Below are 57,671 nucleotides of genomic sequence, written 5' to 3'. Positions count from 1 at the left end.
TTGGAAGGAATTCACGTGAACCGTGAGTTTTTAAAAACACTTTCTGATGTTTTAGAAACAGACATTCTTAGCCTCGAAAAAACGATTTATGAAGAAGCTGGAGAAGAATTTAATATTGGTTCTCCTAAGCAGTTGGGCGAGATTCTTTTCGGAAAATTAGAATTGGTAGATAAACCTAAAAAGACCAAGACCGGACAATATTCTACCGGCGAAGAGGTGCTTTCCTATTTAGCAGACGAGCATCAAATTATTAGAGATGTGCTCGCTTGGCGCGGATTGGTAAAATTAAAGAATACTTATGTAGATGCTTTACCAGAGCAAATTGAACCTAAGACCGGTCGCGTTCACACCGATTATATGCAAACGGTAGCGGCTACGGGAAGATTGAGCTCTAATAATCCTAATCTACAAAACATTCCTATAAGAACAGAACGAGGCAGAGAAGTAAGAAAAGCCTTTATTCCCAGAGATGAAAATCACATCTTACTTGCCGCCGATTACTCGCAGATAGAACTTAGAATTATCGCGGCGTTAAGTGAAGAAGAAACCATGATCAAGGCCTTTAAAGATGGGGAAGACATTCACGCTTCTACGGCGGCAAAAGTTTTTGATGTTCCGCTGGAAGAAGTAACCAGAGAGCAACGAAGCAATGCCAAAACGGTTAATTTTGGAATTATCTATGGAGTTTCTGCTTTTGGATTAAGCAATCAAACCGATTTAAGCCGAAGTGAATCTAAAGAGCTCATAGAAACCTATTACAAAACCTACCCCAAGCTAAGAGACTATATGGACGAGCAAGTACATTTTGCTCGAGAAAACGGCTATGTAGAAACCGTAATGGGAAGAAGAAGGTATTTAAAAGACATCAATGCTAAAAACAATATCGTGCGCAGCGCTGCCGAACGCAATGCGGTAAATGCACCTATTCAAGGAAGTGCCGCCGATATTATTAAAGTGGCGATGATCAACATTCAGCGAAAGCTAAAAGAGAATAAGTATCGTAGTAAAATGTTACTACAAGTACATGATGAATTGATTTTTGATGTACACAAAGAAGAATTGGAAGCGCTTCAAAAAATGGTAAAACAAGAAATGGAACATGCGTTTGAGTTAAGCGTACCTCTAGATGTAGAGATTGGAACTGGCGAAAACTGGCTAGAAGCACACTAGAACTTTCCCTTCTATCAAAATCATAAACACAAAAAAGCCAGAATTTCTTCTGGCTTTTTTCATGAGCGCATCTCTGCACTTATATGGAATAGAAACTACTCGTCTTTCCCTAAATACTTATCTACAATTTCAATTACCCTTTGCTTTTCAGCGAGTTCTAATAAGCCTAAATTTACTTCGTTTACCATCTCACTATCTAGAGGAAACGCCACGCCGTAACCTTGCTTATAGTATTCCGCTTTAGCGATAAAAATCTCATCCTCTGGACCATTCTTTTGAAAATAAAGCAATTGAGGTCGGTCATAGATTACCGCATCTACTTTTTTATCATGCAACAATTTCATGGCTTCTTGAAGACTCTCAACCATCACCGGTTTAGACTTGTGTTCTTTAATAAAGCTCACTGCAGGAGAACCAGTTATGGTCGCCGTTTTCTTACCAGATAATTCTTCGATATTACTTACGGTTGAAGAACCTAGACCAGAAAGCGTAAGTGTACTCGCGATTCCTGCCACCATGGAAGTCGCAAAAATAATGGTAACCACCATCCAAACTCCGGCAATAATTCGACCCCGAAGCGTTATCGGCGCCATATCACCATATCCTGTGGTACTCATCGTAACTATGGCGAGCCACATTCCATTTCCTATTCCCTTAGCAGGATCTGCGGGGAACTGTTCTGGAGAATGGTGTCTTTCTGCCAACCAAAACAGAGTTCCTACAATAGATAAAATAAATACAAATATTCCTACCGCAATCAATAACTGCATGCTAAAAAAAGGTTTAATTCTACCCCATAATCCGGCATCCTCTACTCTAGAAGCAATCGCTAAACTGGACTGGTAATAAGGTTGTGAAAATCTATAATGCTTGGCACGCTGCGAGGTGATGCTAATGGGACCTACCATTAAATCTACCTCCCCTTTTTTAACGGCTTCTAATCCTTTGTTCACAGAAGTATAAGATACATAATCGAATTCCCAGCCTTTTTCATCGGCTACTTCATCCCATATTTCTACGGCAATTCCTTCAGAGTCTGCATTGTCAAATACAAAAGGTTCGCTTCCCGCCAAACCTACTTTTAATACTTTAGGAAGGGAATCGGTTGTTGCCGTTTGTGCATGTACTTGATTTCCAGATAAACTGAAACAAAAGATGGAAAGAATAAATCCGCAAAGAAAATTTTTGGAAGTCATAAAGTTGTTATTATGTATTAAATGTGATGTATTGTTATATTTAATCATTCAAAAATTATTTATCCGCTTCCATTTCTATAAGTAGTTTTTGCCACTCCCGAAGCTTCGGGAGAGCGGAGTCGAAAGGTTAAACAAAAGCGTCTCGACTTTAGCCTGTCTTGAGCGCCAGCCCGAAAGAATTCATTCTGGCGGGAAGACGAAAGGCTCGACGTGACATCAGAACTATTATTTGACTACACTGGAGACTAAACGAATATACAATTCAAAAATACCATTTTATAAAATATCGATAAGATATCTTTAAAGTAGTGCAAAATAGCAAAAATTCTTAAAAGTTATTTATTTTTGCAACTTTACTGAAGAAAACGCCCCAATTCTCAGGATTTCTGAGCATTTTTCTTGCATTTTCTTAAATTCAAGCGGATGTTCGTCAATGTTTTTATCCCAAAAAGGAATCATTTCATGCATTTGATCCTGCCAAGCTTTGGTCGCCGTTTTCTCTGGAAAAGCATAGGTAATAAGTTCGGTCATAATGTGTACGGCCGTAGATGCACCAGGAGAAGCGCCTAATAATGCGGTAATTGAACCGTCTTTACTATGTACCACTTCGGTTCCAAATTCTAAGACGCCACCCTCTTTTTCATCTTTTTTAATGATTTGCACCCGTTGTCCTGCAATTTTGAGTTCCCAGTCTTCATTCTTGGCATCCGGAACAAACACTCGCAGTTTTTCCATACGATCTTCGTGATTCATTTCTACTTGCTGAATCAAATATTTGGTGAGCGGCAGGTTATGCCAAAAAGCGCCCCAAAGCGAAGGAATATTATTTATCTCTATAGATTTAAACAAGTCTAAGTACGAGCCTTCTTTTAAGAACTTGGTACTAAATCCGGCAAACGGGCCAAATAAAAGTTCTTGTTTCCCTTCGATGTAACGTGTATCTAAATGCGGCGTTGACATAGGCGGCGCATCGGGTCCTGCTTTGCTATATACTTTGGCGTGATGCTTTTTAATCATCTCCTCATTTTTACAAATAAGCCATTGCCCGCTTACAGGGAAACCTCCATAACCCTCTTTATCGTCTATTTCTACTTTTTGCAACAAAGATAATGCGCCGCCGCCAGCACCAATAAATACGTGACTTGCATTGCAGTAGTATTTTTGATGTGTTTTGAGGTCTTTAATTTCGGTAAGCCATTCTACATCTTCACTCGGGTCTACATCTTCTACTTCGCATTCGGTATAAACGGGCGTGTCAAACTTTTCTTCTAGAATTTTAAAAAAAGAGCGTGTTAACTCTCCAAAGTTGACCTCGGTTCCCAACTCCATTCTTGTAGCAGCCACAGGATCTTTCTTAGACTTATTTTTTATTAAGGGAAACCAAGAGTTTAGGATGCTAGGATCTTCAGAAAATTGCATTTCTTTAAATTCGGGGTGCTGAGTCATTTCTTCAAAACGCTTCTTTAGAAAATCTACATCTTCTTTCCCTTTCACCCAACTGTGATGCGGCACCGCATGAATAAATACCTCTGGATCTTTTAACAATCCCTGTTCCACCAAATAAGACCAAAACTGCTTTGAATTTTCAAACTGCTTAAACACTTCTTTTGCTTTGCTTACATCTATAGAATCATCTTCCCGTTGTGGCGTATAATTAAGCTCACATAAAGCAGAATGTCCCGTCCCTGCATTGTTCCAAGCGGCAGAACTTTCTAAAGCGACTTGATCTAATCGCTCTACAATAAGTATTTTTAAGTCTTTATCGATTAGTTTTAACATTAACGCCAAGGTGGCGCTCATGATTCCGCCACCTACACAAATAAGGTCGTATTCTTTTTCAAACTTCTTCTCTTGAGCCATTGTATCTTGCTTTTTCCCAAAGTTATGAATTACCAGATCTAAATTTTATTAAAGAAATATTAATACTTCCGTCTTTTATCCCCGTTTAATCCTATTCTTTCTTTACGGAAGTGATATTGCCCATTATTCCGTATTATTGTATAGCCTAGAATCACAACCAGAAATCAGATGAAATTTAGTCCAGAATTTAAAGAAGCCGTTTTGCAGTTATCCGAAAAGGAAAAAGACAAACTCCTTATTCGGCTGTTGAAGAAAGACCACAATTTGGTGAATCGCTTGTATTTTGAACTTCTAGATGATAAAAATGTAGACGATCACCGCGCTATCATGGAAGAACACGTGTTAACACGAGCTAAAGAAATTGCCTCTTACGCAAAGTCACTCAATCACCTAAAAGTAATTATTCGTTTTCTTAGCGGCGATATTGCCGAGCACGTGCGCGTGACCAAAGATAAATTTGGTGAAGTCTCCCTCAACCTTTTGATGCTGAATACGGTTTTAAAATCTTCAGATCCCTTGTTCCAAAAAACGAATCGAAATCACGCTAGCAAGTTTTGTCTCTATGTGGTAACAAGAACCTTTAGGTGCTTGGTACTCATAAAAAGTATGCACGAAGATTTACTCCTAGAATTTGAAGAGCCTCTAGAGGAATTAGCCGATTTGATTAGCGAGAAACCATTACTGATGCAAACCGCCATCAACCACGGATTGGATATGAATTGGCTTAACGCCGAAAACATACCCGATGATATCGCCCAAATCCAAAAGCAGATTAAAGCGCAGGGGTTTTTGAGGTGATTTGCTGATGTGATGATTTGAAAATGAGGTTGATTTAGTGATGTGAAAATCATAGACGATGGCTGAGTGATTTTCTAAAGAAAATTGTACCGGAGTCTTCTTCTATGATTTCTTGACTATTTTAATAATGAAAATGTGGTGATGGGTTAATTTGAAAATGTGATGATTTAGTGATGTGAAAATGCACAGAAAGAAACGATGTAATAAAAAAAAGATTATGAAAGAAAAGACCGACATCCTATTATTTCATGGTGCTTTGGGCAGTCAGCAACAATTCAATATTTTAAAGAAACTGCTGCAGCCTCATTTTAAAGTGCATTCCTTCAATTTCTCGGGACATGGAAATTCTTCTACAGATCGAGAATTTTCTATGGAATTGTTTCAAAACGACGTCTTGTCTTATATGGAAGAGAATTCACTGACCTCAGCTAACATTTTTGGTTATAGTATGGGAGGTTATGTCGCGTTAAAATTAGCTATAAATTATCCCGAAAAAGTAGAGAAATTGATGACTTTGGGAACAAAAATTCGATGGGATGTCGAGACGGCCGAGAAAGAGGTTAAACTCTTGAGGCCAGAGGAGATGTTGGAGAAAATTCCGCAATTTGTGGAAATGCTAAAAAAAGAACACGGTACGGAGAATTGGAAAACTCTGGTCCTTAAGACAGCCCAAATGATGCACGGTTTAGGAAACGGAAATGCCATTGCTTTGGAGTCTCTTAAAATTGTAGAAGCGAAGGTTTTGGTCGCTCTCGGCTCTAAAGATAAGATGGTTAGCAAGAATGAATCCCAAGAATTGGTCGCAAAACTAAACCAAGGAAAATTCTTAGAAATAGAAGGCTTTAAACATCCCATAGTACAAATAGATCAAGAGCAATTAAGCGAAATCATAATTTCTTATTTTTTGAAAAAATAGGTTTAAGAAACCAATCAACAGAAAATGAAAAAGCCGGGAGCTAGCCTGGGTTTTAGATTTAGGGAGAAAAAACCCCTCCGTCCGATGAAAATAGCGGACACCTCCCCTTGAAAATAAGGGAAGGAACGTGGAAGTAAAATTAATAGTATATGGAATGTCTACATAGGTTGTGAAGAATGAATGAAACCCAAAATAAGTAAAAATTCAAGTTGCTCCCCTTGTCGAGGGGAGGTGTCCGCAGGACTGAGCTTTTTTTTATTCAACTCAAAACTCACCAACTCAACCACGCATCCCCGCGTTAAGGATTGCAATAAAAATCCTTTTTTAATCTTTGCGGGAGCAGAAGATTAAAAAAGATTGTAGTGTAAAGCCCGCCCTTAGAGTTCGGGCAGGCCCGCCCTTAGAGTTCGGGCAGGCCCGGCCGCAGGCAACGCCCAAAATCTAATTCTTATGTGTCTTTAGCGTATAATTATGCTTCACTTTGAGTTTCAAATAGTTGGAAGCGAGAACTATTAGGTAAAAAATTAACTTCTCCCCCTTGCTCAATAAATTAAAAATTGTATTTTTGCAGCCCGTTTCTCATCTTGGGAAAGGGAATGGAATGTTTAATTATTAAATACAATTAGTGTGGACACATTAAGTTACAAAACAGTTTCTGCCAACAAAAACACCGTGAATAAGGAGTGGGTTGTGCTAGACGCTGAAGGACAATCGTTGGGTCGCCTTTCATCTATCGCTGCAAAGTTTATTAGAGGAAAGTACAAGACCGATTACACCCCACACGTTGATTGCGGAGATAATGTTATTATTATCAATGCAGAGAAAATCAACTTAACCGGTAAGAAATGGGATGCCAAAGAGTATATCCGTCATACAGGTTACCCGGGTGGTCAAAGAAGTTTAACGGCTTCAGAATTATTTGGTAAGGACCCAGTGAGGCTTATCGAAAAATCTGTAAAAGGAATGTTACCTAAGAACAAATTAGGATCAGTACTTTTCAAAAATTTAAAGGTAAATGTAGGTTCTGAGCACAATCATGAAGCGCAAAAACCTAAAACTATTAACCTAAACGAATTAGTGTAAATGGAGACAATTCACAAAATTGGTCGTAGAAAGACTGCCGTTGCGCGTGTGTACCTTTCGGAAGGAACGGGAAGCATCATCGTTAACAAAAAAGAGATGAATGATTACTTTACTACTGGAACACTTCAGTATAAAGTGAATCAGCCTTTAATGTTAACTGGAAATGAAGGGAACTTCGACTTAAAAGTAAGCGTATTAGGAGGAGGAATTACTGGTCAAGCAGAAGCGATTCGTCTTGCAATTTCAAGAGCTATGTGCGAATTGGATGCAGAGAATAGATTAACGCTTAAGCCAGAAGGTTTATTAACGAGAGATCCTCGTATGGTTGAACGTAAGAAATTCGGTCAGAAGAAAGCTCGTAAGAAATTCCAATTCTCAAAACGTTAATCAATTATTGGTTTGGAGGATACTCCCCCAACCTATTAAAAAAGTATTGTTGTTATTCGTCTTAAAGACGAAGTTAGTTTAGCATCTAAATGAATAAGGCCGTGTTATTACGCCACTTATTTATTGCTATCTCAACGAACGTAAACTATTACAAAAATGGCAAATAAAGTAGAAGTAAAAGAATTACTTGATGCAGGTGTACACTTTGGTCACCTCACAAGAAGATGGAATCCAAATATGGCTCCTTACATTTATATGGAGCGTAATGGCATTCACATCATCAACCTATATAAAAGTGCTGCAAAAATGCAAGAAGCTGCAGACGCGCTTAGCAAAATCGCAGCCAGTGGTAGAAAAATCTTATTTGTTGCTACCAAGAAACAAGCAAAGGAAATTGTAGCTGAAGAGGCTGCAAAAGCAAACATGCCTTATATTACTGAGCGTTGGCCTGGTGGTATGTTAACCAATTTCGTTACGATCCGTAAAGCGGTGAAGAAAATGGATATGGTTGATCGCATGAAAAAAGACGGTAGCTTCAACTCCCTTTCTAAGAAAGAGCGTTTACAAGTAGATCGTATGAGAGCTAAGTTAGAGAAAAACTTAGGTTCTATTTCAGAAATGACTCGTTTACCGGGGGCATTATTTGTAGTAGACATTACTCGTGAGCACATCGCAATTAAAGAAGCACAAAAATTAAACATTCCAATCTTCGCCATGGTAGATACTAACTCTGACCCAAGAGAGGTAGAGTATGTAATACCATCTAACGATGATGCTTCAAAATCGATCAAAAAAGTAATCTCTTATGTTTCTGACTCTATCATTGATGGATTGAGCGAAAGAAAAGCAGATAAGGAGTCTAAGAAAGAAGCAAAAGCTACTAAAAAAGAAGACGAGCCTAAGAAAGAGAAAAAAGCTGAGCCAAAAGCAGAAAAAAAGACAGAACCTAAGCAAGAAGCAGAAGTTCCATCTAAAGATGCTGAGGACAAAAAAGCAATGAAAGATGCTAAAGAAGAAGTGGTCGTGGAGTCTAAGGAAGAAACTTTAGATAAAGCAAAAGAAACTTCTAAAAAAGAGGAAAAATAAAATAACACTTTTATAAAACTCAAAAGCAAATCGTTTAGTGATTTTATTGTAAAATAGAGTTTTCTAAACGATTTGTCTTTTTTAAATTAAAACCTAAGACCATGGCAAAGATAACTGCTGCAGAAGTAAATAAATTAAGAAAATCTACCGGTGCTGGTATGATGGATTGTAAGAAAGCCTTAGTGGAAGCTGAAGGGGATTATGATAAAGCAATTGAGGTTTTGCGTAAAAAAGGACAAAAAGTAGCTGCCAAAAGAGCCGACAGAGAGTCTTCTGAAGGTGCTGCCGTAGCGAAAGTAAATGCAGACCAAACCAAAGGAGTAGCAATCGTTCTAGGTTGTGAAACTGATTTTGTTGGAAAAAACGATAACTTTCTACAATTAGCGAGTGAATTAGGTGACTTAGCTTTAAATTTTGATACCAAAGAGGAGTTTTTAGCTGCTGATTTTGGAGGAATGAATGTTGCTGATAAACTAGTGGAGCAAACTGGGGTTATTGGTGAGAAATTAGACATCAACGCTTTTGAAGTGGTGAAAGCTGCTTATGTTGGTTCTTACGTTCACATCAACAAAATTGCTGCTATTGTAGGATTCTCTACAAAAGTAGACAATGCTGAAACTTTAGGAAAAGATGTAGCGATGCAAATTGCTTCTATGGGAGCAACTTCTTTATCTTATAAAGATTTAGATCCTGCTTATGTTACTTCTGAAACGGAAGCTAGAATTGCTGAAATCGAAAAAGGAAATATCGAGTTAGGACGTCTTGGGAAAACCAAAAAGAATGTTCCTCAATACATTTCTATGTCTCAAATTACTCCTGAAGTATTAGCTAAAGCGGAAGAAGATGCTAAAGCTGAATTAAAAGCGGAAGGTAAACCTGAGAAGATTTGGGATAAAATTTTACCTGGTAAAATGGACCGTTTCTTATCTGACAACACCACGTTAGATACAGAAGAGTGTTTGTTAGACCAAGCATTTATTAAAGATGACAAGAAAAATGTAGCAGAATACGTATCTTCTTACGGAGATGTGAGCATTACTGGATTTAAAAGAGTTGCTTTAGGATAAGCAATCTCTTATTATACAAAAACCCGCTTTCATGCATTTGAAAGCGGGTTTTTGTTTTTTATATTTAAAGCATGAAAAAGAAGCTAGTCTTAAGTCTCCTTCTACTTATTCTCTTAACAGGCTGTAGAAGTTTTATTTTAAAAACCATGGTAAGCAAATCGGTAGAAATCGAAGTGCTTTACAACAAAGAGAAAGATAAGAAACTAGTGCTCTTGCCTATGGTTCATCTCAATCACCCTGAGTTTTTTGAAGATGTAAAACATAAATTAGATTCACTTAGAGATGATGGATATAGCGTTTTCTATGAAACTGTACAACTAGACAGTACGCTGTATGCGTCTAAAGAAATAGATACCATCACTAGAAAATGGAGAAAGATTGTAGGCTTCCATCTTACCAAATATGATGATTCAGAAAATAAATCTCTACCTAGAGCTTTACGAAACAACAAGTATGTAGCTCAAACCAAGAAGAACATCGGACTCAAAAAGCAAGACCGCAAAATAGATGTTCCCATAGACACCTTAATTCAAGTTTTCGAAATTAAGTATGACGAGGTAAGACTAAGTCCGTGTGATTTTTTAACCGACCTCAAAGCGGAGTACAACTGCGGAAAAACTCCGCTTCATCAAAGAAAATACATATTGCTCAAGGTTAGGAATCAGTATATAGAAAATAAAGTACTTCAGTCTAAAGATAAAAAGATTGCTCTTGTTTATGGAAAAGATCACTTTAAAGAGCTGAAACAGAGCTTTCAAAATCAAGGATATCAACTTAAAAATAAAAAATAAGAACATAAAAGTTCCTATTCTCAAGACGTCGAAGAACTTCCCTAAGACATTAACAGGTTTTTTTTCTACAATTCTTTTACAAAATACATTTATCGCTATATTTGCACAACTTTAGCACACACAAGCCATGCAATACAAAAGAATACTTTTAAAACTCTCTGGAGAAGCATTAATGGGATCTCGCCAATATGGTATAGACCCAGATCGCTTAGCAGAGTATGCTCACGAAATTAAAACCGTTATCGATAAAGGCATCGAAGTCGCCATTGTTATTGGTGGCGGTAACATCTTTAGAGGTGTTGCAGGCGCTAGCAAAGGAATGGATCGCGTACAAGGAGACCACATGGGAATGTTGGCCACCGTAATTAACGGGCTAGCACTACAAAGTGCTTGCGAAGACGCAGGAATAGAAACACGCTTACAATCTGCTGTAAAAATCAATGAAGTAGCCGAACCTTTTATCCGCAGAAAAGCAATGCGTCATTTAGACAAAGGAAGAGTGGTTATCTTTGGAGGAGGAACAGGAAATCCTTATTTTACCACCGATTCTGCAGCCGTATTAAGAGCGATAGAAATTGAAGCCGATGTGATTCTAAAAGGAACTCGTGTAGATGGAATTTACACTTCAGATCCTGAAAAGAACCGCGAAGCAACCAAATTTGATTTCATCACTTTTGACGATGTGCTAAGAAAAGGTTTAAAAGTGATGGATACCACCGCTTTTACGCTGAGCCAAGAAAATGAATTGCCTATTATTGTTTTTGATATGAACAAACCTGGAAACCTTTTAAAAGTAGTTTCTGGAGAAAAAATAGGAACCAAAGTAAATTTATAAAACTCCATTATTTTTACGTATAATTGAGCGGGATTTAAAATATAATAAAGATGAACGAAGAAATTGATTTTATCATAGACGGAACTAAAGAAGCAATGCAGAATGCCATTGTTCACTTAGAGAAACAATTGCTAAAAATTCGTGCTGGGAAGGCGACTCCTTCTATGGTAAGTACGGTTTTAGTAGATTATTACGGCTCTAAAACTCCGCTTAACCAAGTAGGAAATATCAACACGCCAGATGCCAGAACCATTTCTATTCAACCTTTTGAAAAATCTTTAATTCAAGAAATTGAAAGAGGAATTATGAATGCAAACCTTGGTTTTAATCCTATGAACAACGGAGAAAGCGTCATCATTAACGTACCACCATTAACAGAAGAACGCCGTAAAGAGTTGGCAAAACAAGCTAAAGCGGAAGCGGAGGACTCTAAAGTTGGAGTTCGTAACGATCGTAAAAATGCGAATACCGAACTTAAAAAGTTAGATATCTCTGAAGACTTACAAAAAGGAGCTGAAGAGGAAATCCAAAATTTAACCGACACGTTTATAAAGCAAATTGATGAAACCTTTATTAGCAAAGAAAAAGAAATTATGAAGGTTTAATACGTTTTAAAAACTTAAATTTTACCTAAGAGCGGCAGTTATGTCGCTTTTTTTGGTTTTATTGCAGTGTTAATCCCGCTATAGATGAAGAAGTTTTCTTGGTGTATTTTTATTCTTTTATGCCTTCCCAACTTCATGTTGGCGCAAAGGACGCTTAAAGGTGTAGTAATAGATCAAGAGAGCCAAACTCCCATTCCGTACGCCAATATTTCCATTGTAAATTCAGACAAAGAGAACCAACTTACAGGTATTGATGGCTCATTTCAATTAGAAGTAGGTGAAAAAGACAGCTACTTAAAAATTGAATATATAGGGTCCATCAGTAAAAAAATTAAAATTGGAGTCAATGATTTTTACCTGGTTCAGCTTCAAAAAGATATTGAAAAATTAGATGAAGTTTACTTAAAGTCAACCGGACTTCTAGCCGATAGAATCATAAAGAAAGCCATTGAGCAGAAAAAATACAACGATCCAGATTTAAAGTTTAGTTCTTACTCTTTTAGAACCTACAATAAACTGATTATTGATGATCAAAAAAGCTTATTAAATATTGATCTCGACACCACTAATAGGGAAGTAAAAACTATTCTGGAAGAAGGAAGAGCTTATTTAAGTGAGCAGATAAGTGATTTTAAATTTATAAAAGATGAAGGCGTAAAACAAAAAATTGTAGCCACGAGAACGGCCGGTTTTAAAGAACCTGTATATGAATTGCTTTCTTTAAAAGTGCAATCCAATACTTGGTACAAAGAAAAATATACCGTCTTTGGCAATGATTACGCAGGACCTTTATCAAAAAGACCTTTTAATAATTACACCTATAAAGTATTAGACACTACCCAAACAGACCGACCTGCTTATGTGATTTACTTTCAGCCAAAAAGAGAGAAAAAAGTAGCAGGATTAGAAGGGGTTCTTTACATAGACACGCTAAATTATGGTCTACAAAAAGCAGTAGGACAACTAAAGGGTGAAGTAGAGATTAGCGCCGAACAAGATTTTACCTATTATCCAAAGGAAGATATTTGGTTTCCAGAAAAGCAAAATGTAATGCTCTTACCGGGCAGCGGAGGGAAAAAAGTTTCCATTTTTGGAGGTAATATTTCTCTGGGAAGTCTTCCCGAAGGAGATGAACCTAGCAACAAGCTTTTCTTAAACTCCACCTCCATCAACAAAGACATTACTTTTGAGCGAGTTGATGAAAATCTAGACAAAACTAGCTCCATTATTTTGGCGCCTAATGCCACCTCCCAACCTATTTCTTTTTGGCAAAAAAACAGAAGTATTCCCTTTACAGAAAGAGATAAAAAGACTTTTAAAAAGGTAGATAGCATTGTTAAAGATCAAAATATTAATCGGAAGATTGATGTGCTTCAAAACTTCAACATAGGCTATTTCCCTATAGGCTTTTTTAATCTAGATTTAAGAACTCTTTTTAAATTCAATGATTACGAAGGCTTAAGATTAGGAGCAGGAGGAGTTACTAATGATAAATTTTCTAAAACAGTTAGATTTCAAGGCTATGGAGTTTACGGTTTTAAAGACAGAGAAATTAAATACAATGCGGGTTTTGGCTTGTCTTTAAACAGAAAAACGAATACCTGGTTTAACCTAAGTTACACCAAAGACATTCAAGAAGTAGGAAGCTTCCATTATTTATCTGATGCCCGAGTGTATTCCTTATTCGAACCCCGACTCGTAAACATTAATTTTTATTATAAATACCGTTCTTTTCAATCTAGCATTCAGCACAACTTTTTTCCGGAGTTGTTAAGTGAATTTCAAGTTTCTAAAACCGCAGTCGATCAAACCGGCAGTTACCGCTACCTCCGTAAAGGCAGAGTTTACTCTTCTTACGATATCACCGAATTAACCGCTAGTTTTCGCTGGAGCCCTTACAGCGATTACCTAGAAGCTCCAGAAAAATCTATTGAGGTCAATGTGGGTTATCCTAAATTTTCTCTTCAGGTAGTGCAAGCAATCCCTGGAATGTTAGATGGTGATTTTAATTACACCAAAGTGGGAGCAAAGATGAATTACACCATTAATAGGATCACACAAAATAACACCGAAATCATTCTAGAAGGGGACTATGCTTTTGGAGAGTTGCCGCTCACGCATACGTTTCATGCCTATCCCAACAACCCTAATAAAGAAGGGCTCATTCCGCGTTTTTCAGTAGCAGGAAGAAGAACTTTTGAGACCATGTACTTTAGTGAGTTTTTTAGCGACCGCTTAGCGACTTTACAAATTAAACACCGCCTACGACCCTTTGAAATTTCTAAAAAAATAAAACCCGAGTTAGTTTTTATTACCCGGCACGCCATTGGAGATATCTCCAACCAAGCTCAGCACCAAAATATAACATTCAACACCTTAGAGCACGGATATAATGAAGCCGCAGTAGAACTCAATAAAATACTTTTTGGCTTCGGGTTAAGCTTCGCTTATCGCTATGGCGCATACCACCTACCCCAAATAGAAGAGAACATGAGTTTAAAGTTTACCTTTTATTTTCAGCTTTAAATCGAAAATTGAAGTGTTTATTTTGTAGCATTTTATACCTTTGCGTGCCTAATTTTGCGTCATGTCAAAGATTTTTAGTTTCGGTTTCTGGAATACCATTGCAAGAATAATTCTTAGAAATAGGATTATTATATTGGGGCTAATTTTAGCCTTTACTATTTTCTTAGGTTTTCAGTGGCAGCACATGCGGTTCTCCTTTACAGAAGCGAACCTGCTTCCTGATGATCACGAAATTAACCAAGAATATCAAAAATTCTTAGATAAGTTTGGGGAAGAAGGAAATCTTATTGTCATCGCCACCAACGACAAAGACCTTTTTACTCCGAAGAAATTAAACGCTTGGAACGACCTTAGTAAGAAACTAGAAGCTTTTCCTCAGGTAGAATATTCCATAGGGATTCAGAACTTAAAGAAGCTTCAGAAATTTGAAAACCCCAACCGCTTTGAACTGGTTCCGCTCATTAAAGAGGAAAAAATTAATGCCATTCAGGCGAAAGCCTATAAAGAAGAAATATTTGAGAAACTTCCTTTCTATGAAGGTCTCATTTACAGCAAGAAGAGCAATACCGTACAAACCGCCGTATATTTAAATAAAGATATTGTCAACTCCAAAGAGCGAAAAATCTTTGTAATGGAGCACTTGCAACCCTTGTTAAATGAGTTTGAGCTTAATAACGACCTCGACATTCATGTCTCGGGGATGCCTTACATTAGAACGCTTAACTCTCAAAACATTATCGACGAGATCCAGTGGTTTGTCTTGGGCGCCTTATTCGTGACTTCGCTTATTTTCTTCTTCTTCTTTAGATCGTTTAGAGCAACATTCATCTCTATGATTACGGTAATTATTGGAGTGATGTGGGCTTTCGGGTTTTTGGGATTACTACATTATGAAATTACGGTACTCACCGCCATTATTCCGCCGCTCATCATTGTGATAGGAATTCCCAATTGTATTTTCCTCATCAATAAGTACCAGCAGGAAATTAAAAAACACGGGAATCAGGCCAAGTCTTTACAACGGGTAATTACTAAAATAGGGAACGCTACGTTAATGACCAATGTCACCACCGCCTCTGGTTTTGCTACTTTTATCATTACCGAAAGTAAATTACTTAAAGAATTTGGTATTGTAGCTTCTATTAATATCTTGGCTCTATTTGTACTCAGCATTCTCCTCATCCCCATTATTTACAGCTATTTAGCCCCACCAAAAGAACGTCACTTAAAACACTTGGGAAGAACTTGGCTAGAAGGTTTTGTCAACTGGGTAGAGCGCACGGTAAGAAATAGAAGAATTACCATCTACATCATCACCATTCTGGTATTGGTGACGAGTATTATTGGGATTTATACCATTAAAGTTTCGGGGAGTTTATTAGAAGATATGCCCAAAGAAGCGGCATTCTTTAAAGATATAGAGTTTTTTGAAGATGAATTTGATGGCATTATGCCCTTAGAGATTTTAATCGATACCAAAAGAAAAGAAGGGGTTTTAAAGCTTTCTACACTAAAGCGGATGAGAGATTTGGAAGATTTACTTGCCGATGTTCCCGAACTTTCCAAACCCTTATCTGTCGTAGATTTAGTAAAATATAGTAAACAAGCTTACTATAATGGGAATCCTAAATATTACCAATTGCCCACTTCCCAAGAGAAGAACTTTATATTCCCCTACCTCAAAGGAATGTCTGACGGGAAGAACAATCAGTTAAATGCCTATGTAGATTCTACGGGACAATACGCGCGTATGACGGTCTTTATGAAAGATATTGGCACCGAAGAAATGGAACGTATCGAGGATAATTTGTGGCCAAAAATCAACAAGCTCTTTCCTGCAGAACGTTACGATGTGACCATGACTGGGAAAGCTTTAATCTTTCAAAAAGGAACCACTTATTTAGTGAAAAACCTTATTTTATCGCTCTCTTTGGCTATTCTTTTGATTGCCATTTTTATGGCTTGGATGTTTAGATCATTCAAAATGATAATCATTTCTCTCATCCCCAACTTACTTCCGCTTATCATTACCGCGGGAATGATGGGCTTTTTAGGAATTCCTATAAAACCTTCTACCATTTTAGTATTTAGTATTGCGTTTGGAATTTCGGTAGATGACACCATTCACTTCTTAGCAAAATACAGGCAAGAGTTAAAATACCATAATTGGAAAATCAAGAAGTCAGTGTATCCCGCTTTACGAGAAACCACCGTGAGTATGTTTTACACTTCCATCGTCTTGTTTTTTGGGTTTTCCGTATTTATGATCAGTAGTTTTGGAGGTACAGTTGCCCTTGGCGGATTAGTTTCTGCAACTTTGCTTTTCGCGATGTTATCTAACTTATTGCTGCTGCCTTCGCTGTTGCTTTCATTAGAAAAAAGCGTTTCTAACAAAGAAACCTTTAAAGAGCCTCATTTAGATATTATTGCTGAAGAGGAAAAGGAGGAATCAATCGATAAATAAATCCATTTTACCCTTAACCACTTAATAAACAAAAAAAGTAAAGATTAGAATTCATGTAAATGAATTATTAATATCATATGATTTTGTTAAATAATTTTTTTTGTTTAGCTTAGAAGTCAACTTATATAAATAAACTTCATTAAGAAAACTTCAAAACTTTAACCCTTTAAAGCTAACGATACTCTTTTTAGTTCTATCTATATTAAATTCCTGTAGTTCAGACAATGATTATGATAAAACCAATTCCTATGATAATGACAATGCGCATTCTAAAAATGAAATAAAAAATCTGAACGAAAGTACTGGTGAGGTAGAATTTACGCCTGAATTAATAAACGAAAATACTTTAGGATTACATTTTCCTTCAGAAATAACCAACTCCGATTACCATTCTTCTAATGATCTTGAAAATTTTATAGTAACTAAAAATACCCAACATGGAGAAGTAATGTTTATAGAAGGTTCTTATCCTACTAGAATTGATGAAAATGGAAACTTAATTTGTGATATAAATATTGAAATATAATTGAATGAAAAGGATTTTTTATATAACTATCTTTATGTTGGTGACCTCTTGCATTAAAATTAGTTTTGAAACAAAAAACAATGCTTCTGAAGAACTTTTACCCTCAGGAGCATATTTAAATAAAGTTTCTGATACACAAAAAGTAAAAAAGTCAAAGTTCTATTATGTATCAAAAGCTTCAAGCCCAGATTTTATAAACAATATGGAAGCATCATTAATTTCTTTTACAAAAAATAAACAATCTACTTCAATTGATAAAATATTGGTAAAAGATGAAAATGGTAATGAAGTTCCATTAAATACTTGTGATAATTTTACTGCAATAGATAATTCTGATATTGAAAATTTTCTTTCTAATGAAAAGACTTATAAAGGAATGGTTTTAAAAAGTATTGAATCACAAGAAATCTATGATTTTCCTAAAAATAAAACAACCACTATAATTCTTTACACTACAAAAATGGATGGTTTACAAGATAAATATATTAATTTAGCAAAACATCTTTATAAAGAAGAAAATATAGACTATATATTTATATCCATGGATTTAGAAAACTTAAAAAACATTCCAGATGTATGGGAGGAAACCATTTTTTAAATCTTAATATATTTATTTTAGTACTTTTCTCTGGCTATAATATTTCAGCTCAAAACCAATCTTTAGAAAAAGGAGAAGTTTGGGTAGAAGCAAAAGCAGGATTATCTTTTTATAACCGAGAATTGGCAAGAATCAACAACAATAATATTGATTATCAAGAAATAAATAATAGTTTACGCCTAGAGTTTATTCCGCAAGTAAATTATGCTATTGCCAATCGGTTATTCATTGGCGGGCAACTAGGCATTGGTTACGATTCTTTTGAAGTAAAAGAAATAGATAAAAATAACACTTCGCTCAATTATAAAATCGGGGCACAACTACAATACTACTTCTTAAAAATTACACCTCAATTTTACCTTAAAAGTGAAATAGGTGTTAATTATAACCATTATCGTGTCAACCCAGCAATAGAAAATCTTGATACCCAAACGAGCAATTACTTAAAAACCTATCTAGACGCTGGTTTTAGTTTTTTACTAGACGAAGATTGGATGGTTTCCATTTTCTTTAAAGACATAGTCACTTACCATTCTAACACGCCAAATTTTGAAAACCGTAAAGACGTTGAATCCAGCGTTATTTTTCAAGATTTTATACGTTTCCCTCATTTTTCAATCAGTTATCGAATAAATTAGCACGTAGCACTTCTTTTACCCCTAACTTCTTGCTAAGCTTAGGGCTAAAAATTATATTTGTCGCTCAAATTAAATGAAGATGAAACATACCAAAATTGTAGATGTAATTAAAACCGATCCGGTTTTACAAGAAATTTATGTAAAAGGCTGGGTACGTGCTTTTAGAAGCAACCGCTTTATCGCCCTAAATGATGGTTCTACGATTAATAATTTACAATGTGTTGTAGATTTTGAAAATACTCCCGAAGAAACCTTAAAACAAATTAATGTTGGAGCTGCCGTAGCTATAAAAGGTACACTTAAAGAAAGTGAAGGGCAAGGACAAAAAGTAGAAATCGAAGTACAAGACATAGAAATCTTAGGAAAAGCAGATCCAGAAGAGGTTAAGAAAACTATTCTTTCTCCTAAACGTCATTCCTTAGAAAAATTAAGAGAACAAGCACATTTACGCGTGCGCACCAACACCTTTAGTGCTATTATGCGAGTGCGTTCTAAGCTTTCTTTTGCTGTTCATCAATACTTTCAGCAAAATGGCTTCAATTACGTAAATACACCTATCATTACAGGTAGTGATGCCGAAGGAGCCGGAGAAATGTTTAAGGTGACCAATATGGACTTAAACAAGGTGGCTAAAAATGAAGACGGAAGCATTAATTACAAAGAAGATTTCTTCGGAAAAGAAACCAACCTTACCGTAAGCGGACAGTTAGAAGCCGAAACTTATGCGCTGGGGTTAGGACAAGTATATACCTTTGGCCCTACTTTTAGAGCCGAAAATTCTAACACTTCTCGCCATTTAGCTGAATTTTGGATGATTGAACCTGAGGTTGCTTTTTGTGACCTTGACGGAAATATGGATCTTGCCGAAGACTTTATCAAATACGTTTTAGAATACATTTTAGAACATTGCGATGATGATTTGGCCTTCTTGGAAAACAGATTAATTCAAGAAGATAAAAGCAAACCGGAAGCAGATCGCGCTCCCATGACCTTGCGTGATAAATTAAAGTTTATCACCCAGAACAATTTTAAACGCGTCAGCTATACCGAAGCCATAGATATCTTAAGAAACTCTAAACCCAACAAAAAGAAAAAATTCAATTATGTGATTGAAGAATGGGGAGCAGATTTGCAGAGTGAACACGAACGCTTTTTGGTTGAAAAACATTTTAAATGTCCGGTAATTTTATTTGATTACCCCGCCAATATCAAAGCCTTTTACATGCGCTTAAACGAAGATGGGAAAACGGTAAGAGCCATGGATGTACTTTTCCCAGGCATTGGAGAAATGGTAGGAGGTTCTCAACGTGAAGAGCGTTTAGACGTACTGCAAGCCAAAATGAAAGAGCTAGACATCGATGAGGAAGAATTATGGTGGTATTTAGACACCCGTAAATTTGGAACTTGCGTCCATAGCGGATTTGGCTTAGGTTTTGAACGCTTGGTTTTATTCGCCACAGGAATGGGGAACATTAGAGATGTGATTCCTTACCCTAGAAGTCCGCAAAACGCCGATTTCTAGAACAGAATTGCTTTGCAGTATTGTCATTCCGACGAAGGAGGAATCTTTAGTCTTCTGCTACAAACATCAGAAATAATAAAGCTAAAAGCCAGATTGAAATTCAATTTGGCTTTTTTTATAGGTTACTTCTCATACCTTACTTTGATTTTTACAACTGGAGTGAGGTAAAATTTCTTCTCATTACCTAGAACTGTTTTCGTTACTCGATGTTTTTTAGAGCGGTGTTGCCAATTATTTCCGCGGTAGCTCATCCAAGCTCTATTATTTTTTTCTCGCGAATAAATTAATTTAGGATAAGTCATAAATTGGTTATCGCTCCCCTCAGTTGGGTTAGGATTAATAGTTTCAATGACAACGCATATTCCGTTTTTAAGGAAAGGAATAGCAAACTTACTTAGCTCTATGCTTAATTGTTGCTTTGTATTTCCATCAGGTTTTATAACAAGATTTTCATAGGAAAGCAGCGCTCCGGGTTCATCTTTATCTTCATCATAGTTATAAAACTTAATTCTAAACCAAGTTAATTTACTGTTATAAAATAACTCCTCTTGTTCCCCAACCCAAAAACTAACTTCTTCTACTTTTCCTTTTTTTTCTTTTTCATTAGGAATATAAATGGCTTGCTCCATTCCAAATTGGACGCCAATTTTGCTCGAAAACCATTTTTTTCGTAATCCTAAACGGTGCTTACTTCCGTATTTTTTCCTTTTCACTTGCAATACCACTTCGTCCATAACTTCGTAAGTAGTTTCTAAATAAATTTCTTGATATTCTTGAGCTTGCTCTAACAAGGTTCCAATTGAAATTTTTTTAGACTCATAACCCAAGTGGCTGATCAATAAGCTATCTTGTTTATACTTTTCTAAGTCTAAGGAAAATTCACCTTTAGAATTGGTATTTGTACCTATTTTTTTATCTAAAATACTTACATTCACATAGCCCAAAGGCTCTTGTTTCTCGGCAGATTTTAACTTAGAAGTAAATACTTGAGCTGTGGACAAAATGGGATATAAAAAAAGAAATAGGATTAATCGCATCAAATATATTTTAGGTTAAAGATAAAAAATAAATGACGTCCTCTAAGGCTATAGAAAAACATACTGTTCCCCACATAAAAGAAGCTATTCGATTGCAAGAATATGCTTCCCAAGTTTTTGATTTACTCAACTCTAGAAACGCGGTAAAAAAAGCACTTAAGAAAGAGCGAATTCTCCTTAACGGAAAAGTGGCGCGTACGGCCGACTGGATTCAGGAAGGACAGGAATTACAGCTTTTGGAAGAACCGGTGAAGCCAAAAAAAATCTTCCAACTTTCGTTTTCAGTAGTTTTTGAAGATGATTTCTTAGCGGTGATTGAGAAACCTTCAGGGTATCCTACCAACGGAAATTACTTTAAAACCATAGAAAATGCACTCCCTTTTAACCTGACTAGTTCCACTCAACCAGATGCGTTGGTTTATCCGCTTCCGGTACACCGATTAGATAATCCCACTAGCGGATTGTTGCTCGTTGCCAAGACTAAATCCGCGCAAGCGCAATTATCCCTTGCCTTTGAACGCAAAGAAATCAGCAAAACTTACTTGGCGATTGTAGAAGGAAAATTTAGCGAAGAAGAACAGATCATCAACGATGAACTGGACGGCAAAGCTTCGGAAACCCTTGCAAAAGCTACTAAATTCTATCAAAAAGAAGGAAATGATTTTAGCTTGGTAGAATTAAATCCGCTTACGGGAAGAACGCATCAATTGAGAAAACATTTATCTATGCACGGCTTCCCTATTGTGGGAGATGAAAGCTATGGCGCCAAATTTTTTCTTCAGAAAGCAATTTATTTAACCGCTTATAAATTGCAATTCAAACACCCCATAACTTCTGATACTCACGCGTTAGAATCTCAACTTTCTAAGCGATTTTTAAAGTTTTAAGCCTCTTCTTATACCTAAATTGAAGCTTAACAAAACTTTGGTAAGAGAACTATCAGCTTTTTCGTTACTTTTGTAGGTATAATCCTATGATTTATGCTTAAGCAGCAACTAAATTTTAAACTTTCACAAAAGTTATCTCCGCAGCAGATTCAGTTAATGAAACTGATACAACTTCCTACGCAAGCTTTTGAACAACGTGTAAAGCAAGAGTTGGAAGAAAATCCTGCCTTGGATAGTGGGAAAGAATCTACCGATGAGTATGAAGATGAGTTTAAAAATGAGGAGATGGAAAGTGATTCGGAAATCATTGAAACCGAATCTGAAATTGATGTGGACGAGTATTTAAGCGATGATGAAATCCCAAGTTATAGAACGCAAGCGAATAATTACAGCAAAGATGATGACGAAAAAAGCATCCCTTATGCGTCTGGTATTTCCTTTTCTCAGCATTTAAAAACGCAATTGCAAACCTTTAGACTCGATGAAGAGGAAAAGAAAATCGCCGAATTTCTTGTCGGTAGCGTAGATGAAAGTGGTTATATACGTAGAGAAACCAGCGATATTGTTGATGACCTTGCTTTTACTCAAAATATTTACACCGATGAGGAGACGGTAGAAAAAGTTTTTAAATTGGTACACGAGCTAGACCCTGCGGGAGTTGGAGCACGTTCGTTACAAGAGTGTCTACTTATTCAGTTAAAGAGAAGAGAAGCCACTCCGTTAGTGGAGTTATCTATCGATATGATGGAAAATGCTTTTGAACAATTTAGTAAGAGGCATTACCAGAAACTGATTTCTAAATTTAATATTACCGAAGATCAATTGAGGGAGGTGATTGACGAGATATCACACCTTAATCCTAAACCCGGAGGCTCTTACTCTACCAATACTAGAATCGTAGAGCACGTAGTACCCGATTTTACCATTAAGATTAAAGATGGAGAGTTGGAATTAACGCTTAACGGAAGAAATGCCCCAACGATGCATGTTTCTCGGGAATACAATAACATGCTGAAAGGCTATAAGGAATCCAAAGAAAAAAGCAAGAAGCAGAAAGATGCCGTGATGTTTATCAAACAAAAACTGGACTCTGCCAAATGGTTTATAGAAGCAATTAGACAACGCCAAGAAACCTTATTTGTGACAATGAATGCCATTATGCATCATCAATATGAATATTTTATGACCGGTGATGAGCGCGATCTGAATCCCATGATTTTAAAAGATATCGCCGAAAAAATTGATATGGATGTTTCTACCGTAAGTCGGGTGGCAAACAGTAAATATGTGGATACGCCTTATGGTACCAAATTGATTAAAGAATTCTTTTCGGAATCGATGACGAATGATCAAGGAGAAGAGGTTTCTACCTTAGAGATTAAGAAAATCCTAGAGATGAGCATTGAGGATGAGGATAAGAAAAAACCTCTAACCGATGATAAACTGGCAAAAGTATTAAAGGAAAAAGGCTACCCTATTGCTAGGCGAACCGTAGCAAAATATAGAGAGCAATTAGATATTCCTGTAGCAAGGCTTAGAAAAGAAATTTAAATTGCTTTTATGCGTGTATTCATTAAATCTGCTTCTTACTTCCTACACCCCATATTAATGCCGTTATTGGGGAGTCTACTCTATTTTGTTTTGACACCTAGATTTTCACCGGACCCTATTGCTAAAGCAAAAATTTTAGCGATTAGTATTCTTACCATTTTTATTCCTATCGTTTTTTTCTTTTTGTTAAAGAATTTGAAAATCATACAAAGTGTTCATTTAAGAAGTGTTCAGGAAAGAAAGATTCCTTTATTGTTTTTTTGCATCATACTATTAACGGTCAATAACTTTATCTTAAAAAGTTATGAGCAAACCGAGCTTTACTTTTTTTTTACTTGTATTCTTTATTCCAATATGCTCGCGTTGATTCTAGCTTACTTTAAAGTGAAAGCTAGTTTACACATGATGGGAATTATGGGAGTGCTTGCTTTTATTACCATGCTTAGCTTTTTGTATCAAACTAATATGATTTATCTTATTTCGCTCTTAATTTTCTTAATGGGGTGGATTGCTACTTCAAGACTGCAGCTAAAAGCGCATACTGGAAAAGAATTAGTGTGGGGTGCTTCAATAGGAATTATTCCGTATTTAAGTTTACTCTGGTATTAAAGGATATAAAACATAATCCCAATCTTAAGGGGATTTAGCCCCACTTCTTCTACTGTATCGCCTAAAGTTCCATCAAAGAAGGGATTTAAACTGTAATAGACATTAAAATTAAAGGTATTATAGCCAAAGGTAAAAGTGAGTCCGTACCTAAAATTATCTAGCGCATTGAGGTGCTTATCTCTAATTTTAACATCACCAGCAACGTAGTTTGCTTTAGACCAAAATACATAGCCCAATCGCAATCCCGTATAAATCCTCCAAAATTTATAATCGGAAGCCGTAGAAGTTCTCCAACGGTATTCTAAGGGCATTTCAATAAGGTAGTTGGTTAATCTATTGGTATCGTAGTTATTTTCGATGACATCAAAAGTGGTTTCGTTTTCCTTTTCATCGATCAGTAAATTAAAGCCGTAAGAATTGATAGACATTCCCAAACCAAGCCCTATGGCTTTATTTCTTCTTTTATTAATAGGCATATCCCGCGTAAACCCAAAATGCAAACCTCCAGAGAATCCAGATTGTTTTATTCCCTCTGGGCGATTAAGCAACAAATTAAAGCCAAAGCCAGCATAGAATTGATCCTCGCGGTACAGACTATCTACTGCAACAGAAGTAGTGTCTATCGCCTGGATTTCTTGCGAAAAGCTGGTCGCAAAAAAAAATAAAGCGAAACAAAGGAATAGCACATTTTTCATAGAGGAAAGATACTTAAAACGAAAGTATAAAAACTAGTTATGCCCGACTAAGATGTTAGACCCTACGTTTTAGATCATAGAAGCTAGCCTTAACATTAACCAACTAGTAAACAATTGTTTAATTTATAAAAGTTATTTAATTTCAGAAATATTAACCGAATATAAGAATGTTTTGTTTCCCGCTCCCATCATTAAGGCGACTACACTTTTAACGTTTTTAACCGAACACTAATATATAAAAACAAAAAACATCCAATTGAAATTGGATGTTTTTTGAGTTAAAAGTTAAAACTTGTTAGTTCATATTTTGAGAAGCTTTACCATTCTTAGTCGTATAATTCACTCTATAAGCTTCTGCTTTTCTTAATTCATATTTGATATCTGCTACAAGACCCATATTGGTTTTTGTATCTACTTTAAGAGAAGTAGTTAATAAATTCTGTAATTCTTCTCTCTTAGATTCTCTTTCCGAAATAATAAATTCTTTGATATCTGAAACATCTGCAAACTTATCATTTAACTGAACCCGGGCTTCTTTACCAAATTGTCTTTGATAACGTTCGCTAGGTTTCCCCGCATAAACATACATTACCAAATCTTTCTTCTCTAGTTTTTCAACTTGATCTGCAAAAGGCAAATTATTCTCAACCATTAAAGTAGTATCCCTCATCGTGGTTGCCACCATAAAAAAGAACAGTAACATAAATACAATATCTGGCAGTGAGGCCGTTGATATAGCCGGCAAGTCTCCGCTTTTTTTCTTTCTAAATTTAGACATAATGAATTTTTATTTGTCTTTTATTTTCTCTCTTTAGGTTCAGCTTCCGATAAGTTTAAAGGAAACATAGCTCTAATAGTTTTAATATCTTCTTCCAGCTTTTCTTTACTTCCTCGGTATTCTGAATCGTTAAAGTCTCTTTCCATCTTCACAAAAGATTTTCCAAACAAACGATTGGCTTCTCTATTTCTTAAGAAATTAAAAGCCGCAACCAATTCATTCTGTACGGCAATATATGCGCCATACTCGGTTTCTCTATCGTTTTGTAAAGAAACTACTGCTTTTAAAGGATTATCTGATGAAGCTGGATCTCTACGCCCCTGACAGTAATTACAATCTTGACCTCCATTATCTAGGAAATCAATTGCAGCCTGTCTTAGGTCTTTAAGATTCATTCTTTCATCCTCAACCAATAACTCTTCATTTGCATTCACCAATACAATAAAAATATTTTTCTCTTTACGTGGAGGTGGATTTTCTGGAACATCTTCAATTGGTGGCAATTTACTATTGATCCCAGCATCGGTTTCTATAGTAGTTGTCACCAAGAAAAAGATAAGCAGTAAGAAAGCAATATCTGCCATCGAACCTGCATTTACTTCTGGTGCATTTCTCTTTGCCATATTTAAATTCTTACTTAATTAATTTTTTAACTCCCGAAAAAATCATTGCTCCTACGGCGATTGCTGCCAAAATATAGAAGGTTCTAAGACCAGCACCAATCCACTGAGATTCAGTAGCAGTAAGCATTTCTCCATTCTTCATTTGCGTTGCTGTTCCGTCTGAGAGGAAAAATGCAATAGCAATAACTACTATAAATGCTCCTACAGAAATCAAGGTGTTTTTCACATTACCTGAGAATAAATCCTTAATTACAAAAACTGCAACAATAAGCAAAACTATAGCAAGAACTGCGTAAGCAAGCATCATCATAGGCTGCACTAAAGACTGTTCGCTTGTAGCAAATAGCCATATTCCCATAATCAATGCAACCACACCAATTATTAGGGTTAGTATCTTTAAAATTTTATGTAATACCATTATCGTTGTATTATAGGTTAATTACTCAATTATTTTCTTCTCTTGTAATCTACTAAGATATCTATTAAAGTAATAGACGCATCTTCCATATCGTTTACGATACTATCGATTTTTGCGATAATGTAGTTATAAAAAACTTGAAGAATAATTGCAACAATAAGACCAAATACAGTGGTTAGAAGTGCTACTTTAATACCTCCTGCTACTAATGAAGGTTGCATATCTCCTGCGGCTTCAATTTTATCAAAGGCGTCAATCATCCCGATTACCGTACCCATAAACCCAAGCATTGGCGCTAAGGCAATAAATAAAGATACCCAAGAAACGTTTTTCTCTAATTGTCCCATTTGAACACCTCCATAAGATACCACTGCTTTTTCTGCAGCATCTATACTCTCGTCGGCTCTATCTAAACCTTGGTAATAGATGGAAGCAACAGGTCCTTTTGTATTTCTACAAACTTCCTTTGCAGCTTCAACTCCTCCGCTGTTTAAAGCATCTTCTACGTCTTGCGCTAACTTCTTAGAGTTCGTAGTAGAAAGGTTTAAGTAAATAATTCTCTCAATCGCAATGGCTAAACCAAGAATTAAACATAAAAGTACGATCCCCATAAAGCCGGCACCACCTTCTATAAAACGTTTTTTAAGCTCCTGATGAAAACCTAGGCTTTCTTCTCCCTGAGCCGCTGATCCTGCCTCATCGTTATCTTGTACAATATTCGAAGTTACGGCTGGCAATGTGTTTACACTATTAGTCGCGTTTGCAGTAAGGCCCCCAAAGACCATAATTGTTGCGATTACCAGAATAGAAAATAATCTTTTCATTACTTGTTGTCTTAATTAATTATTAGTTAAAGGTTTAAATATATAAAAATTTTTGTTCATTTTAAAAAGCAGAGAGGAAGGGATTCGAACCCTCGATACGCTATAAACGTATACACGCTTTCCAAGCGTGCGCCTTCGACCGCTCGGCCACCTCTCTATACACCGCTACGACTGCCGAAACGAAACGCTAAATAATAAAAAAAAATTAAGTCTCAAAAATAAGTGACGTTAATTTTATGCCATTTCTCCTCTTAGCGATGTTTCAAATATAGTCTTAAAGACTTTTCGAGACAAATCTTTTGGCAATAAATACATTAATTTGGCTACAGCAGCTTCCGTTGTCATGTCTTTTCCAGAAATTACACCTATCTTTTTGAGCTGCGTACTGGTCTCATAATGTCCCATAATCACACTGCCTCCAGCACATTGCGTCACATTTACAATTTTAATTTCGTTTTTTATCGCTTCCTTTAAGAGATTGATAAACCAATCTTCTGTACACGCATTTCCACTCCCATAAGTTTCTAAAACGATTGCTTTTAAGTTTTTTGCAGACAATATATGAGAAACCATCGCCTCATTTATTCCCGGAAAAAGCTTTAAAATGAATACATCATCTTCCAATTCTTTATGAACAATGAGGTTTTTTTTTCGATTAGGCTCCTTTAATTTAGGTTTATTCACCCATAAATTTACCCCAGATTCTGCTAACGCAGGATAATTTAAAGATGCAAAGGCGTGAAAGTTTTCAGAGTTTATTTTGGTAGTTCGGTTGGCTCTGTAGAGTTTATATTCAAAATACAAACCTATTTCAGTAATCACATTCTTACCATGTTCTTTTAAACCAGCCAACTGAATGGAGGTAATGAGATTCTCTTTCGCATCGGTTCTTAAATCTCCAATAGGCAACTGCGATCCCGTAAAAATAATAGGCTTATTAAGATTCTCTAACATAAAACTGATCGCTGAAGCGGAATAAGACATGGTATCACTTCCGTGCAAAACGACAAACCCATCATAAGCCTCATAATTCTCCTCAATCACCTCTACAATTTGCTTGTAATACTCGGGATTCATATTAGAAGAATCAATAGGCTCCTCAAAACTAACGGTATCTATGCTGTGCTCTAAGAGTTTCAACTCGGGGATATTTTGCAATAACTCATCAAAATTGAAGGCTACTAAGGCACCGGTTTCAAAATCTTTAATCATCCCAATAGTACCACCGGTATAAATCAATAAAATCTTAGAGTTATTTTCCTGCATTATTTATAGAGTTTAAAAACGTCTAACGCATTTTTTGACGTGATTCTTGCTATTTCTTCAACCGGCAAGTTATAAATTTCTGCTAGCTTTTCGGCCACATACACTACATAACTGCTTTCATTTCGCTTTCCGCGGAAGGGTTTTGGCGATAAATAAGGCGCATCGGTTTCCAATACGATATGTTTTGGATCGATATTTTCTAAAAACTGATCTATTTTTCCGTTTTTAAAGGTCACTACCCCGCCAATACCTAATTTCATTTGATAAGACAAAGCTTGTTTTGCTTGTGCTTCAGTTCCTGTAAAACAATGGAAAATTCCATAAAGCTTTTCGTCTTTTTCTTCTTCTAAGACTTCAAAAACTTCCTCAAAAGCATCCCGACAGTGAATTACAATGGGTAAATCTTTACTTTTCGCTAACTTAATTTGCTCCCTAAAAGCTTCTTGCTGAATTCCTAAAGTAGACTTGTCCCAATACAAATCGATTCCTATTTCGCCTACCGCACAAAAATCTCTTTCGGCAAATTGGTCTTTTACGTGCTGTAATTCTTCTTTATAATTTCCCTTAACGGAAGTAGGATGAAGTCCCATCATTAAATGCATTTCTTTGGGAAATTGTACTTCCAAATCGTACATCGACTGGGTGGTTTCTGAATCTATGGCGGGCAAAAAGAATTTCCCTACTCCTTTTTGTAGGGCACGTTGTACCATTTCTTGTCGGTCTTCCGCAAAAGCGTCACTATATAAATGGGTGTGGGTATCTATCAACTTCATAAAAGATTAATTTTTAAGCGAAACATGATTTGCAAAACTAATTGATTTTCTTCGGCTATCTTTGCCAAAAAAAGAAGAATGTCTACGTTACGAAAATTATTAAAAGAAAAAGAGTACATCCGCATTAAATTAAAGACCACCGCTACCAATCATTTAGAGGTGAAAGCGAAAATAAACGGAGTGGAAGGAAATTTTATCTTAGATACTGGCGCTTCCAGTTCTTGTGTAGGACTTGACACCGCCGAATATTTTAAACTCTTTACCGAAGATAGCGATGTAAAAGCGGCTGGAGCCGGCGCTACCGATATGCTGACACAAGTTTCAGTAAAAAACGAACTGAAGATTAAAGGTTGGAAAAAGAAGAAAATAAGCCTGGTTTTGTTTGACCTAAGCCACGTGAACCAAGCCTTAGAAAACCATAACGCCGACCAGGTACACGGCATCATTGGCGCCGACATGCTTGAAAAAGGAAAAGCCGTGATAGATTATAAAAACAAGTGTTTGTATTTGAAGTAAGTCGATTAATTAGAATCTAGAGCCTAGACCGCTAACCGCCCGTACCCTTTCGAGCGGGCGCTATTAGATATTAGACTCAATATCGAGCAACTACTAATCAAATACCGCATAAAATTCACTTCTTTTCAGTTCAGTATAGAAAAAAATAATTCAAATTTATAGAAACAAAAAAGCCGCTTTCAACTGATTGAAAGCGGCTTTATATATAATTATAGTTTACTTAAAGCTCTAAAGCTTTCTTTACTTTATTATCCATTAATAACTCTTCTGGGCTTTCTAAAGCTTCTTTAATCGCTACTAAGAAACCAACAGACTCTTTCCCGTCAATAATTCTATGGTCATAAGAAAGTGCTAAATACATCATAGGACGTATTTCTACTTCACCATCAATCGCCACAGGACGCTCAATGATATTATGCATTCCTAAAATCGCACTCTGTGGAGGATTAATAATAGGAGTTGAAAGCATAGATCCAAAAACACCTCCGTTAGAAATAGTAAAGGTACCACCTGTCATTTCATCTACAGTCAGTTTTCCATCTCTAGCTTTAAGCGCTAAGCGTTTTACTTCGCTTTCTACTCCTCTAAAAGTAAGGTTCTCTACATTTCTCATTACCGGCACCATTAATCCTTTAGGACCAGAAACCGCAATACTAATATCTTTAAAATCGTAAGAAATCATTTCCTTCCCGTCGATCATACTGTTAACCGCAGGATACATATCTAATGCTCTTACTACCGCCATGGTAAAGAAAGACATGAACCCAAGGCTTACCCCGTGCTTTTCTTTAAAGTCTTCTTTGTATTTCTTTCTTAAGTTAAAGATCGCTGACATATCGGCCTCGTTAAAGGTCGTTAACATCGCGGTTTCATTCTTAGCACTCACTAAACGTTCTGCTACTTTACGACGTAACATAGACATTCTTGATCTAGACTCTCCTCTGCTTCCATTTCCTGGAGTTCCCATAGAAGGATTTGCATTTACAGCATCTTCTTTTGTCACTCTTCCATTTTTACCTGAACCATCAACGTCTTTAGCGTCCATATCTTTTTCAGATAAAATCTTTTTAGCTGCTGGAGAAGGAGTTCCACTAGCGTAGTTTTTATCGTCTTGTTTTTGTTCTGGAGTTGAAGTTTTAGAAGGAGTTTCGGCTTTAGCTTCCGCTTTATCGTCTTCTTTCTTCTTATCTTCTTTCTCTTCCTTAACGTCTGTTTTTTCCTCTTTTTTATCAGAAGTGTCTTCTGAAGAATCGCTTCCTGGTTTTTTAGCCTCGGTATCAATTAAACATACCACTTCTCCAACCTGCACTGCATCTCCTTCTTCCGCCTTAAACGTAATGATACCACTTGCTTCTGCAGGCAATTCTAAGGTCGCCTTATCGCTATCAACTTCTGCTATTGCTTGGTCTTTTTCTACATAATCGCCATCTTCTACCAACCATTCTGCAATTTCAACTTCTGTAATCGACTCTCCCGGTGAAGGGACTTTCATTTCTAAAGCCATAATTTCTATTTATTTCGGAATCGTATTTTTAAAATTAATCATTTACTGTTTTATCGAAAACACTTTCGATAACTCTTGCGTGTCTTCTCTTAAATCTCGCAGAACTCCCTGCTGCAGGTGCTCCATAAAACTTTCTACTACAAACTCTAAACTTACGTGCATCGTCTAAATGCAACAATAAGTGACTCCAAGCTCCCATATTTCTTGGTTCTTCTTGAGCCCAAACGAGATCGTCTGCGTTTTCATATTTATTAATAATCTCTTTGATTCTAGCCGATGGCAATGGGAACAATTGCTCCAACCTTACCAAAGCTATATCGTCTCGTTCTAATTCTTCTCTTCTTGCCAATAGATCATAATAGAATTTCCCCATACAGAAAACTAAGGTTTTCACCTTTTCTGGGCTCATCTCTTTATCATCTATTAAAGTTTGGAAAGATCCTGTAGCTAATTCTTCTTTGGTAGAAGTAACCTTAGCGTGTCTTAATAAACTTTTTGGCGTAAATACGATTAAAGGCTTTCTAAAAGCCATTTTAATCTGTCTTCTTAACAGGTGATAGAAGTTAGCCGGAGTAGTACAGTTAGCCACATACATATTGTCTTTTGCACAAAGCTGTAAATACCTTTCCATTCTTGCCGAAGAGTGTTCTGCCCCCTGACCTTCATATCCGTGTGGAAGCAACATTACCAATCCGTTTTGCAATTTCCACTTATCCTCTGCGGCAGAAATATATTGGTCAATCATAATTTGCGCTCCATTACTGAAATCTCCAAACTGAGCTTCCCATATCGATAACACATTAGGATCTGCCATGGCATATCCATAATCAAAGCCAACTACACCATACTCTGAAAGTAAAGAATTGTAAATATAAAAATGCCCTTGCTCCTCTGAAATATGATTGTGCAAGTTCACTTCTTCTTCACTCTCTTCTACTTTTAAGACCGCATGCCTATGTGAAAACGTACCTCTTTCTACATCTTGCCCCGTCATTCTTACGTCATGTCCTTCTTCTAGTAAAGTACCATAAGCAAGCAGTTCTCCCATTGCCCAATCTAAGCTGTCTTTCTCAAAGTACATTTCACTTCTCGCATTGATTAACTTAGTCACTTTACGCAAGAATTTTTTATCTCCTGGAAGCGTTGTGATTTTCTTCGCTATGGCATCTAATTTATCTTGATCGTAGGTAGTATCTACGGTCTCCATCATATCAGCTTCTGTACCATAAGAATATCCTTCCCACTCTTCTTGCATAATTGGAGTAATAATGGTAGTTTCTTCTTTTCTAGAAATTTCTAGATCTCGCTCTAATCTGTCTTTATATTCTTTCTCAATTTCTTTCACATAACCTTCTTCAATAACTCCCTGCTCTATTAATTCTTCAGCGTAGATATCTCTAGGATTGCTATGCTTAGCAATTGCTTTGTATAATTTTGGTTGTGTAAATCTAGGTTCATCTCCTTCGTTATGACCATATTTTCTATAGCCTAACAGGTCGATAAACACATCTTTACCAAACTTCATTCTATAATCTAACGCAAACAACATCGCGTGAACTACCGCTTCTGCATCATCTGCATTTACGTGAAGTACTGGAGAAAGTGTTACCTTAGCTACATCTGTACAATAAGTAGAAGAACGCGCATCCAAATAGTTAGTGGTAAAACCAATCTGGTTATTAATCACAACATGAATACTTCCCTGTGTCTTATACCCATCTAACTGAGCCATTTGCACGGTTTCATAAACTACTCCTTGTCCGGCAATAGCGGCATCTCCATGAACAATAATAGGTAATACACTTTTTGGGTTATCCAAATAATGCCTGTCTTGCTTAGATCTTGCGATACCTTGCACTACTGGCGCTACGGTTTCTAAGTGAGATGGATTAGGAGCAATATTCAATAAAATTCCCTTTCCGCTGTCTGTTCTACGGCAAGAAGTCCACCCTAAGTGATACTTTACATCCCCGTCAAATACTTTTTGTTCGTAATCTTTACCATCAAATTCACCAAAAATATCTTTAGGATTTTTTCCGAAGATATTCGCTAGTGTACTTAATCGGCCTCTGTGAGCCATTCCCATTACAAATTCTTTTACTCCTTTTTCGGCTGCGCTTTCAATTAAGGCATCGATACCAGAAATAAAGCTTTCGCCTCCTTCTAGAGAGAATCTTTTTTGACCTACATATTTGGTGTGTAAAAAGGTCTCAAAAGAAACGGCTTCATTTAACTTCTTAAGAATTTGTATTTTTTCATCCTTAGAAAATCTAGGATGATTTTCGTTTATATTAAGTCGCTCTTGAATCCATTTGATTTCTTCTGGACTCTTAAGATACATATATTCTATCCCTATAGAGTGACAATAAATCCTATCTAAATGATTTATAATCTCTTTTAAGGTAGCTTTCCCTAATTTTAATATCTCTCCGGCTGAAAATTTAGTCTCTAAATCTTCTTTTGACAATCCAAAATTTTCGATTGCCAAGGTAGGCTCGTATTTTCTACGTTCCCGTACTGGGTTTGTTTTTGTAAACAAGTGCCCTCTGGATCTATATCCATCAATGAGTTGAACTACCCTAAACTCCTTAAAAACGTTTTCAGGGATATCTACTGCTTGATGAGAAGAGGTGTTGTTTGGTTGCGGTGTTGATTCGGTTTCTTCGCCATGAGACGATTTACCAAAGTCAAACCCTTGAAAAAAAGCTCTCCAACTAGGCTCTACACTATCGGGGAATTGCAGATATTGATCATATAACTCTGCAAAATATGCGGTATTGGCCGCATTTAGAAATGAAAATTGATCCATAAGAGGAATATACTGTTGTGTTTTAAAAACATTTCAAAAATACAATTTTTACTAAATATAGCGCGTCTCAAATTATAAAATTCTCTTATAATTGATAAGTTTTTACTGTTAGGATGTTTTTATATACCCAAGTAGACTTAAACCGACCTCGTCATCAGCAATTCTCCAAACTCTTTAAAGGGTTTTTTCTTAGTTTCAGAGATATTCATTTCCTCCAATACCTTAAATGCTTTTCGCGTGTACTTCTCTATTTCCGCTTTAGCTAGATTAGCCGCGCCGCTATCTACAAACAGCTGCTTTACCGTTTCTATCTTTTCCTGCGGATTTTGAGGAGAAATCGTGTATAAGTGCTCTAGTTGTTTTGCTTCGGCAGTAGAACTCTCTTCTAAGGTCTTTAAATAAAGGAAGGTTTTTTTGTTTTCAATAATATCTCCACCTATCTGTTTCCCAAAGGTTTCTGGATCTCCAAAGGCATCGAGGTAATCGTCTTGTAACTGAAACGCAATTCCCAACAAGCAACCATATTCATTGATTTGCTGCCTACAAGCATCTTTTGCATGAGCTACAATCGCTCCCATTTCTAGTGCTGCCCCCACCAGAACCGCAGTTTTGTATTTGATCATATGAAGGTATTCCTTTAAGTTAACATCATCACGCGTTTCAAAGTCTATATCATATTGTTGCCCTTCGCAAACCTCCATTGCCGTTTTACTAAACAACTTGGCCAGTTTCCTAAATTGCTCCCCTTCATAGTTTTCAAAAAGCTGGTAAGCATTAATCAACATCGCATCACCAGAAAGAATTCCTGTATTGATGTCCCATTTTTCATGCACTGTTTTTTTTCCTCTTCGCAAAGGCGCGTCATCCATAATATCATCGTGCACCAAAGAAAAATTATGAAAAATCTCTACTGCCAAAGCAGCATCTAAGGCTTTTTGAGAAGTAGAACCGAAAGCCTCTGCAGACATCAACACCAAAATAGGACGCAATCTTTTACCTCCTAGATGAAGGATATAATGCATGGGTTCATATAAATTTTCAGGTTCCTTATGAGTTAGTTTGCTTTCTAAATAGGTTAAAAACTCTTTCCTATACACATTAATATCTTTCATGCTTTTGATAAAATTTTCAGCTAAAATACCATAATTGTACTTATTTTAAGCCTGCTATAGCTTACTTTTTATACTTACTCCCCTTCTCTCTTCAAAACCCTTACTTTTCTCTTCATTCAGCAGGAAGGTAGAGAATCATAAATTTAGCATAAAAACTAAGAAAACTTTACGGGTATTAAAAGTTTCTGTTATACTTTTGCGCCGATTATGAGAGAAAAGATTTTAAATAAGGCTACTGAAATGTTTTTAGACCTAGGGTTTAAAAGCGTTACTATGGATGATATTGCCGAAAATTTAGGCATATCGAAGAAAACAATCTATGCGCATTACAAAACCAAATCTAAATTGGTAGAGGCGTGCTCCATAGAATTATACAACAGCATTACAGAAGGTATTGACGAGATCATTGCTGAAGAGCTTAACCCCATCAATGAAATTTTATGTATTCACCAATACATTCTAAAACGTTTACGCGAAGAAAAATCATCACCACAGTACCAATTAAAAAAATACTACCCCAATATCGATAAGAATTTACGTCTTAACAAGATGGTTCGCATGAAGGAATGTGTGGTCTGCAACCTCAACAGAGGTGTAAAAGAAGGGCTTTATAGAAAAGACATTCGAGTAGATATTGTATATCGTTTTTATTATATGATGCTTGAAGGCATTAAAAACAGTGAGTATTTCCCCGAAGAAAACTATCCTACCTCCTTTTTAGTTAAGCATTTTTTAGATTATCATATTCGCGGAATCGTTTCTGCAAAAGGACAAGTCATCTTAGAAAAACTAGCAAAAAACCCAATTCATGAAAATTAAACTCACCTGTTTATTATTTCTCGTTTCCTTTTCTTTCTTCGCTCAAGAGAAACAAAAGGAATATAGCTTTAGCCTAGATGAAGCTATAGAACGCGCCTTAGACAGTAGCTATAACGCCATTAATGCAAGAAGAGATATTGAAATTGCCTTAAAGAAAAAGTGGGAAACTACGGCAGATGGTCTTCCTCAAATTGAGGCCAATGTGGATTACCAAAATAGTTTAAAACGCCCTGTACAATTACTCCCTGCAGAAATTACTGGAGGTCCTCCAGGGACTTTCATTCCTATTCAATTTGGGACTAAGCAAAACCTTAGCGCTACGGCAACTGCTACGCAACTTATTTTTGACGGTTCATACCTTGTGGCTATAAGGGCTTCTCGTACTTTTTTAAATTACACGAACACCAATGCGCAAAAAACCGCTTTGGAGATAAGGAAAAGTGTGATTGATGCCTACGGAAATGTGCTTCTTGCGCAAGAACTGGTAGACATCCTAGAGAGCAATCAAACTACGCTTCAAAAAAACTATGACGAGACCAAGAAGATTTTTGAAAATGGATTGCAAGAAGAAGAAGCCGTAGAGCAAATACAAATTACGTTATTGCAAATTACCAATCAATTGAATAATGCCAAAAGACTGGTGGTGATTACAGAAGATATGCTCAATCTTACGCTGGGAATTCCCTTAAAGAACGACATCACTCTAACCGATGATTTAGATAATCTAGCTGAAGAAAACATTAGTCTTGAACTCATGAACGTGGACCCTACGATCGAGGAGAATGTAGATTATCAACTGGCTCAAAACCTTATTGAGCAAAGAGAACATGAATTCAACTTAGAGCGTGCAAAAGCATTACCCAGCCTTAGTACGTTTATCAATTACGGAACTACTGGAAACAGTGAAACCTTCAGCTTTTTAACTAATGACCAAGAATGGTATCAATCTTCCATCTGGGGCGTAAGTCTTAACATTCCTATTTTTAGTTCTCTTAAGAGAAGCGCAAGAACCGCACAAGCCAGAATTGCTTTAGAACAAGCGCAAACGCAATTTGAACAATCTAAAGAACAAATACGCTTGCAGATGAACAAAGCAAAAAACGATTATCAATTTGCGATTGAAAACTACCGTACGGCAAAACAAAATTTAAAATTGGCAGAACGTATCGAAAACAAAAATCAGATTAAGTTCTCTGAAGGTCTTGCTACTAGTTTTGAACTTCGCCAAGCCCAAACACAATTATACCAAACCCAACAAGAGTTTTTAGAATCTATGCTAGAAGTATTGAACTCTAAAGCAGAACTAGAAACCGTTTTAAATACACCTAACATAAGCATTAGCAATCCATAATCATCATGAAAAAGACAATTTTAACTTTATGTATAGCAGCAAGTCTTTTTTCTTGCGGAGAGAAAGAAAAATCGATAGATGATGTCATCGATACCGGGGAAATTTCTCAAATAAAAGCCAAAAAATCGGAGTTAACCTCTAAGCAAACCAAGCTTAAAGCGGAAATAGAAAAGCTTAACCAAGAAATTGAAAAGTTAGATACGGTAAGCCGAAGTGTTTTGGTTTCCATAGAAAAGTTACAAGACAGCGTTTTTAAGCATTATGTAGAAATACAAGGAGATGTAGAAACCGATAAAAATATTATTCTTTACCCTGAATTTTCTGGAGTTTTATCAAAAATCTATATTAAAGAAGGCGATAACGTAAAGAAGGGACAAATTCTAGCCAAGATTGACGATGGCGGTTTATCCAGCCAGTTAGCACAATCTGAAACACAATTAGCTTTAGCAGAAACCACGTTTGAGCGTCAAGGAAGACTTTGGGATCAAAAAATTGGATCAGAAATTCAATTCTTGGAAGCCAAAACCAATTTTGATGCGATGAAAAATTCAGTGAACCAATTAAGAGCTCAATTGGCTAAAACTACCGTTAAGGCTCCGTTTTCTGGAACAATAGACAAGGTATTTTCAGATCAAGGAGAAGTGGTTTCTCCGGGTGCCAATCAGCTTTTTAGATTAGTGAATTTAGATGAAATGTACATCGTAGCCGAAGTGCCAGAAACTTACCTAGGAAAAATCCGTAAAGGAAGTGACGTAAAAGTAGTTTTAAGTTCTATTGGAAAAGAGTTTGAAGGGAAGGTAGAGAAAGTTTCTAATTACATCAACCCCAACAACAGGAGTTTTGAAATCCGCATAAGCGTTCCTAATAGCAATGGAGCGGTAAAACCTAACCTTATTGCTACCGTAAAATTAAATGATTATACGGCGACCAATGCCATTACAATTCCGCAGAATATCTTACAAGAAAATTCTAAAGGAGAAAAAATTGCTTACCTGTTTGAAAGTAAAGACGGTAATAAAGGCGTTGCTGAAAAAATTATCGTAGAAACCGGGTTAAGTTATGACAACAAAATTGAAGTAACCAAAGGTCTAGAAAGCGGCCAAACTATTATTGTAGAAGGCACGAGAACGATTAGAGACGGTCAAGAAGTTAAAACTAAACAATAGTTATGTCTAATAAAAACACCTATAAAGAATTCCCTATATCTTCTTGGGCCATTAGTAATAAAATGACCGTTTACGTCATTATCGCTATTGTTCTCTTGGGCGGCTTACTCTCATACTACAGTATGCCTAGGGAGGCTTTTCCAGAAATTGTTGAGACCAAGATTTATGTAAGCTCTGTTAACCCGGGGAACTCGGCTGAAGATGTAGAGAAATTTATTACAGAACCGCTCGAGGAAGAGTTTAAAGATATTGCTGGGGTAAAAGAAATTACGTCTACCACCCTACAAGATTACTCTATTATTATTGTAGAGTTTGAAGAAGATGTTCCTGTACAGGATGCTAAAATTAATGTAAAGGATAAAGTAGATTTAAGTAAAGCAGAGACTACGTGGCCTACTTTAGACAATGGTGCCAAAGTAGAACCCAATGTGTTTGACCTCAATATATCTGAGGAGATGCCCATTTTAAACATTAATGTTACGGGAAACTATACGGTACCTCAGCTTAAAGATTATGCCGAATATTTACAGGATAGAATAGAACTTTTACCCCAAATTAAAGAAGCCACCGTTCGTGGAGCCGAAGATAAAGAGGTAGAAATTGCAGTAGATATTTATAAAATGACGGCATCAAAAGTAAGTTTTGATGACATTATTAACGCCGTAAAATATGAAAACAAAACCATTTCTGGAGGGAATATTACCCAAAACGGGGTACAAAAAAACATTCGGGTTACTGGGGAAATAAATAACCCTAAAGAGCTAGAAGGCATTATCGTAAAGAGAGAAGGTGGTACTATTTACTTAAGAGATATTGCCAATATCAATTTTAAAGAGAAAGACGCTACCACATTCGCTAGAGAATATGGCGAGCCTGTAGTGATGCTCGATGTAAAAAAACGAGCAGGAAAGAATATGATCGAAGCCGTAGAGCAAATTAAAGATCTAATCGCGCAAGAGAAGGAGGACTATTTCCCAGAAGGCTTACACATCTCGCTTACCAACGATCAATCTATTAAAACCGAAAACCAAGTAAACGATTTGGTTAACAACATTATTTTTGGGGTAATTTTAGTGGTTGGCGTTCTTATGTTCTTTCTAGGCTTTAGAAACGCATTATTCGTAGGGATAGCCATTCCGCTATCTATGTTTTTATCCTTTATCGTTCTTTCCGGTTTAGGCTACACGCTAAATACCATGGTATTATTCGCCTTGGTAATGGGATTAGGAATGCTGGTAGATAATGGGATTGTGGTAGTAGAAAACGTATATACCTTAATGAGTCAAGGGGTGCCAAGAATTAAAGCAGCAAAAGAAGGTTTGGGTGAAATCGCCTGGCCTATTATTGCTTCTACGGCAACGACTTTGGCTGCATTTTTCCCCTTGGGATTATGGCCAGGAACGATTGGTAAGTTTATGGTAATTTTTCCCATCACCCTTTCTATCGTATTAAGTTCCTCCTTATTTGTGGCTTTGGTCATCAATTCCATGCTTACTTCTCAATTTATGAAGGTAGAAGAAGAGGATGTAAAAAGAAAAAGAGCGATTACGATTACGGCTGTTTTAGTAATTGCAGGACTTATCTCCTTAATTATGGGATTTGTAACCGATTCTGGTTTCCTAAGAGCAATGGGGAACTTAGCCATCTTAGCAGCAATTTTACTGTGGGTTTACCGTTTATTTTTGGCCAAAGCCGTAGATTACTTTCAGTATAAGTCTTTAAAAAAGTTAGAAGATTTTTATGAACGTTTCTTAAAATTCGCTTTACGCGGAAGAAAAGCTTACGTGTTTTTCTTTGGAACCTTTATCATGCTCATCCTAAGTTTTGTGCTTATTGGTTTGGTACAACCCAATGTATTGTTTTTTCCAGAGAACCAACCTAATCAGATTATCACTTACATCGAATATCCTGAAGGTACCGATATTGAAAAAACTAATCAGCTAACTAAGGAGATTGAAACCAAAGTTTATGCTGCCATCAAAAAGTACGAAGATGAGGATGGTTACAATTATATGGTAGAATCGGCTATTTCTCAAGTAGGACAAGGTGCTGGGAATCCACAAACCGATGGCGGACAGCAAAACGAAATGCCACACAAAGGAAAAATTACACTTTCTATGCGAGAGTTTAACCTTAGGCGCGGCGTAAAAAGTAGTACGGTCTTGACAGAAGTAAGAGATGCGGTTAAAGGTTTCCCAGGAGCTTCGGTCATCGTAGAAAAAGACGCAGCCGGACCTCCTTCAGGATATCCTATTAATCTAGAGATTACGGGAGAAGACTATGATAAGATGCTCGCTGAAGCGGAAGACATTCGTACTTATATTCAAAATCTTAATATTGATGGGATTGAAGAGTTGAAAATTGATATCAACAAGGCAAAACCAGAGGTAGATGTTACTGTAGATCGTAACAAAGCGGGGAGATTAGGAATAAACTCTTCACAAGTAGGTCAAACTTTACGTAGAGCAATTTACGGAGAAGAAATTTCTACCTACAAAGAAGGAGATGACGATTACGAAATCAACGTAAGGTTTCAGGAGGACATTAGGTACAATGAAAATGCGCTTTTCAACCAGCCTATTACCTTTAAGAATCAAAATACGGGAGAGATTGTGCAAGTGCCTATTTCCACCTTAGTGAAAAAAGAGCAAACTTCTACTTTTAGTGCTATTAAAAGAAAAGATTTAAAGAGAGTGATCACCATTTACTCCAATGTACTTAACGACTACAATGGCGGAGAAATTGTAAAACACTTAAAGTCTGAACTTAAAAATTACGAAATTCCTAGCGACATTAGTTATAAGTTTACAGGAGAAGAAGAAGAGAAAGAAGATAATATGGCTTTCTTGGTAAAAGCGCTTATGATTGCCCTTGGCGGAATTTTACTCATCTTGGTAGCACAATTCAACTCGCTCTCAAAACCTATCATTATTTTAATGGCGGTAGTTTTGAGTTTAGCTGGAGTATTCTTAGGGCTTATCGTTTTCCAAATGGATTTTGTGATTATTATGACCATGATGGGAATTATTTCCTTGGCGGGAATTGTGGTAAACAACGCCATTGTACTCATTGATTATACTCAAATTCTCATAGATCGTAAAAAACAAGACCTCAGCATAGAAGACGAAGATCTTTTAACGAGAAAAGAGTATTTCGAAGTGATTGTAGCGGGAGGAAAATCTCGTCTAAGACCAGTATTGCTTACGGCAATTACTACAGTTTTAGGTTTAATTCCGTTGGCGGTTGGTTTAAACATTGATTTCTTTTCTTTGTTCACAGATTATGACCCTAAAGTATTTATTGGAGGAGACAACGTGATCTTCTGGGGGCCTTTAGCGTGGACTGTAATCTTCGGATTGGTTTTCGCGACCTTCTTAACTTTAATTATCGTTCCGGTAATGTTCTACTTGAGCAACCGAGCAAAAATTAGATTTAGAAAAAAGAGAGGCAAAGAATTACGAACTTCTTAATTAAAGAAGCTAAAGCATAAAGCTACAGAGGCAGAGTTAAAACTAACCATTTTAAGTCTGCCTCTTTTTATTTTCCGTAGAATCTATTCCATTAGCTCACATTTATACATTTAAGACATTCTTCAAAAAAGAATTATGTTTGTATAAACTTAACCTCAGCTTATGAAACATTTTTTACTCAGCGCTCTTTTTGTTTTATTAAGTATTATCTCCGTTCATAGTCAAACCACAAAAAAGGTTTTATTTATTGGGAATAGTTATACTTCCGTAAACAATTTACCTTTATTGGTAGAAGAAATGGCAAACAATACCGACGATATTTTAATTCGCGATGCGAACACCCCAGGAGGTTACCGATTCATGGATCACGCTAGCAATACGAACACGCTAGATAAAATAAATACAGACGATTGGGATTATGTGGTTTTGCAGGCTCAAAGTCAGGAAACTTCTTTGAGCGAGACGCAAATGGAAAACGAGGTATATCCTTACGCAGCTTCTTTAAGCGACGCGATTAGAGCCAATAATGAATGTTCTCAACCTCTATTTTACATGACTTGGGGTAGGGAAAATGGAGATGCTAGTAATTGTGAATATTTACCGTGGGTATGTACTTATGAAGATATGGATGATGCTATTCGTGATACCTATATGTATATGACAGAAGACAATGATGCAGAGGTTACTCCTGCAGGTGCCGTATGGAGGTATCTACGAGAGAATCACCCATTCATCAACTTATATTCGAGCGACAGCTCACATCCTTCTCTAGCGGGTTCTTATGCCACAGCCTGCGCTTTTTATACGATGATTTATAAAAAAGATCCTAGTTTAATTACTTGGGATTCTAGTTTACCTGCGGCCGATGCCAATACGATAAGATTGGCCACTAAGACTATAGTATACGACGAAATTACGGATTGGGATTTTACGATCAATCCAGCACTTTCAGATTTTACCGAAACCATAAACGATACCGAAGTTAATTTTACCAATACCAGCAACGATTACGATGCTGTAGTATGGGATTTTGGTGACAGCAACACGTCTACAAATGATAGTCCGGTTCATAACTATACCGCAACCGGAGAGTATATAGTGACATTAACCACAACCAAATGCGGTAAAAGCCATACTAAAACCAAAAGCATTACTATAGCTAATTTAAGTCTTGAGAACGTTGGGATGCGAGAGGTACGTCTTTACCCTAATCCTGCTTCGACTTTTATTTCACTAAAGTGGAAAGAGAGTTATAAGCAAGTCAAAATTTCTATTGCTGACCTTAACGGAAAAAAAATTACGCATCAAACTGCAAACGCTTCCGCGGAAGCTAGCATAGATATTTCTAAGCTTCCTCAAGGCATGTACTTTATAAAGATAACTACAGAAGCTGCTTCTTACACGTCTAAATTTATAAAGAAGTAAGTTTTACTTCCGTAAAGAAGAAATTAATATCAGCCTTAAAAGCAAACCACAAAAAAAGCTTCCGTTTATCGGAAGCTTTTTTTATAAATCTATGTGGGTATCACTTAGTTTATTCCGCTAAGTTTATAGGTTAGCCCAACTCCCAATACTTCTCTCACCTGAAATCCTTTAACGGCGTTATCATCATAAATCGCTTGAAGAATGAAGCTAGCAGAAAGAAAATCGTTGATCTTCATATTGATATTTCCTGTATAATCGATATCTACATTTTGAGGATCTTCTAAATAGTTAGCATATAAGCTTAAGATATTTTCAAAAGTAACATTCTCTACCAACTTGAATTTTGCGTAAGCACTTATAGATGCGCCAAATTCAAATCTTGTTGATTCTCCCTGATCTACTCCGTAGTAATCACCATCTGTATATCCTGGAGTACTTGTAAAAGCATCATCTACAAAAATAAGTCTTGCTGTTGCTGGAGCGATGTTTACACTTAAGTTATCATCCTTTTTCCATAACATGCCAGGTCCTGCTTGTAAATAACCCGGAGATAAGAAATGAGTAGTTTCTGTTCTTATTTCTTCTTGTCCTATTACATCTCCAGAGATAGGATCTAAAACGTCTACATCACTATACTCGTAACCTTTAGAGAATTGAGTTTTAAAGTTTAAGAAAAAAGAGTAATACCAATTAGATTCGTTGACCTGCTTCCCTACGATAGAATTTAGCTCTAGACGATCATTGGTTTTACGCGTAAATTCTTGATCCTTACTTTTAGTAAGTCCGTAATCTGCTAATAATCTATTGTCCCAAGTAATGTCTTCTTTTTTGTAATTTAACTCATAAGTTAGGTTAAGATTTCCAGCATAGTTAGAAGTACCTCCTCCTTGCCATTCATTATTAAAAGCCGCTTGATTAAACAATAAAGAAACGTCTCCAGAACCTACCCAACCATCTGGTCTTTCTTCTTTCTCCTCTTCTTGAGCGTAAATAACTTGATTGGCTGTAAACAGCACTAAGAGACTAAATAATACTTTTTTCATGTCGCAATAATTAATTTTCAAATTTGCGGCAAACATAAGTGTTTTAGCAATTTAAGGAAATAAATTTAAGACAATTTTGGCTTTTTGTAGAGAGGAACGGAAGAACAAGCCTCACCAAACATCAAACTCTTAACCATAGGTTGCAGGTATTGAGCCAAAAGTAAATAGGCATTTTCTGGCACAGGCTTACTACTACAGCCTTTAATTATCACCATTTTATCTTTTAAGTGAGACCAATCTTCTTGTTGCAGTTTTTCTGCATATAGAATAGACTCTAAAGCTGGTAAATCACCTACTACTATTTTTTTTGCATAAGGCTGAAGGTAGGTCGTGATTAAAATGTAAGCCCACGAAGGAATAATAGCATCCGTACTGCAAGAAAGTGCTACCAACGTGTTATTGTATACTGACCAATCATACTCTTTTAAGGTAGCCCTAAACTCTTTTTCACGAAGCACAAAGCCTTCATAAAGCCATTGACTAATGTCAATCTGCTCTCGGTTACCCGCTAAATAGTAATCTTCTAAATTAACCGTAATTAATTTACTGTTGGCGACTTTATTGATGATTTCGTCCATAAATAAAATTAAAGCATTCCTAATTCTAGTTTTGCTTCTTCGCTCATCAACTCTTGCGTCCAAGGGGGATCAAAAGTAATCTCTACCTCCACATCATTTACTTTGTCTATAGACTTGATTCTTTCTTCTACTTCCTGCGGAAGAGATTCTGCTACGGGACAATTAGGAGTTGTTAAGGTCATCAAGACTTTAACGTCGTAGTGTTCATTCACAAAAACGTCATAAATCAATCCTAATTCGTATATATCTACAGGAATTTCTGGGTCAAAGATGGTTTTGATAACCTCTACGACTTTTTCTCCTAACTCATTGGTATCTATTGCTTCTATAGCCATAATTCTTTTGTTTAATTGAGCTTGGCTTGATAAGCCAATGCATACATTTTTATTTGTTTAACCATACTCACCAAACCATTAGCTCTGGTAGGTGATAAATGTTCTTTTAACCCAATTTCATCAATAAAATGGGTATCGGCATCGATAATTGCCTGAGGTTTTTGATTCGTAAACGAACGGATTAAAATCGCAACAATTCCCTTGGTAATAATCGCGTCGCTATCTGCCGTAAAAACCACTTTATCGTCATTTAATTCAGCGTTAAGCCACACTTTACTCTGGCAACCTTTAATTAAATTCTCCTCTATTTTGTGAGACTCATCTATTAAAGGAAGGGACTTTCCTAAATCGATCATATATTCATACCGTTGCATCCAGTCTTCGAACATTGAAAACTCATCGACAATCTCTTCTTGGATATTTTTTATACTTTCCAATCGCTTATTTTTTTCCTTTTAAAATTACATTTTTATTTTCATCTAACAGTAAAATCTCATCGGCTTCATATTGATAAGATGCTACTTCAACCATAGCTTTTAAGAACTTAGATTCTATAGGCATAAACGTACAGTACATTTCGGTCACCATCGCATTTCCTATGATAAGACTCCCCTCTTCCATAATCATGGGAGCTGAATATTTATTACAGCCCGTACTTCCGGTGACCCGTTTTAACTGACTGTCAAAATTCATATCTACACGGGCTTTATCATCTATAGATTCCCCGTAAAGATTAATGACATCGTACTTTCCCAATGGCAATTCTACCATAGCTCTCTTAGGTGCTTTACAAGCATTCATTCCCAAAAAAATAACCAAAAGAATTCCTAAATACCTCATGACAACATCATTTTTGCTTTTTTCACACTCTCTACCAAGACATCAATCTCCTCTTTGGTATTGTAAAAAGAAAAAGAAGCTCTTACCGTTCCCGGAATCTTATAATAATCCATAATAGGTTGAGCGCAATGATGACCTGTTCTTACCGCCACCCCTAATTTATCTACAATAGTACCGATATCGTAAGGGTGAAGACCTTCAATATTGAACGAAATCACAGCCGTTTTTTCTGCGGAAGTTCCGTAAATTCTTAATCCTTCTATTTTTAATAATTCTTGTGTCCCGTAAACTAATAGTTCATGTTCATAGGCAGCAATCTTGTCGAAACCTATCTCATTCATATAATCTAATGCCACTCCAAAAGCGATTCCGCCACAAATATTGGGCGTACCTGCTTCAAATTTGTGAGGTAAGCCAGCGTAAGTCGTTTTTTCAAAGGTCACTTGGTCAATCATTTCTCCGCCTCCTTGGTAAGGGGGTAGTTTTTCTAACCAGTCTTTTTTTCCGTAAAGAATACCAACTCCTGTGGGACCACACATTTTATGTGCAGAAACGACGTAAAAGTCGACATCTAGCACTTGAACATCTGCTTTTATGTGCGGAGCTGCTTGTGCGCCATCTAATAAAACGGCAGCACCAACTTCTTTTGCTTTGGCAATAATTTCTTTAATGGGATTGATGGTTCCTAAGGCATTGGAAACATGATTTACAAACACCAATTTGGTTTTTTCTGTAAACAATTCCGCGAAAGCGAGCTTATCTAACTCCCCTTCTTGCGTCATAGGAATCACCTTTAATTTAGCGCCCGTTCTTTCACAAAGCATCTGCCAAGGAACAATATTAGAGTGATGTTCTAATGCCGAAACCAGCACCTCATCTCCTTTTTTGATCAAAGAAGAGAATCCGTTGGCTACTAGATTAATGCCATGGGTAGTCCCTGCAGTAAAAATAATCTCCTCTTTATGCTTGACATTAAAATGCGCTCTTATCTTTTCTCTGGCTTCCTCATAAGCATCGGTCGCTTCTTGCGAAAGGCTATGAACGCCACGATGAATGTTGGCGTTGTAATTTTGGTAATAATCTACGATCACATCAATAACTTGTTGTGGCGTTTGCGAAGTGGCGGCATTATCAAAATACACCAAAGGCTTCCCGTTCACTTTCCGTGAGAGAATAGGAAAATCTTTACGGATTTTATCAATATCTATCATGGCATGTTTTTATGATGCATTATTACTACTGATTTGATTACAAATCAAATCCTAAATTTACATTCAATTTGTTGGCGATCAGTTTGTTGATACGTTGTTTGATTTCTGGAATTTTCACACTATCCAGTACATTATTAGCAAAAGCATACATCAACAAAGCCCGAGCTTCTTTAGCAGGAATTCCACGAGTTTTTAAGTAAAACATCGCTTCTTCATCTAACTGACCAATGGTACAACCGTGGCTACATTTTACATCATCTGCAAAAATCTCTAGCTGTGGCTTAGAGTTGATGGTCGCTTTATCGCTTACCAAAATATTGTTGTTACTTTGAAAAGCATTGGTTTTTTGTGCTTCTTTTTCTACGAGCACCTTTCCATTAAAAACGCCTGTAGATTTATCTCCATAGATCCCCTTGTAGTCTTGATGACTTTCGCAGTTAGGTTCTATATGATGCACCAAGGTATTGTGATCTATATGTTGTTTCCCTTCGGTAATCGTGATTCCTTTCATGGTAGAATCTATTCGTTCTCCACGTTGAAAGAATTGCAGGTTGTTACGCACTAATTTTCCTCCAAAAGAAAAGGTATGTACTGAGCAGAAACTTTCCTGTTTTTGTTCCACGTAAGTGCTATCAATTAAAGAAGCAGAACCCTTATCATTCTGAATTTTATAATAATCTAATTGCGCTCTTTTTTCGGCATAAATTTCGGTAACCGAATTCGTTAAAACAGGATTCTCGGTTAAACTCTGGTGACGTTCAATAATTTGAACGTGGGAATTTTCTCCTACTACAATTAAATTTCTTGGCTGAACCATTAAGGCTGCTTCACTTCCCGTTGAAAAATTAAGGATTTGAATAGGCCGATCTGCCATCGTATTTTTAGGAATATTGATAAATGCTCCTTCTTTAGAAAATGCGGTATTCAACGCATTTAAGCCAGAGTCTTTTGGAGTGATTTTATCAAAATAATTATCAATGATAGCCTTATATTTAGGGCTATGTAATGCAGACGACATTAAACACGCATCTATTTTATCGTGCGTCGTATTTGACAGTTGGGAAGAATAAATCCCATCTATAAATACAATGCAATAGGTGTCTATATCATGAATAAAGTATTTCTTGACGTCATTATAGTCTATAGCGCTCTCCTTTTTAGGAAAAAGGCTGTAATCTTCTTTTAAGATTGAATTTAAAGAAGTGTATTTCCAATCTTCTTCCTTTTTACGAGGAAAACCAATTGTTTCAAAATCTTTAATGGCTTTAGTTCGCAATTGATGCACGTCGTTATTGACATCTACTTGCTCTTCAAAAGCAAAAAAAGAAGAGATTAATTTATCTTTTAATTCCATGGGTAATCTTGACTTTGCTCCCTAGAAAGGGAATTGATGTTGTTACAATTTTACGTTAATGAGAAACTTTTTAGCCCTCTACTTTCACTTCTTCTTTGATCCAGTCGTAACCTTGCTCTTCTAATTTATGTGCCAATTCTTTTCCTCCAGATCTTACAATCCTTCCGTCAAGCAATACGTGTACATGATCTGGCACGATATAATCTAACAAACGCTGGTAGTGGGTAATCACAACCACCGCATTGTCTTTACTTCTCAATTTATTCACTCCGTTAGAAACGATACGAAGCGCATCGATATCTAATCCAGAATCGGTTTCATCTAGGATAGAGAGTTTTGGCTCTAACATCGCCATTTGAAAAATCTCGTTTCGTTTTTTCTCTCCTCCCGAAAAACCTTCATTAAGAGATCTCGATAAAAATTTACGATCAATCTCTAACAATTCAGATTTTTCCCGAATCTTTTTCAGCATCTCTTTTGCTGGCATATCCTCTAAGCCTTGCGCTTTTCTAGTTTCGTTAATCGCCGTCTTCATAAAATTGGTGACTGAAACTCCAGGGATTTCTACAGGATATTGAAATGACATAAACACTCCTTTGTGCGCACGTTCATCGGCTTCCAACTCAGAGATTTCTTCATCTTCTAAAATGATCTCTCCTTTAGTTTGCTCGTATTCTTCTTTACCAGCAATTACGGAAGCCAACGTACTCTTACCAGAACCGTTAGGCCCCATAATAGCGTGTACTTCTCCCGCATTAATCTCTAGGTTGATTCCTTTTAATATCTCTTTACCTTCAACACTTGCGTGTAAATTCTTTATTTTTAACATCTTTATTTTCCTTTTACTTTAATCGCTTCTTCTCCCGTTGGAGCCGAAACTTTTAAAATTTCTTTAATTTCTATAATTTGATCCCATCCTTCTTTTGCCGGATTGGGTTTTACTTTTGCTTTTACCATCACAGGAACCATATCAAAGTCTTCTCTTTTTAATGGTTTTACCTCTTCGGCTAATTTCATACTCATCGAATCTAATTCAACGCCGTAGATAAAGTCATTTCCTTTTAATACTGCAGCATCGGCTATATAGATAAACTCACCTTGCAAAGCTACGAGTCCATCTGTTTTCTTGATCTCCTCTACTTGCGTAGTATCGTTTTCTTTTACTTCTTCTTTTTTAGCGTCTTGTTTACATCCTATAAAGAAGACAGCCAATAAGCTGGTGATCATAAATGCCTTTCTCATATCTTACGTTTTTATCCTACAGATCCTTCTAATGAAATTTCTAATAATTTTTGAGCTTCAACTGCAAATTCCATAGGGAGTTTATTCAGCACCTCTTTACTAAAACCATTTACGATTAAGGCAATAGCCTTTTCGGTATCAATCCCTCGTTGGTTACAGTAGAAAAGTTGATCTTCCCCAATCTTACTCGTGGTTGCTTCGTGTTCTACGATAGCCGATTTATTTTTAGCTTCAATATAGGGGAAGGTATGCGCTCCACACTCGTTACCCATTAATAGGGAATCACATTGTGAGAAGTTTCTTGCATTTTCTGCTCTGCTGTTAATCTGCACCAATCCTCTATAGGAGTTTTGTGAGTTTCCTGCAGAAATTCCTTTAGAGATAATAGTACTCTTGGTATTTTTCCCCAAATGAATCATTTTGGTTCCCGTATCTGCCTGCTGAAAGTTATTGGTTACTGCGATAGAATAAAATTCCCCAATCGAGTAATCTCCTTTTAAGATACAACTAGGATACTTCCAAGTTACGGCACTTCCAGTTTCTACCTGCGTCCAGCTAATTTTTGCACGATCTTCACACAAACCTCTTTTGGTTACAAAGTTGAAAACTCCTCCTTTTCCTTCCGCATTTCCTGGGTACCAGTTTTGAACGGTACTGTATTTAATCTCGGCGTCATCTAAAGCGATCAATTCTACTACCGCCGCGTGTAACTGATTTTCATCTCTACTTGGCGCAGTACATCCTTCTAAATAACTTACATAACTCGATTCATCTGCCACCACCAAAGTTCTTTCAAACTGACCGGTGCCGGCTTGGTTGATTCTAAAGTAGGTAGACAATTCCATAGGGCATCTTACGCCTTTTGGAATGTAACAAAAAGAACCATCACTAAATACCGCCGAATTTAACGCGGCATAAAAATTGTCTGAAGTAGGCACTACCGTCCCTAAATATTTTTTCACCAATTCTGGATGCTCTCTAATCGCTTCAGAAATAGGACAGAAAATAATTCCTTTTTCCGCTAAGGACTTTTTAAAGGTTGTAGTTACCGAAACGGAATCCATCACCACATCTACTGCTACTCCCGCTAATTTCTTTTGTTCATCTAAAGAAATCCCTAACCGCTTGAAGGTATCCAGCAACTCTGGATCTACATCATCAATACTGTCGTATTTGGGTTTATTATTAGGCGCAGAATAGTAAGATATATTCTGAAAATCTGGCTTCTCGTAATGTACGTTAGCCCAATCTGGCTCCTCCATTTTCTGCCAAACTCGGAAGGCTTCCAAACGCCATTCAGTCATCCACTCTGGCTCTTCCTTTTTCTTAGAAATAGCTCTTACAACATCTTCATTTAAGCCCACGGGGAACGTATCAGATTCTACATCAGTATAAAACCCATACTCATACTCTTTGGTCTTTAATTCTTCTCTTAAGTCGTCTTCTGTAAACTTATTCATTTTTAAAGTTTTAAAGCTATCAAGTTATCAAGTTTTAAAGTGCTTTTGATAAATAACTTATCAGTCCACTTATCATTTTTGATATCTCCGTAACTTTTATGTTTAACATTTCAAACTGCTCTTCATCAACATATTTTAAATCATAAGCTAAATACAATTGAGAACGAAATTCTCCAGCAGATGCTTTAGCTATATATAGAAACCTAATAAACTCTTTATTGGTTTCTCTTTCAAATCCTTCGGCAATATTGGAAGAAATTGAAATACTCGATCTTCGTATTTGGTCTCTTAGCGCAAAATCTTTCGAAAAAGAATTGGCTTTACTCGTTAGTTGATATATTTCTTTATTTAACTCCCTTGCTTTCTTCCAAGAATCTATTTCTTCAAAAGAACTAAACCTTGCCATACCTTCAACTTTTCACTTTCAAACTATTTATAGAGAGAAACTCTCTCCGCAACCACAAGTTCTTTGTGCATTAGGATTATTAAATACAAATCCTTTTCCGTTAAGGCCTCCCGAATATTCTAAAACGGTTCCCAACAGGTATAAAAAGCTTTTTTTATCTACGATAAGCTGTATTCCGTTATCTTCAAACACCTTATCTTCATCTACTCGAGTTTGATCAAAGTTTAAATCGTAAGATAAACCAGAGCAGCCACCGCTTTTAACACCTACACGAACAAAGTCCTTCTGGGAGTCAAAACCTTCCTCTGCCATCAAATGACCCAGCTTTATTTTAGCTTCTTGACTAACCTTTATCATGCTTTATTTAAATTAATTCTAATTAAGAAGCAAATATACAATATAAGAACCTGAATACCATATTTGCATAGATTAATATATGTTATTGTTTAATAGGATTTGGCTATAATTTTTAAAGGTAATCATTTGAGAAATTAGACCAACTGCCAAGTCAGTACTTTACATAGACTAACCACTTTGTTTTACTGCTTTGAACTTACATCTTAAAAAGACAGACTTAAATAACAAACTCTTCTAAAATTCTAAAAAATAGCTGGTTACAAGATATTTTAAATTTTTTACGGAAACCGTGCCATACAATTCATTCCAGTCGTAATCATGAAGCATATGCTTCCTATTTTTATAGACTCAATAAAGACAAAATCAATTTAGAAGTTTAAATGGATACAATAATTTTTTAATTGTATGTATCAGTGTCCGATTTAAAATAGCATAAAGCTGATGACCCTTTGAGGCTATGAAATCTAAAATGATTTATCGAGGACGATAGGATTATTTTGACTAAAAAATTACTGTTTATCAATTGGGAACAATTATATTTTGGTTCTTAGTTCTAACAGCCCAGCAGTCTTGGTTCTTTATCAGCCAACAATGATTATATTTATTAAAACAAAAAACGAAATTCCTATTTTATGAAAAAACAAATACTCTACGTGATTACCTCGCTTATTTTACTCTCTTGCGGAGTTCAAAAGTTTGAAGATAAGACCTATGAATACTCAGACGATATTACTTTTGAAATTAAAGCAATGGCTAATATTTCAATGACAGAAAACGTTACCCCCTCAATTACCGACACTACTTATATTACCAAGAAGGGATCTCGATTTAAAAGAATGATTATTAAATTTAATAATCATTCTAACATGGAACAAACCATCGATTTTAGTAAGTTTTATCTCCTCAATGATAAAAACCTAAAATACAAAGTGCATTTTGTTATGCAATATGGAAAGGCTTATGGCCGCAATATTCAAATTAGGCAAAGAACATTAAGTGCCAATAAGGAAAGATCATTTTTAATGGAGTTTCATCCGGCTTTTGCAAAAGGAAAAAACCCAAAAGCTTTACTCATCGAAGACCCAAATGTTGTCACAAGAGATAAAGTTATCCCTCTACTGTATTTGGATAAAGATTAATTCCGCATCAAGATTTAACCCGACAAAATTTTACGGACAAGCTTCTCCAGAGAGTCTAGATTTAAAACTCAGCAAAACAATTAAAAACGTAATTAAGGAAAAACACTTGTAAACTATACTTTATATTATTTTGACTGTTTAATCTATCGAAAACTCTTATTTTTGCCGTCTATTCATTTACTTTATAGAGAAAGCATATGTTCGAAGATAATAGCCCCAAAACAAGTTTATCTGAATTAGGAGAGTTTGGTCTTATTGATCACCTTACCCGATTCGTAGAAATCTATCAACCTTCAACCCTTAAAGGAATTGGAGATGATGCTGCCGTTATTCATCACAAAGATGAGGCAACCGTAGTCACTACAGATATGCTGGTAGAAGGCGTTCATTTTGACTTGGCTTATATGCCGTTGAAGCACTTGGGATACAAAGCCGTAATGGTGAACCTATCTGATGTGTATGCTATGAATGCCGAAGCGACTCAAATCACCGTTTCTATTGCGGCTTCCAATCGTTTTCCGGTAGAGGCTTTAGAAGAGCTTTATGCGGGAATTACACTAGCGGCAAAAACCTACAAAGTAGATGTGGTAGGTGGTGACACCACTTCTTCCACTTCGGGATTAGTGATTAGCATTACCGCTTTAGGAAGAGTAGATCCTAAAAAAGTGACCTCACGAGATGGCGCTAAGCCTAATGATTTACTAGTGGTCACTGGCGATTTAGGAGCGGCCTATATGGGATTACAAGTCTTGGAACGCGAAAAGCAAGTCTTTAAAGTGAACCCTAACGCCCAACCCGATTTAGAACCTTACGCGTATTTGGTTGAAAGACAATTAAAGCCAGAAGCCAGAAAAGACATTCCAGATCTATTGGCGGCTTTAGAAGTGCAACCTACCAGTATGATTGATATTAGCGACGGACTTTCTTCTGAAGTGATTCATATTTGTAAGAGCTCTAAGGTAGGCGCTAATATTTTTGAAGAAAAAATACCTTTAGATCCTGCAGTGATTTCGGTGTGTGAAGAATTTAACATCGATAGCACCACCATCGCTTTAAATGGAGGCGAGGATTACGAACTTTTATTTACTGTAGATCAGAAAGATTTTGATAAGATCAAAGCAAATCCTAACCTTACCATCGTTGGACATATCACCGAAGAACGCGAAGGCATGCACTTGGTCACTAGAGGCAATCAAAAAATCCCGATCAAAGCTCAAGGCTGGAATTCTTTTGACGACGAAAAAGAAGAGGATTAATTCCATTTAGAAAATGTTTTTATTAAATCAAAAATCTCGATCTGGCTCTTCAAAATGAATTCTTTCGAGCTGACCTTCCATGTATTGACATAAGGCCAGAGATTTTAGATAAATAGTATTGAGTAGTATATATATCACTCACCACTCATTAGTTTCAATAAAAGGAGAAATCCTATTAATCGGAGATTGAAGATTTTTTCACTTTCCACTTACCTCTCACTACTAAAATCTCAATACTCAATACTAATTACTATTTCAAACCATCCCCTTAATATCATTTCCCCAAGTAGGATAAGCAAAAATCATGGCTTTCAAATCCTCGCACGTCAGTCCGCTGCAAATGGCTATCGTAAATAAATTAATGATTCCGCCAGCCTCCGGACTTATAATATGAGCGCCCAAAATCTTTTTGGTTTTCTTGTCCACAATGGTTTTATAACCATAATGACGTTCGTTAATACGTTTGGCATTAAACCAATTCAGATCCATTTTTTCTTCTACCACAATTTCATATCCTTTTGCTTTAGCCTCGGCTTCTGAAAGTCCGACAGATGCCAATTGCGGACTTGTAAACACCACCGATGGTTGTGGTGGGTATGTAGCTTCTTCCTTTACGCTTTTCCCAATGAGCTGCGAGATCACTACTTTGGCTTCTTGGGATGACAGCGGAGTTAAAGGCAAGCCTTCACTATCTGACACATCGCCGCAAGCATAGACATTTTTATTGCTGGGATTTTGCAGGTGTTTATCTACACTCACCCCTTTTTTGGTAAAGCTTACGTTTCCTTTCTCTAAGTCTAATTCATCTATAGAAGGCACTCTACCGGCGGTGTTAAACACCAATTCAGCTTTAGCTTCAATAATTTTATCGCCTTGTTTTGCGCTTACGCGGAAGTATTTCTGCAATTTTTCAACTTTACTCACTCCGGCGTTAAAAATAAACTCAATTCCCAAATCTTTTGAAGCTTGGGTTAAAGGGTTTACAATGGCTTCATCAAAATTGGTAAGCGGTCTCGGGGACATATCTATCATAGTTACTTTTACGCCCATTCTCGCGGCAATATGAGCAAACTCCATCCCAATATAACCTGCGCCAATAAAAATCATGCTTTCGGGTAGTTTGGGGAGATCTAGAAAATCATCGCTAAGCAAAGCCAGATCTCTTCCAGGAATTTTCAATTCGAGTGGTTTATTTCCTGTCGCGATCACAATCTTTTTCGCACGTACGGTTTTTCCTTCTACAGAAAGTGTGTTTTCATCTAAAAACTGAGGCGACTGATGATACATATGAATACTTAAAGCCTTCAAATCACTTTCTGTCGCAGCGGGAACAGCATCTACAAACTTTCTTTTGTATTGCTGTAAATCTTCCCAGCTAAACTCGGGCATTTTGGTAATCCCTTTTCCCATCATTTTTTGTGAGCGATCCAATATTTCCGAAAGCCCCACGAGTACTTTTTTAGGGTCACAACCTCTGTTGGCGCAAGTACCGCCAAATTCGCGATTATCGGCAATAGCCACTTTTTTTCCTGCTTTTACACAAGCTTTAGCCACGGTTTTTCCCGCAGTTCCTGTTCCTATAACCAATACATCGTACTCTTTCATGTGTCTAAATTTTTAAAAACAAAAGATACGAGTATTACTAGGTTTTGGCTGTTATGGAAATGGTAAAAAACGACTTTTATAGTCATTTCTGAATGGTAAACTCATCAAAAAGAAGTATTTTAGAGAGAAGTTTCTTCCCGTATGCAAAAGCAAACCAACATAAAAAACTATCTAGAAGGTCCCGAAATGACCCAGTTAGTGGTAAAAGCGCGGGAGATAAAAAATAGCGGAAAGATTTTTTCTGATATCTATGACGCCAAAGGCTGCCAATATGTAGATTTAGTACAAGAAGGCGGCGGGGTTTTGGGTATTGCGCTCGTAGGCTATACCTATATTTTAGAACAGGCAGGAATCAGGTTTTATAGCTTAGGAGGAACTTCTGCCGGAGCTATTAATGCTTTATTTATGGCAGGAATGGCTAATATTGGAGAGCCGGTTTCGATGAAAATCCTGGATGCGCTGAGTCAGAAAAATTTCTTCGACTTTGTAGATGGTCCAAAAAGAGTCAAGCATTTAATACAGCGTAAAGTAGAGGAACGCGGTGGTTTATTTTGGAATTTACTTTTTAACAGCGTTACTATTTATTACCAGCTACGATATCGTTTAGGACTCAATCCAGGCGAAAAATTAGAAAATTGGATTGATCATCACCTCAGGGAAGCTGGAATTAATTCTTATGCCGACTTAAAACAAAAACGAACATTGGCTTCTCAACTTTACCACCGCGAGAACAAACCAATATCTAAACCTAGACTAGCCATTATTTCTTCGGAAATCACCACGCATACCAAAGTAGATTTTCCAAGAATGGCACATTTATACTGGAAGGATGTAGAAAACATCCATCCGGCTCAATTTGTGAAAGCCTCTATTGCGATTCCTTATTTTTACTATCCATTTGTAAAAAAAGATATTCCTGATGCAGGTACCAAATCCCATAAAGAGTGGATGACTTTTGCTGGCTATCGCGGAGAAGTCCCTCCCGAAGTAAAATTTGTAGATGGTGGTTTGCTTTCTAACTTCCCCATCAATATTTTTCATACTAAAAAAATTCCTTCACTCCCTACCTTTGGCGTAAGGTTAAGCGTTTACCGAGAAAAATACAGTTCTACCTCCGGCGCATTTAGTTTGGGCGGCGCGATGA

53 protein-coding genes and 1 tRNA gene (2 of these 54 cut by a window edge) are annotated in these 57,671 nt (G+C 36.6%); 27 read left to right on the top strand and 27 right to left on the bottom strand.

The features are described from left to right. Positions 1 to 1,170: the final stretch of a DNA polymerase I gene (gene polA / locus RBU60_RS02190; protein ID WP_308862997.1), read on the top strand. It extends 1,677 nt beyond the left edge of the window; the window shows 1,170 of its 2,847 coding nt (coding positions 1,678–2,847); the start codon falls outside the window, past its left edge; the stop codon is at positions 1,168 to 1,170. A gap of 95 nt (positions 1,171 to 1,265) precedes the next feature. On the opposite strand, the gene RBU60_RS02185 is transcribed toward polA, so the two are convergent. Further along, the gene (locus RBU60_RS02185; RefSeq protein WP_308862995.1) at positions 1,266 to 2,414 is read right to left on the bottom strand and encodes a transporter substrate-binding domain-containing protein; all 1,149 of its coding nucleotides are present in this window, start codon (positions 2,412 to 2,414) and stop codon (positions 1,266 to 1,268) included. Positions 2,415 to 2,705: 291 nt separating this feature from the next. Further along, entirely contained in the window at positions 2,706 to 4,226 is a 1,521-nt protein-coding gene (gene mqo, locus RBU60_RS02180; protein ID WP_308862994.1) for a malate dehydrogenase (quinone), read from the bottom strand. Between the two features lie 168 nt (positions 4,227 to 4,394). Between mqo and RBU60_RS02175 the strand changes: the two genes are divergently transcribed. The 14 genes from RBU60_RS02175 to asnS all read left to right on the top strand — a co-directional run bounded on the left by RBU60_RS02175 (position 4,395) and on the right by asnS (position 20,068). Continuing rightward, positions 4,395 to 5,024, top strand: coding sequence for a hypothetical protein (locus tag RBU60_RS02175; RefSeq protein WP_308862992.1), 630 nt, complete (start codon positions 4,395 to 4,397; stop codon positions 5,022 to 5,024). A 217-nt stretch (positions 5,025 to 5,241) separates the two neighbouring features. Beyond that, entirely contained in the window at positions 5,242 to 5,940 is a 699-nt protein-coding gene (locus RBU60_RS02170) for an alpha/beta fold hydrolase (protein ID WP_308862991.1), read from the top strand. Positions 5,941 to 6,567: 627 nt separating this feature from the next. Then, positions 6,568 to 7,023 carry a 50S ribosomal protein L13 gene (gene rplM / locus RBU60_RS02165; protein ID WP_308862989.1) on the top strand — a complete coding sequence of 152 codons (456 nt, stop codon included), beginning with the start codon at positions 6,568 to 6,570 and terminating at the stop codon, positions 7,021 to 7,023. Beyond that, positions 7,024 to 7,410 (top strand): 30S ribosomal protein S9, encoded by a 387-nt coding sequence (gene rpsI / locus RBU60_RS02160; protein ID WP_308862988.1) that lies wholly within the window; start codon positions 7,024 to 7,026, stop codon positions 7,408 to 7,410. A 156-nt stretch (positions 7,411 to 7,566) separates the two neighbouring features. Continuing rightward, on the top strand, positions 7,567 to 8,496 hold the full coding sequence (gene rpsB, locus RBU60_RS02155) for a 30S ribosomal protein S2 (RefSeq protein ID WP_308862987.1): 930 nt from the start codon (positions 7,567 to 7,569) through the stop codon (positions 8,494 to 8,496). A gap of 101 nt (positions 8,497 to 8,597) precedes the next feature. Then, on the top strand, positions 8,598 to 9,563 hold the full coding sequence (gene tsf, locus RBU60_RS02150; protein WP_308862985.1) for a translation elongation factor Ts: 966 nt from the start codon (positions 8,598 to 8,600) through the stop codon (positions 9,561 to 9,563). Between the two features lie 71 nt (positions 9,564 to 9,634). Then, positions 9,635 to 10,354: a hypothetical protein gene (locus tag RBU60_RS02145; RefSeq protein WP_308862984.1), complete on the top strand. Its 720-nt coding sequence runs from the start codon at positions 9,635 to 9,637 to the stop codon at positions 10,352 to 10,354. A 127-nt stretch (positions 10,355 to 10,481) separates the two neighbouring features. After that, positions 10,482 to 11,189, top strand: coding sequence for a UMP kinase (pyrH, locus tag RBU60_RS02140; RefSeq protein WP_308862982.1), 708 nt, complete (start codon positions 10,482 to 10,484; stop codon positions 11,187 to 11,189). A 50-nt stretch (positions 11,190 to 11,239) separates the two neighbouring features. Then, positions 11,240 to 11,794 carry a ribosome recycling factor gene (gene frr / locus RBU60_RS02135; protein ID WP_308862980.1) on the top strand — a complete coding sequence of 185 codons (555 nt, stop codon included), beginning with the start codon at positions 11,240 to 11,242 and terminating at the stop codon, positions 11,792 to 11,794. Between the two features lie 84 nt (positions 11,795 to 11,878). Beyond that, entirely contained in the window at positions 11,879 to 14,320 is a 2,442-nt protein-coding gene (locus RBU60_RS02130; RefSeq protein WP_308862979.1) for a DUF5686 family protein, read from the top strand. Positions 14,321 to 14,381: 61 nt separating this feature from the next. Then, positions 14,382 to 16,784, top strand: a complete 2,403-nt coding sequence (locus tag RBU60_RS02125) for an efflux RND transporter permease subunit (protein WP_308862978.1) — start codon at positions 14,382 to 14,384, stop codon at positions 16,782 to 16,784. Between the two features lie 530 nt (positions 16,785 to 17,314). After that, positions 17,315 to 17,908 (top strand): hypothetical protein, encoded by a 594-nt coding sequence (locus tag RBU60_RS02120; RefSeq protein WP_308862977.1) that lies wholly within the window; start codon positions 17,315 to 17,317, stop codon positions 17,906 to 17,908. Beyond that, on the top strand, positions 17,887 to 18,546 hold the full coding sequence (locus tag RBU60_RS02115) for a hypothetical protein (RefSeq protein WP_308862976.1): 660 nt from the start codon (positions 17,887 to 17,889) through the stop codon (positions 18,544 to 18,546). The genes RBU60_RS02120 and RBU60_RS02115 overlap by 22 nt, the downstream gene beginning before the upstream one ends. A 79-nt stretch (positions 18,547 to 18,625) precedes the next feature. Beyond that, positions 18,626 to 20,068 (top strand): asparagine--tRNA ligase, encoded by a 1,443-nt coding sequence (gene asnS / locus RBU60_RS02110; RefSeq protein ID WP_308862975.1) that lies wholly within the window; start codon positions 18,626 to 18,628, stop codon positions 20,066 to 20,068. 122 nt (positions 20,069 to 20,190) lie between these two features. On the opposite strand, the gene RBU60_RS02105 is transcribed toward asnS, so the two are convergent. Beyond that, positions 20,191 to 21,105, bottom strand: coding sequence for a carboxypeptidase-like regulatory domain-containing protein (locus tag RBU60_RS02105; RefSeq protein ID WP_308862974.1), 915 nt, complete (start codon positions 21,103 to 21,105; stop codon positions 20,191 to 20,193). Positions 21,106 to 21,137: 32 nt separating this feature from the next. On the opposite strand from RBU60_RS02105, the gene RBU60_RS02100 reads away from it, so the two are divergent. The 3 genes from RBU60_RS02100 to RBU60_RS02090 all read left to right on the top strand — a co-directional run bounded on the left by RBU60_RS02100 (position 21,138) and on the right by RBU60_RS02090 (position 24,152). Next, complete coding sequence (locus RBU60_RS02100; protein ID WP_308862973.1) at positions 21,138 to 21,992, top strand: RluA family pseudouridine synthase; 855 nt, start codon at positions 21,138 to 21,140, stop codon at positions 21,990 to 21,992. 93 nt (positions 21,993 to 22,085) lie between these two features. Next, the gene (gene rpoN / locus RBU60_RS02095; protein ID WP_308862972.1) at positions 22,086 to 23,543 is read left to right on the top strand and encodes an RNA polymerase factor sigma-54; all 1,458 of its coding nucleotides are present in this window, start codon (positions 22,086 to 22,088) and stop codon (positions 23,541 to 23,543) included. A gap of 9 nt (positions 23,544 to 23,552) precedes the next feature. Beyond that, on the top strand, positions 23,553 to 24,152 hold the full coding sequence (locus tag RBU60_RS02090) for a hypothetical protein (RefSeq protein WP_308862970.1): 600 nt from the start codon (positions 23,553 to 23,555) through the stop codon (positions 24,150 to 24,152). Here RBU60_RS02090 and RBU60_RS02085 read toward each other — a convergent pair. The 8 genes from RBU60_RS02085 to RBU60_RS02050 all read right to left on the bottom strand — a co-directional run bounded on the left by RBU60_RS02085 (position 24,149) and on the right by RBU60_RS02050 (position 29,529). Continuing rightward, a complete protein-coding gene (locus tag RBU60_RS02085) occupies positions 24,149 to 24,847 on the bottom strand; it encodes a porin family protein (protein WP_308862969.1) in 699 nt (232 codons plus the stop codon). The genes RBU60_RS02090 and RBU60_RS02085 overlap by 4 nt on opposite strands. A gap of 295 nt (positions 24,848 to 25,142) precedes the next feature. Next, entirely contained in the window at positions 25,143 to 25,625 is a 483-nt protein-coding gene (locus RBU60_RS02080; RefSeq protein ID WP_308862968.1) for an ExbD/TolR family protein, read from the bottom strand. A gap of 20 nt (positions 25,626 to 25,645) precedes the next feature. Then, positions 25,646 to 26,248 carry an ExbD/TolR family protein gene (locus tag RBU60_RS02075; protein WP_308862967.1) on the bottom strand — a complete coding sequence of 201 codons (603 nt, stop codon included), beginning with the start codon at positions 26,246 to 26,248 and terminating at the stop codon, positions 25,646 to 25,648. Between the two features lie 10 nt (positions 26,249 to 26,258). Then, positions 26,259 to 26,666, bottom strand: coding sequence for a hypothetical protein (locus RBU60_RS02070; protein WP_308862966.1), 408 nt, complete (start codon positions 26,664 to 26,666; stop codon positions 26,259 to 26,261). Positions 26,667 to 26,695: 29 nt separating this feature from the next. Continuing rightward, positions 26,696 to 27,490 carry a MotA/TolQ/ExbB proton channel family protein gene (locus tag RBU60_RS02065; protein ID WP_308862965.1) on the bottom strand — a complete coding sequence of 265 codons (795 nt, stop codon included), beginning with the start codon at positions 27,488 to 27,490 and terminating at the stop codon, positions 26,696 to 26,698. Positions 27,491 to 27,559: 69 nt separating this feature from the next. Then, positions 27,560 to 27,647, bottom strand: a tRNA-Ser gene (locus RBU60_RS02060). Between the two features lie 77 nt (positions 27,648 to 27,724). Beyond that, positions 27,725 to 28,756 carry an asparaginase gene (locus tag RBU60_RS02055; RefSeq protein WP_308862964.1) on the bottom strand — a complete coding sequence of 344 codons (1,032 nt, stop codon included), beginning with the start codon at positions 28,754 to 28,756 and terminating at the stop codon, positions 27,725 to 27,727. Beyond that, positions 28,756 to 29,529: a TatD family hydrolase gene (locus tag RBU60_RS02050; protein WP_308862963.1), complete on the bottom strand. Its 774-nt coding sequence runs from the start codon at positions 29,527 to 29,529 to the stop codon at positions 28,756 to 28,758. Before RBU60_RS02050 ends, RBU60_RS02055 begins: the two co-directional genes overlap by 1 nt. A 78-nt stretch (positions 29,530 to 29,607) precedes the next feature. On the opposite strand from RBU60_RS02050, the gene RBU60_RS02045 reads away from it, so the two are divergent. After that, complete coding sequence (locus tag RBU60_RS02045; protein WP_308862962.1) at positions 29,608 to 30,045, top strand: retropepsin-like aspartic protease; 438 nt, start codon at positions 29,608 to 29,610, stop codon at positions 30,043 to 30,045. A gap of 220 nt (positions 30,046 to 30,265) precedes the next feature. On the opposite strand, the gene odhB is transcribed toward RBU60_RS02045, so the two are convergent. The 3 genes from odhB to RBU60_RS02030 all read right to left on the bottom strand — a co-directional run bounded on the left by odhB (position 30,266) and on the right by RBU60_RS02030 (position 35,470). Continuing rightward, positions 30,266 to 31,549, bottom strand: coding sequence for a 2-oxoglutarate dehydrogenase complex dihydrolipoyllysine-residue succinyltransferase (gene odhB, locus RBU60_RS02040; protein ID WP_308862961.1), 1,284 nt, complete (start codon positions 31,547 to 31,549; stop codon positions 30,266 to 30,268). 34 nt (positions 31,550 to 31,583) lie between these two features. Beyond that, on the bottom strand, positions 31,584 to 34,358 hold the full coding sequence (locus RBU60_RS02035; RefSeq protein WP_308862960.1) for a 2-oxoglutarate dehydrogenase E1 component: 2,775 nt from the start codon (positions 34,356 to 34,358) through the stop codon (positions 31,584 to 31,586). 137 nt (positions 34,359 to 34,495) lie between these two features. Beyond that, complete coding sequence (locus tag RBU60_RS02030) at positions 34,496 to 35,470, bottom strand: polyprenyl synthetase family protein (protein WP_308862959.1); 975 nt, start codon at positions 35,468 to 35,470, stop codon at positions 34,496 to 34,498. A gap of 207 nt (positions 35,471 to 35,677) precedes the next feature. Between RBU60_RS02030 and RBU60_RS02025 the strand changes: the two genes are divergently transcribed. From RBU60_RS02025 to RBU60_RS02005, 5 genes are all read left to right on the top strand, one after another. Further along, a complete protein-coding gene (locus tag RBU60_RS02025; RefSeq protein ID WP_308862958.1) occupies positions 35,678 to 36,289 on the top strand; it encodes a TetR/AcrR family transcriptional regulator in 612 nt (203 codons plus the stop codon). Then, on the top strand, positions 36,279 to 37,640 hold the full coding sequence (locus tag RBU60_RS02020; RefSeq protein ID WP_308862957.1) for a TolC family protein: 1,362 nt from the start codon (positions 36,279 to 36,281) through the stop codon (positions 37,638 to 37,640). The genes RBU60_RS02025 and RBU60_RS02020 overlap by 11 nt, the downstream gene beginning before the upstream one ends. A gap of 5 nt (positions 37,641 to 37,645) precedes the next feature. Next, positions 37,646 to 38,806, top strand: a complete 1,161-nt coding sequence (locus RBU60_RS02015; RefSeq protein ID WP_308862956.1) for an efflux RND transporter periplasmic adaptor subunit — start codon at positions 37,646 to 37,648, stop codon at positions 38,804 to 38,806. Positions 38,807 to 38,808: 2 nt separating this feature from the next. Further along, complete coding sequence (locus tag RBU60_RS02010; RefSeq protein ID WP_308862955.1) at positions 38,809 to 42,276, top strand: efflux RND transporter permease subunit; 3,468 nt, start codon at positions 38,809 to 38,811, stop codon at positions 42,274 to 42,276. Between the two features lie 162 nt (positions 42,277 to 42,438). Next, complete coding sequence (locus tag RBU60_RS02005) at positions 42,439 to 43,701, top strand: T9SS type A sorting domain-containing protein (protein ID WP_308862954.1); 1,263 nt, start codon at positions 42,439 to 42,441, stop codon at positions 43,699 to 43,701. A 104-nt stretch (positions 43,702 to 43,805) separates the two neighbouring features. On the opposite strand, the gene RBU60_RS02000 is transcribed toward RBU60_RS02005, so the two are convergent. The 12 genes from RBU60_RS02000 to RBU60_RS01945 form a co-directional block, all read right to left on the bottom strand. Beyond that, entirely contained in the window at positions 43,806 to 44,744 is a 939-nt protein-coding gene (locus RBU60_RS02000; protein ID WP_308862953.1) for a DUF3078 domain-containing protein, read from the bottom strand. A gap of 65 nt (positions 44,745 to 44,809) precedes the next feature. Beyond that, a complete protein-coding gene (locus RBU60_RS01995; RefSeq protein WP_308862952.1) occupies positions 44,810 to 45,322 on the bottom strand; it encodes a DUF2480 family protein in 513 nt (170 codons plus the stop codon). A gap of 8 nt (positions 45,323 to 45,330) precedes the next feature. After that, positions 45,331 to 45,657: an SUF system Fe-S cluster assembly protein gene (locus tag RBU60_RS01990; protein WP_308862951.1), complete on the bottom strand. Its 327-nt coding sequence runs from the start codon at positions 45,655 to 45,657 to the stop codon at positions 45,331 to 45,333. Between the two features lie 11 nt (positions 45,658 to 45,668). Beyond that, entirely contained in the window at positions 45,669 to 46,046 is a 378-nt protein-coding gene (locus RBU60_RS01985; protein WP_308863018.1) for a SufE family protein, read from the bottom strand. Positions 46,047 to 46,098: 52 nt separating this feature from the next. Further along, positions 46,099 to 46,497 carry an META domain-containing protein gene (locus RBU60_RS01980; RefSeq protein ID WP_308862950.1) on the bottom strand — a complete coding sequence of 133 codons (399 nt, stop codon included), beginning with the start codon at positions 46,495 to 46,497 and terminating at the stop codon, positions 46,099 to 46,101. Next, a complete protein-coding gene (locus RBU60_RS01975; RefSeq protein ID WP_308862949.1) occupies positions 46,494 to 47,708 on the bottom strand; it encodes an aminotransferase class V-fold PLP-dependent enzyme in 1,215 nt (404 codons plus the stop codon). Before RBU60_RS01975 ends, RBU60_RS01980 begins: the two co-directional genes overlap by 4 nt. 37 nt (positions 47,709 to 47,745) lie before the next feature. Beyond that, complete coding sequence (gene sufD, locus RBU60_RS01970) at positions 47,746 to 49,062, bottom strand: Fe-S cluster assembly protein SufD (RefSeq protein ID WP_308862948.1); 1,317 nt, start codon at positions 49,060 to 49,062, stop codon at positions 47,746 to 47,748. Between the two features lie 70 nt (positions 49,063 to 49,132). Continuing rightward, the gene (sufC, locus tag RBU60_RS01965; RefSeq protein WP_308862947.1) at positions 49,133 to 49,891 is read right to left on the bottom strand and encodes a Fe-S cluster assembly ATPase SufC; all 759 of its coding nucleotides are present in this window, start codon (positions 49,889 to 49,891) and stop codon (positions 49,133 to 49,135) included. Between the two features lie 2 nt (positions 49,892 to 49,893). Next, positions 49,894 to 50,304 (bottom strand): hypothetical protein, encoded by a 411-nt coding sequence (locus RBU60_RS01960; RefSeq protein WP_308862946.1) that lies wholly within the window; start codon positions 50,302 to 50,304, stop codon positions 49,894 to 49,896. Positions 50,305 to 50,315: 11 nt separating this feature from the next. After that, the gene (gene sufB, locus RBU60_RS01955; RefSeq protein ID WP_308862944.1) at positions 50,316 to 51,764 is read right to left on the bottom strand and encodes a Fe-S cluster assembly protein SufB; all 1,449 of its coding nucleotides are present in this window, start codon (positions 51,762 to 51,764) and stop codon (positions 50,316 to 50,318) included. Positions 51,765 to 51,798: 34 nt separating this feature from the next. Further along, positions 51,799 to 52,170, bottom strand: coding sequence for a four helix bundle protein (locus tag RBU60_RS01950; RefSeq protein WP_308862943.1), 372 nt, complete (start codon positions 52,168 to 52,170; stop codon positions 51,799 to 51,801). 27 nt (positions 52,171 to 52,197) lie between these two features. After that, positions 52,198 to 52,527, bottom strand: coding sequence for a HesB/IscA family protein (locus RBU60_RS01945; RefSeq protein WP_308862942.1), 330 nt, complete (start codon positions 52,525 to 52,527; stop codon positions 52,198 to 52,200). Positions 52,528 to 53,159: 632 nt separating this feature from the next. On the opposite strand from RBU60_RS01945, the gene RBU60_RS01940 reads away from it, so the two are divergent. Together RBU60_RS01940 and thiL are read left to right on the top strand one after the other, a co-directional pair. Then, entirely contained in the window at positions 53,160 to 53,666 is a 507-nt protein-coding gene (locus tag RBU60_RS01940) for a hypothetical protein (protein WP_308862941.1), read from the top strand. A 197-nt stretch (positions 53,667 to 53,863) separates the two neighbouring features. Beyond that, complete coding sequence (gene thiL / locus RBU60_RS01935) at positions 53,864 to 54,922, top strand: thiamine-phosphate kinase (RefSeq protein WP_308862940.1); 1,059 nt, start codon at positions 53,864 to 53,866, stop codon at positions 54,920 to 54,922. Positions 54,923 to 55,177: 255 nt separating this feature from the next. Here thiL and RBU60_RS01930 read toward each other — a convergent pair whose 3' ends face one another. Continuing rightward, on the bottom strand, positions 55,178 to 56,527 hold the full coding sequence (locus RBU60_RS01930) for a dihydrolipoyl dehydrogenase family protein (protein WP_308862939.1): 1,350 nt from the start codon (positions 56,525 to 56,527) through the stop codon (positions 55,178 to 55,180). A 141-nt stretch (positions 56,528 to 56,668) separates the two neighbouring features. Here RBU60_RS01930 and RBU60_RS01925 point away from each other — a divergent pair, with 141 nt between their 5' ends. Next, on the top strand, positions 56,669 to 57,671 hold the 5' portion of the coding sequence (locus RBU60_RS01925) for a patatin-like phospholipase family protein (RefSeq protein ID WP_308862938.1). It continues 233 nt past the right edge of the window; only the first 1,003 of its 1,236 coding nucleotides appear in the window; its start codon is at positions 56,669 to 56,671; the stop codon falls past the right edge of the window.

Origin of the sequence: Mesonia profundi, assembly GCF_031085155.1 — a bacterium.
GTDB lineage: Bacteria > Bacteroidota > Bacteroidia > Flavobacteriales > Flavobacteriaceae > Mesonia > Mesonia profundi.
This window is presented reverse-complemented; position numbering and strand designations above follow the sequence as displayed.

Bases quoted from the DNA above. Each gene is read 5' to 3' on its own strand.
- RBU60_RS02185 (WP_308862995.1), bottom strand. From the start codon at position 2,414: ATGATTAAATATAACAATACATCACATTTAATACATAATAACAACTTT.
- mqo (WP_308862994.1), bottom strand. From the start codon at position 4,226: ATGGCTCAAGAGAAGAAGTTTGAAAAAGAATACGACCTTATTTGTGTA.
- RBU60_RS02175 (WP_308862992.1), top strand. From the start codon at position 4,395: ATGAAATTTAGTCCAGAATTTAAAGAAGCCGTTTTGCAGTTATCCGAA.
- RBU60_RS02170 (WP_308862991.1), top strand. From the start codon at position 5,242: ATGAAAGAAAAGACCGACATCCTATTATTTCATGGTGCTTTGGGCAGT.
- rpsI (WP_308862988.1), top strand. From the start codon at position 7,024: ATGGAGACAATTCACAAAATTGGTCGTAGAAAGACTGCCGTTGCGCGT.
- rpsB (WP_308862987.1), top strand. From the start codon at position 7,567: ATGGCAAATAAAGTAGAAGTAAAAGAATTACTTGATGCAGGTGTACAC.
- tsf (WP_308862985.1), top strand. From the start codon at position 8,598: ATGGCAAAGATAACTGCTGCAGAAGTAAATAAATTAAGAAAATCTACC.
- RBU60_RS02145 (WP_308862984.1), top strand. From the start codon at position 9,635: ATGAAAAAGAAGCTAGTCTTAAGTCTCCTTCTACTTATTCTCTTAACA.
- pyrH (WP_308862982.1), top strand. From the start codon at position 10,482: ATGCAATACAAAAGAATACTTTTAAAACTCTCTGGAGAAGCATTAATG.
- frr (WP_308862980.1), top strand. From the start codon at position 11,240: ATGAACGAAGAAATTGATTTTATCATAGACGGAACTAAAGAAGCAATG.
- RBU60_RS02130 (WP_308862979.1), top strand. From the start codon at position 11,879: ATGAAGAAGTTTTCTTGGTGTATTTTTATTCTTTTATGCCTTCCCAAC.
- RBU60_RS02125 (WP_308862978.1), top strand. From the start codon at position 14,382: ATGTCAAAGATTTTTAGTTTCGGTTTCTGGAATACCATTGCAAGAATA.
- RBU60_RS02120 (WP_308862977.1), top strand. From the start codon at position 17,315: ATGAAAAGGATTTTTTATATAACTATCTTTATGTTGGTGACCTCTTGC.
- RBU60_RS02115 (WP_308862976.1), top strand. From the start codon at position 17,887: ATGGGAGGAAACCATTTTTTAAATCTTAATATATTTATTTTAGTACTT.
- asnS (WP_308862975.1), top strand. From the start codon at position 18,626: ATGAAACATACCAAAATTGTAGATGTAATTAAAACCGATCCGGTTTTA.
- RBU60_RS02105 (WP_308862974.1), bottom strand. From the start codon at position 21,105: ATGCGATTAATCCTATTTCTTTTTTTATATCCCATTTTGTCCACAGCT.
- RBU60_RS02100 (WP_308862973.1), top strand. From the start codon at position 21,138: ATGACGTCCTCTAAGGCTATAGAAAAACATACTGTTCCCCACATAAAA.
- rpoN (WP_308862972.1), top strand. From the start codon at position 22,086: ATGCTTAAGCAGCAACTAAATTTTAAACTTTCACAAAAGTTATCTCCG.
- RBU60_RS02090 (WP_308862970.1), top strand. From the start codon at position 23,553: ATGCGTGTATTCATTAAATCTGCTTCTTACTTCCTACACCCCATATTA.
- RBU60_RS02085 (WP_308862969.1), bottom strand. From the start codon at position 24,847: ATGAAAAATGTGCTATTCCTTTGTTTCGCTTTATTTTTTTTTGCGACC.
- RBU60_RS02080 (WP_308862968.1), bottom strand. From the start codon at position 25,625: ATGTCTAAATTTAGAAAGAAAAAAAGCGGAGACTTGCCGGCTATATCA.
- RBU60_RS02075 (WP_308862967.1), bottom strand. From the start codon at position 26,248: ATGGCAAAGAGAAATGCACCAGAAGTAAATGCAGGTTCGATGGCAGAT.
- RBU60_RS02070 (WP_308862966.1), bottom strand. From the start codon at position 26,666: ATGGTATTACATAAAATTTTAAAGATACTAACCCTAATAATTGGTGTG.
- RBU60_RS02065 (WP_308862965.1), bottom strand. From the start codon at position 27,490: ATGAAAAGATTATTTTCTATTCTGGTAATCGCAACAATTATGGTCTTT.
- RBU60_RS02055 (WP_308862964.1), bottom strand. From the start codon at position 28,756: ATGCAGGAAAATAACTCTAAGATTTTATTGATTTATACCGGTGGTACT.
- RBU60_RS02050 (WP_308862963.1), bottom strand. From the start codon at position 29,529: ATGAAGTTGATAGATACCCACACCCATTTATATAGTGACGCTTTTGCG.
- RBU60_RS02045 (WP_308862962.1), top strand. From the start codon at position 29,608: ATGTCTACGTTACGAAAATTATTAAAAGAAAAAGAGTACATCCGCATT.
- odhB (WP_308862961.1), bottom strand. From the start codon at position 31,549: ATGGCTTTAGAAATGAAAGTCCCTTCACCGGGAGAGTCGATTACAGAA.
- RBU60_RS02035 (WP_308862960.1), bottom strand. From the start codon at position 34,358: ATGGATCAATTTTCATTTCTAAATGCGGCCAATACCGCATATTTTGCA.
- RBU60_RS02030 (WP_308862959.1), bottom strand. From the start codon at position 35,470: ATGAAAGATATTAATGTGTATAGGAAAGAGTTTTTAACCTATTTAGAA.
- RBU60_RS02025 (WP_308862958.1), top strand. From the start codon at position 35,678: ATGAGAGAAAAGATTTTAAATAAGGCTACTGAAATGTTTTTAGACCTA.
- RBU60_RS02020 (WP_308862957.1), top strand. From the start codon at position 36,279: ATGAAAATTAAACTCACCTGTTTATTATTTCTCGTTTCCTTTTCTTTC.
- RBU60_RS02015 (WP_308862956.1), top strand. From the start codon at position 37,646: ATGAAAAAGACAATTTTAACTTTATGTATAGCAGCAAGTCTTTTTTCT.
- RBU60_RS02010 (WP_308862955.1), top strand. From the start codon at position 38,809: ATGTCTAATAAAAACACCTATAAAGAATTCCCTATATCTTCTTGGGCC.
- RBU60_RS02005 (WP_308862954.1), top strand. From the start codon at position 42,439: ATGAAACATTTTTTACTCAGCGCTCTTTTTGTTTTATTAAGTATTATC.
- RBU60_RS02000 (WP_308862953.1), bottom strand. From the start codon at position 44,744: ATGAAAAAAGTATTATTTAGTCTCTTAGTGCTGTTTACAGCCAATCAA.
- RBU60_RS01995 (WP_308862952.1), bottom strand. From the start codon at position 45,322: ATGGACGAAATCATCAATAAAGTCGCCAACAGTAAATTAATTACGGTT.
- RBU60_RS01990 (WP_308862951.1), bottom strand. From the start codon at position 45,657: ATGGCTATAGAAGCAATAGATACCAATGAGTTAGGAGAAAAAGTCGTA.
- RBU60_RS01985 (WP_308863018.1), bottom strand. From the start codon at position 46,046: ATGTTCGAAGACTGGATGCAACGGTATGAATATATGATCGATTTAGGA.
- RBU60_RS01980 (WP_308862950.1), bottom strand. From the start codon at position 46,497: ATGAGGTATTTAGGAATTCTTTTGGTTATTTTTTTGGGAATGAATGCT.
- RBU60_RS01975 (WP_308862949.1), bottom strand. From the start codon at position 47,708: ATGATAGATATTGATAAAATCCGTAAAGATTTTCCTATTCTCTCACGG.
- sufD (WP_308862948.1), bottom strand. From the start codon at position 49,062: ATGGAATTAAAAGATAAATTAATCTCTTCTTTTTTTGCTTTTGAAGAG.
- sufC (WP_308862947.1), bottom strand. From the start codon at position 49,891: ATGTTAAAAATAAAGAATTTACACGCAAGTGTTGAAGGTAAAGAGATA.
- RBU60_RS01960 (WP_308862946.1), bottom strand. From the start codon at position 50,304: ATGAGAAAGGCATTTATGATCACCAGCTTATTGGCTGTCTTCTTTATA.
- sufB (WP_308862944.1), bottom strand. From the start codon at position 51,764: ATGAATAAGTTTACAGAAGACGACTTAAGAGAAGAATTAAAGACCAAA.
- RBU60_RS01950 (WP_308862943.1), bottom strand. From the start codon at position 52,170: ATGGCAAGGTTTAGTTCTTTTGAAGAAATAGATTCTTGGAAGAAAGCA.
- RBU60_RS01945 (WP_308862942.1), bottom strand. From the start codon at position 52,527: ATGATAAAGGTTAGTCAAGAAGCTAAAATAAAGCTGGGTCATTTGATG.
- RBU60_RS01940 (WP_308862941.1), top strand. From the start codon at position 53,160: ATGAAAAAACAAATACTCTACGTGATTACCTCGCTTATTTTACTCTCT.
- thiL (WP_308862940.1), top strand. From the start codon at position 53,864: ATGTTCGAAGATAATAGCCCCAAAACAAGTTTATCTGAATTAGGAGAG.
- RBU60_RS01930 (WP_308862939.1), bottom strand. From the start codon at position 56,527: ATGAAAGAGTACGATGTATTGGTTATAGGAACAGGAACTGCGGGAAAA.